Source organism: Nostoc sp. NZL (assembly GCF_015714705.1).
Classification (GTDB): Bacteria; Cyanobacteriota; Cyanobacteriia; order Cyanobacteriales; family Nostocaceae; genus Nostoc; species Nostoc foliaceum_A.
This window is the reverse complement of record NZ_WBKL01000216.1, coordinates 1-56,140: the sequence shown is the minus strand read 5'-3', so window position 1 is coordinate 56,140 and position 56,140 is coordinate 1. Positions and strand designations below refer to the sequence as shown.

Genomic DNA, 56,140 nt, shown 5'->3' with positions numbered 1-56,140 from the left:
AGAGGGGATTAGAATACTTGCCCTGAGCGAAGTCGTTGGCGCAGCCTCTCGTAGAGAAGGGTTGTCAACAAATACTGCGGGACACGCAGAAATTCAAGCTTGTGGAGAAGCAGTAAGACTCGTTGGCACTTGTGCTCAAAAGCGTGTTTCTAAGAAACAAGAATCCCCCACCACAGCGTAAGCTTGGTGGGGGAGTGTCAACTTATGTAAGCTGGCTTCAACTTCCCCAAGAAGTTAAGCATGGCTGAAACCACAGTATCCGGCGACTCAATCAAGAAGCCATGACCTCCACCGTTGAGGGCTACAAGTTCAGCGTTGGGAATGCCTTGAGCAAGTTGCTGGGAAAACTTTAGCGGGGTGAGAATGTCTTGTTTACCGACTAGAACTAGGGTAGGACAATGAATTTGTTGAAGGCGGTCTGTTGTGTCAAAGTCAAGCATGGCTTGGCTATGATGATTGAGTGAATGAGTCGCAGGCGGGAAAGGATATCTGATTGCAAATTCGATCAGTCCTTCGATCATCCCAGGAATCGAGTAGAACGTATCTGTAAATATCCAGGGTAATACGACTTTTTCATAAAGTTTCAGGTCTACATTACCGCAGAGTTCGCTCCAAGTCTCAATGATGCTGTTAAACAATCTATCACCCTTAGCCAAGGATGAAAGTAGCATCAGACTTTGTACCTTTTCAGGATGTGCTAACACTAACTCTTGGGCTATCTGACCACCCATTGAATGACCTGCTAGATGCACCTTATCGATCGCAATGTGGTCGAGCAGTGCTGCAACATCACTAGCCATTTGTTTGAGACTATACTGGCTCTCAGGAGCAGAACTTCGCCCCATACCTCGGTTGTCTAAGCGAATAACTTGATACTGCGAAACCAGCGATGGCATAAGCAGCGACCAATAGGCATGATCGCAAAGGAAGCCAGCTATTAATAGCAAAGGCTCACCCTTTCCCTTAATGTCGTAGAACAAATCAATCCCGTTAATCTGAACTTTTGGCATAGTCAATAATTCTACTAAACCTTATTTTTAAGCAGGGATAGACAAGCCTACATTCCTACGTCTTAAATCTCTCGTCCACCTGAATTTGGTAGCCGTTGGCGAGGCGATTGGTCATGTTGGCAGTGGCTGCGATCGCCATTAGTTCCCCGAACATGGTATCATTCATACCTTTGGCACGCGCCCCTGCTGTGTGCGAGGCGATGCAGTACTCACAGCCATTCGTCGCACTCACGGCGATGTAAATTAGTTCGCGCATCAGTGGATCAATCTCACCAGGACTGGTCATCACTTCCTTCACTGCTTGCCAAGTTCGTTGCAAGGTAGGGGGATGATTGGCTATAGCTTTCCAAAAGTTATTGATATAGTCATTCTGGCGTGTGGCGCGGATGTCGTCATATACTGCACGTACTTCGTCGCTGGCTTCTTCGTATTCAATCAGCTTAGTCATGAGTTGACAATCACTCCGCTAACTAGTAATCCTATGGGATTTCTCCTCATGATTTTGGACTTATTTTTAGATACCAAAATGTAGGATACTACGTTTTTAGCTGCGAACATTAGCGGTGATGAAATTCGACCTCTTTCTCTAGAATCTTAATATCATAGCTGCCAAAGAAATCGTGGCCCAGTAAGCCGATGCTTGCTTTTGGTGCGATCGCAACCTGAAGATTATTGGCTGTAACTCCACCTGCCGCAATAGATTTTACCTTACTGGTGGGGAATTCTACTTCGCTACCATCGGCAATTTGAGCTTGCATTGTACCTGTAGCCTGGAGTTTAAGTGTATTCGCCATATCTTGAGTGATAACGGTTCCACTAGCACCTGTATCTACAATCATTTCAAAGGTTTTTTTGTCATCGAAGGTAACATCAATTACAGGAGTTCCACCAAAGCGGCGTTTGATTGAGACTCGAAAAACTTTGCTATCTGAAGGTGAAGGTGCGGTTATATTGCCACAAAGCCTTTCCAATCCAACAGTTTTACCAGAGGAGGTTACCATGTAACATGCTCCTGGATCGTCAGCAATTGCCCGATGAGAGAATGCTAAAAATACTAGCGTTGGCATTAGTGCGTAGGCGTAGCCCGTCGTAGATATCGCAGCTAGGTTAACGATCGCAATCCAATGCCTCCAAGTATTCTTCATGTTAGATTTCTCTCCAATTTGGCTGATATTTTTTAATAAACTAGATTATTCATGGTAGCTATATAAATTGGTAATAAAAAGCAATTTTTGTTAAAAAACACTTTTTTAAACCTAATATTACAGCTAGATTTTAAACAGCTTGCGTAATCAAGTTAGAATTTTTTCTATATATTTAGAGGATATTGTAAAAGTCCTATTGTTGGTTATAAAACTGAGCCTAAAGCTAAACACTTTTCAAACATCCTCTTATGTCTAGGCTATCCACGCAATTTTTGTATTTTCAAGTTAGTTATTGAACTTTTTTATATGCCTCTATAAGATGAAATTGCGTTTTACTCAATACATCTTACCTAGGATTACTGATTGATAAATTAAAGATTAGGTAAAGACATGATAAAAATACTTAGAGGTTGTTTGAAGAGTAGTTGCTTGTATTTTTAGACACTTATTGATCCCCCCTCACTCCCCTAAAAAATGGGGAATGGAATCAAAGTCCCCTAGTTTTTCGAGGAATTTAGGAGGATCTACAAGCCTTACCTTAAATCACAAACAACTTTTCAAACATCCTCTCAAGTAAACCGATAACTATCCAGTTGAAAAAATTAAAACCTATCTTGCCTTCTGCATTATTGAACTAGTCAGCGTGTATTATTTTCTTGCTTTCAGTACTATTATTTTTTATTCACCTGTAACCAAATTTCTAAACTCACAAGTAACCACAGCTTCACACCATAACGACTCCAAGTATCTCCTTGATAGTTTAACCAATTGCGAATTGGCAACTGGTTCAAATAAGGAGTGATAGCCGCATTTCGATTGAGCAATAAATCTTTGGCTTCTTGCTGCCAATATTTCCGAAATCCTAACTGTACTGGCACCATCATGCCACTTTTGGGACGATGAATAATTGCGTCTGGTAAAATATCTGCGTTCGTCGGAGACGTACCGTAGGTAATCGCTTGTTTTAAGACTGCCTTTTCTTCCACCCCAGAAAGCTTATACTCTGGAGGGATTTCCATGCTTAAGTCTACTACTCGTTGGTCAAACAGAGGAGAACGACCGTGCAAAAGGGCGGCTTGAGTTAAGTTACTGACTTTCGTCAGAATTTGGTCAGCGCCTTTAAATTTGATGTTCATTGCCATCAAACGATTGAGATAGTTGGCTTGGGAATATAAATCTTCTTCAAAAACCCAAGGTACTGTTTGTACTGCTGTCCAAACCTCTGGTTTTAAAAGTTGCGGTAAGTCAACAGCGCACTTTTGGAAGGAAATTAAATAAGCTTGCAATGCATCTTGATTAGTAACAGAGCCATATAAACTATTTATTAGCATTGGCTGATTTTTTGGCCCACCAAAACAGGGGTCGCCACCTTCACCATTTAAAACTACTTCTACGCTTTCTCTTGCCAGTCGTCCCAGCAAAAGGTTGGGAACAGTCAGTGGGTCGCCAATGGGGTCATCTAAATAGGCCATTGTTTCCGGTAGACGTTCCCACATATCCTTAAAACTAATTTCCAAAATGTGGTGCTGCGTCTGACAATGGGATGCGACGAGACTGGAAAATTCTAACTCATTGGGACATTCGGAACCAAAATGAATCGAGAAAGTGTGAACTGGTGCTTTGTGGAATTTTGCTGCTAAAGCAGTGATAGCGCTAGAATCCAAACCACCAGAAAGAAAAACGCCGACGGGTTGATTTGCTGGTGGTAAATATTCTTGAACAACTTGGTCTAGTAATTCTCGCAAGCGATCGCCATGCCATGCTAAGGGTTGATCTATCGCTATAATCTTTTCTTGAAGTTGCCAATAAGCTTTAACTTTGTAGTCAGGAAATTCTAAAACGGTTCCGGGTCGCAGTTCCCGCACCTGTTCCCAAAGCGTTCGTTCTCCTGGAACAAAGGCACAACAAAGATAATCTCGCAACGCCACCAAGTCTAAATCGGATGAACGATAGGGTGATAAAGTTCTCAGTTGAGGCGCAATCCAACGAACCGAACCAGTGGTAGTGTAATAGAGGGTACGAACACCGATGCGATCGCGGACTAACCGCAACACCTGTTTTTCTCTATCCCAAACCACTAGCGCAAATATCCCCACAAGTTGGCTAAGACTTTCATTACCCCATCGTTCCCAAAGATTGGCAATTAGTTGCAGAGAACTTCCTTTAAAGTTATCCGGTTCAATTCCTAACTTTTGCAGCAACTGCACTTGGTTAGTTAACCAAACATCACCAACAACAACAAATCGTTCTCCAGAACTGATTGCTAATTTATCTGTTATAAATCCAAAATCTGTGCGTGGTAGAATTACAGAAATTTTTTCATCTCGCCAAGCGATATCTTCATAATTTGCATCAACTGTTCCCCAAGCTACGCGCCAGGTTGGGTCAGTTTTGATGAATCCGATTTTAGGAGATTTACGATTTTTAAATGCATCAAATAGCATGGGAAATTTTCAACGCATAATCAGTAATTTTAGGACATTGCACAAACCTATCTCCTTAGAAAAGTCCAAAATGAGCGTGGACACTGAGCAAAGCCCACGCTCACTAATAAAATGTGACTAGTTGCCAATGCCTAATACCTGATTGCCTAGAGTGAACGAGAACTTGTCACTTCATTAGGATCCCTATAAGCCCGGACTTTTTGACGATTACGAGCCAGACCTGCTAAACCGCCTAGACCAAGTAAACCTAGCCATCCCCAATCGAAACCGCGATCGCTAGTTTGTTGGTAAGTTGTGATTCCTGTATTCCTGTTATTACCTGTAGTTCCAGCGCCTGTAGGATCAGTACCTGTAGTTCCAGTGCCTGTGGGATCACCTGTAGTTCCAGTGCCTATGGGATCACCTGTAGTTCCAATACCTGTAGTGCCAGTGCCTGTGGTTCCAGTGCCTGTGGTTCCAATACCTGCGGGATCAGTACCTGCGGGATCAGTACCTGTAGTGCCAGTACCTGTGGTTCCAGTGCCTGTGGTTCCAATGCCTGTGGTTCCAGTACCTGTAGTGCCAGTACCTGTAGTTCCAATTCCTGTGGTTCCAGTGCCTGTAGTGCCAGTGCCTGTAGTGCCAGTACCTGTAGTGCCAGTACCTGTAGTTCCAATTCCTGTGGTTCCAGTGCCTGTAGTGCCAGTGCCTGTAGTGCCAGTACCTGTGGTTCCAGTACCTGTAGTGCCAGTACCTGTGGTTCCAGTACCTGAGCTACTGCCACCACTGGAACCTCCGCTGCCGGAGCCTCCGCTTTGGGCATAAACAGAAGGTGGTAAGGACAGAGAAGCGAAACTGATGGCAAAGACAGTAGCCAAAACAGCTTTAGATAAATCAAAAGGCTTCATAGTTATGGTTCCTTTTATGTTTTAGATTTCTGTGGTTGATTTTCAAAACCAATATTGCCTACTCAATCCACTGCTAAATCAGATAAATTTCGACAAGAAAGATTGAGGAGTCTTTTAACTAGTTTCGTTTTAGAAAAATTGAAAGCATTTTAAGCTCCCACAACAACTTTCTATTCATCAGAATCAAACTAATTCATAATCAGTAATTACAAATTCATAATTGGAACCCAGGATTAAAGCGGCTTGTTCACAACATCCAAGGAATAATAATTAATATTTATAATAAAAATTACATTCACTTGTATTTATGATTTTTAATTACTTATTGTGAATTATTTTGTCATTCTTACTCAGGATAGCAGCTAGTTTTTTGTTGGACTTCTACCATAGGAGTAAAACCAATTCTATCGCAGGAATTAAGTTGGCATTAAACTTACTTTATGAACGTGAAGATAATGAAGTTTTTTGGAGCTTGCAATCAGACAAACAGGCTTCAAGATAAGTGCAATCTTCACACTGTAAAGTATGCCCAGGATTGGCACATCCACAGGGAGGGTTCACAAAACATTCAGAAGGATCTTTATGTGTCCGGTATTTTTTTGATATAAAGTATAAAGCTGCTTCTTGTAGACAAAAAACAATATCTTCAACCATATAATTTCCTAATATTTATCCATCTATAATGAAAACCACAATTTTTGATTTACTTATTTAGATGTATTAACTAAGGAGGCAGTAATAAACTATATAATTATAATACCTAATCATAATAAGGGATAAAACCAACTCCAGGATACTTGATGCATAGCTTGCTTTTACCCAAATAGATACAATATAAACCTTTTATTTATTCACACCTACCTACTTGATAAGTAGAAGCGATCGCTAAGTTAAACAGTATTTTGGTCTCAAGAAATCGAATTACTTTATTGGCATTAGGTTTTAGCTAGTAAGATATAAATATACTAGAAATTTTAAGCAGCCAGATGCTGCTAGCGGTTGAAACTAGATTAAGAATACTCTACAATCCTATTTCACCTGAAAACTTATAACTTCATACTCCAGGTGTGTTTTGACATTAGACTTAAGGAATATGTTTATTGTCAGTTAGTTTGTTATCTAATTTTAATTACTGACTGATACAAATTCTTTCCCCTCTGCTTATTTACTGATAATTTGTACCAGTATTAAACTAAAATGGTATTCCCAAGGATATATTTAGAATATACAAGCATTTAGTTCTCACCCATTTGGTATATCACGAAACTTCTTTGACCAGATAACCATCTTCCATATGAATTATGCGATCTGCAATATCTAAAATTCTGTTGTCGTGAGTGACCATTAAGATGGCACAATTCTGATCTTTAGCTAGTTTCTGCATCAGGGTGACAACATCTCGGCCTGTCTTACTGTCTAAAGCAGCTGTAGGTTCATCAGCTAAAACTAATTTCGGATGACTTACTAAAGCACGAGCAATGGCTACCCGTTGTTTTTGTCCACCTGAGAGATCAGATGGGTAATAATTAACTCTATTCTCCAAATTAACGGCATTGAGCATAGCTTCGGCTTTGCTGCGAGCTTCCAATTCGGGAATATTTTTATGCAGTTCAAGTGACATTTGGACATTCTGCCTAGCTGTTAAGAAATCCAATAAGTTATGAGCTTGAAAAATATAGCCAATATGGCGGCGGACTTTAACTAATTGCTCATTAGTAGCTCCAGAAAGCTCTTGACCTAAAAATTTAAGGCTTCCTTCTTGGACAGAGCGTAACCCACCAATTAAAGTCAGTAAAGTTGTTTTTCCTGAACCTGATGGCCCAGTCATAATCACAATTTCTCCAAATCTGATATTAAAATTAATATCAAATAATATCTGACTTCGTACTTTTTTTTCGCCGAAGTAATGATTCAGGTCATTTATGCTAACAATAAATTTTGTTTTCATGATGGTATAAAATGTTATCAAATTAAAAAATATCTGCTGGATCTACATTTCGGAGTTTATTCGTAGATAAGAAACCAGAAGTTAAGCACATTAATGTTGCTGAGATTAATACTAAAATTGCTTTATCGGTGCTCATGATAACTGGTAACTTAGTAGCATTTTTTGACACATCATATAGGGCTATAGATATAGCTAAACCCGGAACATAACCTAAGGATGCTAAGATTAAAGCTTGTTGAAAAACTACACTTAATAGGTATTTATTTTTAAATCCCATTGCTTTTAATGTTGCATATTCAGTTAAATGACTAGAAATATTACTATAAAGAATTTGATAAACAACGATTACACCAACAACAAACCCCATTAACACCATCAGATTAAATACAAACCCAATGGGTGTTCTGAGAGACCAATAGCTTTTTTCCATAGCGATAAAGTCTTTGCGGGTAATTACTTTTACATCTTTGGGGAGCTTGGCTGATAAATCTGCCAAAACTTTTTCGGGGTTTGCATTAGGTTTGAGCTTAATTAATCCTATATCTATTTTTTGTACTGGACGATCTTGAAATATTCGAAGGAAAGTTGAAGAACTAACGATTAAATTACCATCAACTCCAAAGGAAGGCCCTAAAGTAAATAAACCACCAATTTTAACTTTATAGCCAACTAATCCAGTGTAGCTGAATATTTCAACTTTTATGTTTTTACCTTGCTCAAAATCTTTAGCGATCGCTCCAAATTCTGGTCGAGAATCGCGGTCAAACAAGACGATGTTAGGGATTCTAATTAAGTTGAGTTTTTCTTCGATATTAGGGAATTTAAAGATTGATTTAACTGGGTCAAAGCCTAGGACATATAGTGGGAACTTCAGACCGTTATTAGGATTTTTAAATTTTGCGAATTGCACATATAAAGGGCTAACTGATTCTACACTATCAAAACCTAATATTTGATACAAACTTGAACGATAAAAGCTTTGATTTGAAGTTAGAGATTTATATTGAGCACTAATTAAAAATAAGTCTCCATCTAGATTCTTATGCAATTGCGTAGCACTGTCATAGAGGGCAGCTTGGAAACCAATTTGCATAAACATTAAAACTGCAACAAAAGCAATCCCTGCTAAAGCTACAATAAAGCGAATTTTTTGCCGGACTAGTTGTAGCCAAGCTAGGGGAATATTGAGAATCATTTAGTAAACCTCAATGATATAAATTAGATTCAATCAAGAAAGAATGCTTTGTTGAAATCAAGAATTTTTAGGTACTTCCTAATTGGCGATCACGTAGCATTTGGTAGACAAGAAAAAGGTAGCCAGCTAATAAATATTATTAAGTAGCAAAAGAATTTTTAGTGAGTTAACAAAGCTATCTTTAAAATTCTCAAATATTAATAATAACCTCCACTTGTAAATCAGTAAAACCAGCCACTCGCTGGTTATCTTCCAGGTTATCAATACGAATTTTTACATCAACTATTTTATTATCTGTGTCTGCTTGAAGATTGTTATTAAAGATATTTTGTTTGCCAACTTGCAAACCAATATCTGCAACTTTTCCTCGTAATTTTCCTGGTAAAGCATCACTAGTAATAATGGCTGACTGACCTATACGCACTTTTTTAATATCAGTTTCATAGACTTCTGCTACCACATACATCTGTTGTGTGCGACCTAAATCAGCTATTCCCGTAGTGCCGATAATTTCTCCAGGCCAAGCATTAATTTTCATGATTTGCCCGGTTATAGGCGATCGCACAACACTTAAATCCAACTCTGCCTTAGCCTGGTTAACTGAGGCTACTGCACTTTCGACATCAGCTTGTGCTGCTGCTATATCGGTAGGACGAATCTCAGCAATACTCTTTAGTCTGGCTTTGGCCTCTGTTAACTGCTTTTGAAGAGTTTCCATAGTGCGGTTGAGAGAAGCTTTAGCTTCATTGAGTTGCTGTTGAACCGTATCTACTCGCAAACGCCTAGTATCTGAATCAGAGGCTGAAATCGCACCGTCTTTGTATAACTGCTGATATCGCTGATTTTCGCTTTCAGCATTACGCCACTCAGCCTCTAAGCGAGCGATCGTTGCTTGTTGAGCAGAAGTTTCCCCACGCAACTCAGCTTCCAAACGAGCAATGGTTGCTTTTTGTGCAGAGATATCTCCGGCTTTTGCGCCAGCTTTTACTTGGTTAAGACTAGCTTGGGCAACTAGGACTTGTTGTTGGGCTTTTTCTAAGGCTGCAAGACGAGGAAAGTAACTGTCAAGAATTGCAACTACTTGCCCCTGTCGCACCTTGTCTCCTTTTTTTACCATGAGTTTTGTGACTCTTACACCCCCTTGCGACTCTGGGGCCGACAGACGAATAACCTCTCCTTGAGGTTCTAAACGTCCTAAGGCTGCAATAGCAGTAATTTTAGGAGGACTACTTGGGATAGGCTCCACTTTCGAGGCCGACTGAAATCGTGAAAAGGTATATAAAGAGACTGCACCAGTAGCTACGGTCATAGTAGTTGCTAACACAACCGTCCACCAACCTACAGGTTTTATGAATGACTGTTTTTGTTTTTGTACCATAATTATCTCTTCCAATTTAGCGATGTCTAAAGACAAGGCGCTTCCGAATTATTCAGAAACAGCAGAGATGAAAATAGACCTTATATCATGTTTGGATGAACACTCTAATTCAAATGAGGGAATTAAGCCCCTCTTTTGAAGCTATGGTTTATACACATCCCTGTACAAAACCAAAATCGTTGTAGATCCTCCTAAATCCCCCTTAAAAATAGGGGGACTTTAAGAGGTTTTTGCCCCCCTTAAAAAGGGGGGTTAGGGGGATCTCCCGAAGCCAGATTCAATCGCATTGATGTTCCATCAATCTGTTAGTAGAATCAACTTTTGGTAAATCCATTTGGTACTTTATGCATCTAGGCAGAGGAAGCTTTATTTGTTTAGCACTACCTCTCTTTTACTTTTAACGATCGCCAAGTATTCGCTACGAGTTCCATCTATGCGATAGTGATCGCAAATCTGACAGAGTTTCAAAATATCCAATCGACTAAATACTTTTTGATGCTCAATTCCGTTATCGTTCCTCCACCGCCAGAAAGTTGTCCGATCAATGCGGCGATTACTTTCAGGCCATCTTCGTCGGGATAAGAAATCTACCAGTTCCTCTTCATAAAACGAGTAGCCTTTTGGTAACTTCAGGAGTTCTTCTCTTAACTCAATTAGCGGGATGAGTGGATCTAGCTCAGATAGTCTCATGCCAGCAAGCCCTTATCTTATATTTTCGTGACAGTCAATTATGCAGAACGCTTCATACAATACGGGTCATCGCATTAAATCGCATTGTCATACTGTGCGTTTATGAATCTATGGAGTGACCAGTTAATCAGGTGAATTTAATATTTATATTCTCCCTATTGATGTATCTCTCCGCCTTCTTAAACAAACAGTATTAAATTACATTATTTAATCATTTACGATAGACTGAGTGATACTCAATTGCAACCCATATGCAACAATTTTGATGATAAACAACTAGCAAAATACTCGATATAAAATATGGGCAATAGTTTCAATTGTCTATCCTTGTTTAACAGTGTTATGTCCTCGCTGTTTCTCAGCAGTTCAAAATAAGTATTTGCTTGGTGATGGGTCTGTTGTTTGCCAGAATCTTTCATTCTTAAGATATAGTTGCTAGTGGTTATTGTTACATTGCCAACAGAATTCCTTCTTTTGGAATAAAAATTAAACAAAATAACTGATTGATTAATACATATTCTTTTTTAAAATAAATCAACTTAGCGATAGATGTAAAAGCTAGCTAGCAAAATCAACGTCTCAGAACTTAATATTTTATTATACGTACTTATATCCCAAATTTAAATTGGTTAAGTAACAATTCGCTGAACCTCTAACGCCAGTGCATTCCCTGCCTATGCAAGTTGCTCTGCAAGCGACAATTCTTTTTAACTCAATGATATTGGCAGAAATACTGATAACCCACCTAGTCTAAATCGCTATCATCAAGGAAAATTTAACTTCTTGCCACTTGGATAGCGTGTCTCTACAGGGTTTATCAAGAGACAACTTATTTTCTCATCCGGGTATTGATATATGGAGGCCGGAGTTGAGGCTAGCAGGACAACTCATCATTAGCTAAAAATCATTTTTTTATTACTTTATCGAATGAGTAATAAGTAATCAAACAAACATATATGCAATTTGTATGCAATTTTAGCAATGTGTTTTTGCTATATGACATACTAATTGAAATGAGTTTTAATAGTTATGTGAGTGACAGCGATCGCACCCCAAAGACCCCAGATAAAATGAAACTACAGCGATTCATGCTCTCATTGCCAAGCTTTGATAACCAGCGACTGATTTTTCATTCAGCTCGCCAGACTCTTCGCAAAGCTGAGATGGCCCGCGTTGCGGTGCGTGAATGGCTCAATCAACATGATTGTGAGCTAGAAGAGTGGAAAATCAAAAAAGCTTCTGAGCTTGGGATTAGTATTAGTAGACTTGAGCAAAAGCTATTAGATGCTGCTCAACATCAGGTAATAACGAATAAAGGAGATAACAATCCTAATTCAGAAGAGGATTCTGTATAAGTTTATATGTAGATTCTGATTCACCTACCTAATTATATTCCGCAAATGTGCAACCAAAAATCTACTATCCTTAATTTGCAACTGCCTAAAAAGTTATGATCAACAAGATTTCATTTAGCAACACTTATCTCGTTGTATGTAAGTTGCATATCAATTGTAATGGAGAATTAACCAGTCTAATATTAAGTAAAGCAACAAGTTGATAAAATAACACGGAGTAGGATAAGTTTTCTGAATAAAACGATCCAAGTTATTACTCGCTCAACAATTTATGTTGCAAGGTTGAAGCTAATCTCTAATTTAGAGCGATTAATTTAGATGCGTGAAATACTCCATTAAAAAAGTCTGAATTCTGTATTTAGACTTCAAATTATCCTCTCTACAATCACTTGAAGTCTTGTTTATGGCTCCTTGTTTTTCAAGTAAAAGCATATCACTTAGCATCAATAGCCCTTAGTTTTTAATTAAAAACTAATTGGGTTAACCCTATTTGTAGAGATAAGAAATTTATCATCATCTCTACATTTCCAGAATCTAATAGTAAAGAAAAAGTCATGACTGCTTCTAGAATTGAAGCTGTTTTAGCACAGTTGCAAGAAGAAGTGAGCAACTGTGAACAGGCTCTACTCAAGCTCATACAGGTTAAAAAAGTTATGGTTGAGAATGCACCACTAACCAGCGAAATAAATAGACCTCAGCAAAAAACCGATATTGCCATTATCGGGATGGCTTCTATATTTCCCCAATCGCAAAATTTACAAGAATATTGGGAAAAAATTATTCACAAAGTTGATTGTATTACTGATATTCCCCCTTCGCGTTGGAATGTAGAGGATTATTACGATCCTAACCCCAGAACACCTGATAAAACCTACTGTAAAAGAGGCGGATTTATCCCGGATGTTAATTTCAATCCGATGGAATTTGGGCTGCCACCCAACAGCTTAGAAGTCACAGACATTTCACAATTGCTAGGTTTGATTGTTGCGAAAGCAGCAATGGAAGATGCAGGTTACAGCGAATCTCGACAGTTTAGCCGCGATCGCACTGGTGTAATCTTAGGTGTGGCACTAGGTAGGCAATTGGCGGTTCCATTGACTGCAAGAATGCAGTACCCGGTTTGGGAAAAAGTCCTTAAAGGCAGTGGCTTATCCGATGAGGATACACAAAAAATCATCGAGAAAATCAAGAGTGCATATGTGCAGTGGGATGAGAACGCCTTCCCCGGTATGCTGGCAAATGTAGTTACAGGAAGAATTGCCAACCGCCTGGATTTGGGCGGGACTAACTGTGTCGTAGATGCCGCCTGTGCGAGTTCATTAGGTGCCCTCAAAATGGCAATTAGTGAGCTAATTGAGCATCGAGCCGATATGATGATCACTGGCGGAGTTGACACCGACAACTCAATTATGGCCTACATGTGTTTCAGCAAAACTCCTGCTGTTTCCCAAGGTGAGAATGTCAAACCTTTCGATGCCGAATCTGATGGCATGATGCTGGGTGAAGGTGTGGGAATGTTAGTCCTGAAGCGCCTTGAGGATGCCCAGCGAGATAATGACCGAATCTATGCAGTCATCAAAGGCATTGGTACTTCTAGCGATGGACGCTATAAAAGCATCTATGCTCCACGTCCAGAAGGTCAAGTCAGAGCCTTACATCGTGCTTACGAAGATGCCGGATTTTCGCCTACGAGTGTTGGTTTGATTGAAGCACACGGCACAGGCACTATGGCTGGAGATCCAGCCGAATTCTCATCTATAAAAGAAGTTTTTGGCGAAAACAATCCCAAAAAACAACATATTGCCCTTGGAACTGTCAAATCACAGATTGGACATACAAAAGCTGCTGCGGGTGCAGCGAGTTTAATTAAAACGGCTTTGGCTTTGCACCACAAAGTATTACCAGCCACGATTAACGTCACCAAACCGCATCCTAAATTAGATATTGATAGTTCGCCATTTTATTTAAATACCCAAACCAGACCTTGGATTAGCGGCGATGACCAGCCAAGACGTGCAGGGGTAAGTTCTTTTGGTTTTGGCGGCACAAATTATCACGTTGTTTTGGAAGAATACACAAGTCAACATCAGCAACCTTATCGTTTACACAAACCTTCCCAGCCGGTGTTGCTATTTGCGTCAACGCCTGAAGAATTGTTGTCGCGTGCTCAAGAAATTGGACAGCAATTGCAATCCGATACGGGAGAGCAGCTTTATACAGAATTAATTTCGGCTTCTCAATCTTTAGAAATTCCGATCGCAAATGCCAGACTTGGGTTTGTTGCTGATTCACTCACTCAAGCTTGCGACTTGTTGCAAACAAGTATTGAGTTGCTGAGAAACAAGCTGCAAGCAGAATCCTGGGAGCATCCCCAAGGAATTTACTACCGCAAAACTGGCATAGCAACAGAGGGGAAGGTAGTTGCCCTATTTTCTGGGCAAGGTTCGCAATATTTAGAGATGGGTCGGGAACTCGTAATTAACTTCCCTTCCTTGGGTCAGACTTATGCTGAAATTGACAGCCTTTTACGCCAAGACGGTTTGCAGCCTCTTTCGGAGGTTGTTTTCCCTAACCCTGTGTTTGATTTGGATCTAAAGACTGCCCAGATGAAAGTGTTGCAGCAAACAGAATATGCACAGCCGGCAATTGGGGCTTTTAGCACTGGTCTGTACAAGATATTGCAACAAACTGGGTTCAAGCCAGATTTTGTCGCCGGACATAGCTTTGGAGAACTTACCGCACTTTGGGCTGCTGGGGTTTTGAGTGAGAAAGATTACTTTTTCTTGGTCAAAGCTAGGGGTCAAGCTATGGCTGCACCAGAAGATCCCCAGTTGGATGTTGGAGCAATGCTGGCGGTGAAAGGAGATGTCAATCAGGTCACAGAACTAATTCAGAATTTCCCGCAAGTCACCATTGCTAACTTGAATTCTCCACATCAGATGGTGCTAGCAGGGACGAAAGCTGAAATTGCCACTGTAGAAGAGGCTCTGAAAACTCAAGGATTTTCTACCATCTTGCTGGGAGTTTCCGCAGCCTTTCACACTCCACTAGTGGATTATGCCCAACAACCTTTTGCTAGAGCAATTGAGAAAGTCACTTTCAATGAGCCACAAATCCCGGTTTACACCAATGTGACCGGAAAGCGTTACCCAAATGAACCGGAAGTTATTCAAAAAGTCCTCAAAGAACACCTGAAAAATCAGGTGCTGTTTAAGCAGGAAATTGAAAATATTTATGCTGAAGGTGGTTACTGCTTCATTGAATTTGGCCCGCGAAGCGTTCTCACCAATTTGGTAAAAGATATTCTTAGCGATCGCCCCCATTTAGCTGTAGCTTTAAATACTAGCCATCTCAAGGATAGCGATCGCACTTTGCGGCAAGCTGTTATCCAGTTGCGCGTTGCTGGATTACCTTTGCAAAATTTAGACCCCTATCAACTGGAGTACAAAATCCCAGAAGCTTCTCCAAATAAACTCTTGAATGTCCGCTTAAATAGCACCAACTATATATCAGAAAAAACCAAGCAGTCCTTTGAAAAGGCTATGCAAAATGGACATCAAGTCAAATCCACTGCTGCGAACGGTAATAAACTTAACCCATCTCATTCAGTAGAGAAAGTAGCAGTTAACGGTCAATCTCCCATTGCGAACGGCAATAAACCTAACTTCTCTCATTCAACAGAGAAGGTAGCAGTTAACGGTCAATCTCTCGTTGGGAATGGTAATAAAGCTAACCCATCTCATTCAGTAGAGAAAGTAGCAGTTAACGGTCAATCTCCCATTGCGAACGGCAATAAACCTAACTTCTCTCATTCAACAGAGAAGGTAGCAGTTAACGGTCAATCTCTCGTTGGGAATGGTAATAAAGCTAACCCATCTCATTCAGTAGAGAAAGTAGCAGTTAACGGTCAATCTCTTGTTGGAAATGGTAATAAACCTAACTTCTCTCATTCAACAGAGAAGGTAGCAGTTAACGGTCAATCTCCCGTTGCGAACGGCAATAAAGCTAACCCCTCTTATCCAGCAGAGAAGGTAGCAGTTAATGGTGGAGTAAAATCTGTGCAGAACGGACAATCAGATCAACTAGATATCAAGTCTTTGCAACCTAGTCCAGAACTTCCTCTGAGTTACCTAAGAGCTATAGACAACTTAGAGTGCACTCTAATAGAATTCAATCGCCATCAACATGATATCTTGCAGGTTCATGAACAATCTTTGAACCATCAGACAGAATATACCAAAACTTTCTTCCAACTCATGCAGCAACAACATGCGTTGTGGGGAAATGGTAAATTCAGCGAGCCACAAACACAAACACAGCAGCTCGTAGTTTCCAGTTCAGAACGCAGCATCATGCGGTTTCACGAACATCAAACTGACAGCCTCCGCATCCATGAGCAATATCTGAACCATCAGCAAGAATACACTAACAACTTTTTCCAATTACTCCAGCGACATTATCAACTATCGCCTTCTAGCAATACCACTCCACAGAATCTGATACCACCAGTCAGCTATCAACCTAGTCCAGTAGCTGCACCACCTCAAGGGGATAACCCTGTTCTGGAGACTGCACCGGTTGCTTTACCGAGTAACGGATCTGCCACTAAGCCTGAGCCAGTTTCAACTAATGGTAATGGCACAAATGGTAATGGAAATGGTGTACATCATCAAAAAACAGCAGTTCTAGATATTACTCCACCAAAGGAGAATAATACTGCAACTGTAGCGATTGTATCGGCACCACCATTAGCACCCGTACCCGCGCCAGTAATCATTGATCAAGCAGCCCTGAGCCAAACTCTAATTAACGTTGTTAGTGATAAAACAGGTTATCCAACGGAGATGTTAGAGCTGACGATGGATATCGAGGCAGATTTGGGGATTGATTCTATCAAACGTGTAGAAATTCTAGGAGCGTTGCTAGAACTATACCCTGATTTGCCCAAGCCAAATCCAGAAGAAGTGGGACAGCTACGCACCCTCGGTCAAATAGCTGAGTATATGGGGAAAATTGCATCAGAAATCTCAGCAGCGATTCCTGCGGCGGGCTTTGTTAATGCTCCTGCTCCGGCGGGTCACGCCAATGAACCCGCGAACAAAGATAAAGATCAGGGAGATGGGGGAGTAACAGTAATATCCCCTTCATCCCCCTCATCCCCTTCATCCCCCTCATCTCCAGAGCTTACTAACATTGTGCTCAACGTCGTTAGTGAAAAGACAGGCTACTCAACGACGATGTTAGATTTGTCAATGGATATTGAGACAGATTTGGGAATTGATGGTGTCAAACTTGTGGAAATTCTAGGAGCGTTGCTAGAACTATACCCTGATTTGCCCAAACCAAATCCAGAAGCATTAGCTCAACTACGTACCCTCGGACAAATTGTTGCATATATAGAAAAGGGACAAGGGAATGGGGAAGAAGCAGGGGAGCAGGGAGCAGGGAGCAGGGGAGACTCAATACTTAATCCCCAATCTTCAATTCTTCGCTCTCCTGTCAGACTCAAATATCTTCCTGAACCTGATTTTTTAGATTTCAACTTACCCGATAAGCATATCGCCTTGCTTACCGATGATGGTTCTCTCACCACAGCGAAACTAGCTGAAACTCTGTTAAAGCGCGGCTGGAAAACAGTTGTCTTAACTTTTCCCTCAACCGTGATTCCTAAGCAATCTGCTTTACCTGAAGGGATTAGTCGCGTAGTGCTTGCAGATTTAAGCGAGGAGCATTTGCAAGAACAGTTAGGAGCGATCGCTACTAACTATGGCCCAATCGCTGCGTTTATCCATCTGAATCCCTCCACTCACGAAGATACCAGCAATAATGTCCGCTATTTGGAATCAGAAAAGGCTATCCTTCGCCATGTCTTTCTCATCGCCAAATCTCTCAAAGAACCACTCAATCAAGCAGCACTTCAAGGACGTAGTAGTTTTGTAACTGTGGCTCGTCTGGATGGCGAATTCGGACTCGGACAAAAAACTAACTTTGGTGCAATTGGCGCTGGATTATTTGGACTCACCAAAACTTTGAACCAGGAATGGGAATCTGTATTTTGCCGAGCGATCGACCTCAGCCCTGATTTAGATGCCGAAACATCAGCACAGCATATCCTCGCCGAACTTCACGATCCAAATCTATTAGTTGTTGAAGTGGGACATAGTTCACAAGGGCGAGTAACCCTAGTGTGTGAACATGAATTAGAGAGATTACTTCCCACTCCCCAGTCTGCGCTCTCCAATCCCCAATCTCAGGTTTTTCTCGTAAGTGGCGGTGCCAAAGGGATAACGGCTCAGTGCGTGATCAAATTAGCACAACGTTATCAAAGCAAATTTATCTTGGTAGGTCGTTCCGCCGCCGATCCAGAACCCGTGTGGACTGAAGGTTACTTGAGTGAAGCAGATTTGAAAAAGCGGATTATGGAGGATTTCTTCGCCAAAGGCGAAAAACCCACACCTGCAATGGTGCAGAAAAAGTTTAACGCTATTTCATCTAGTCGAGAAATTGCCACAACCTTACAAGCTATCAAGCAGGCGGGTGGACAAGCTGAATATTTGAATGTCGATGTGACTGATGCGATCGCACTTAAGGAACAAGTTGCTAATGCGGTGAAGCGTTTTGGCCCGGTAACAGGAATTATTCACGGGGCTGGTAATCTGGCTGATAAGCGGATTGAGAAAAAATCAGTCCAAGATTTTGAAACAGTTTACACAGCCAAAGTTAAAGGTTTAGAAAACCTGTTGCGGTGTGTATCACCGAGTCAATTGAATTATTTAGTCCTGTTTTCTTCTGTAGTTGGTTTCTACGGAAATGTGGGACAGTCGGATTATGCGATCGCTAATGAAATTCTCAACAAATCAGCCCACCTTGTCAAACGGAACCATCCCCATTCCCATGTAGTAGCGATTAATTGGGGCCCTTGGGACAGTGGTATGGTCTCTCCTGAATTAAAACAAGCTTTTGCTGAACGAAATATCGAAACTATTCCGATTGAGATTGGCACTGAAATATTAGTTAACGAATTAGCTAGTACAAATCAAGAAACTGTGCAAGTTGTGATTGGTAGCCCCCTGGTGTATATCCCAGAAAAGTTACCAAGCGAGTTGAGAAATTTTCGTATCCAGCGGCAACTAAGATTAGCAGCTAATCCCTTTTTACAAGACCATGTAATTGCTGGGAATCCAGTTCTACCAGCAACTTGTGGGCTATTATGGATTGCTAACGCCTGCGAACAAATCTATCCTGGTTACAAAGCCTTCAGTTGTACAAATTATAAAGTTTTGAAGGGACTAATTTTTGATGAAAATTTGCCAACTGAATACACTTTAGAATTGCAAGAAGTTGCTAAACATGATATCTCTGAAATAGATTTTGATGCCAAAATTTGGAGTAAAACTCCAGAAGGTAAAATCCGCTATCATTTTAGTAGCCAGATGAAACTGAAGCGGCAACTTCCTAATTCCCCTACACACGAATTTCTGAACTTAAGCCAGGATCATAGAATCACCGCTACGACTTCATCACTTTATCAAAATGGGGCTGCTAGCTTGTTTCACGGATTTACTTTTCAAGGTGTAAAATCCGTCTTAAATACTACTCTGGACAAGATAACTATAGAATGCTATTTGCCAGAGCCTGGAGAAAAACAACAAGGACAATTTCCAGTCCAAACATTTAATCCCTACATTGCAGATGTGCAGATTCATGCATTTTGGATTTGGGCACAGCATTTTTATCAGGTAGCTTGTTTACCTTCAGAAATCAAAACTTTTGAACAGTTTGAAGCTGTCCCTTTTGATGAAACATTTTACGTTTCTTGTGAAATAAAATCAAAGACAGAATCGAGTTTAGTTGTTGATGTCATCGCCCATAATTCGCAAGGAAAGATATATACCCGAATGCTTGGAGCCAAGGGAACTATTTTACCCAAGCAATTAGATGAAATTTAAGTAGGAATTAGCCTGACTTTTCATGTCATGTGGAAAAGCCTCCTACCCCACAGCAAAATAATTCAAAGTCTCTCTCCTTTTAGGAGAGAGATTTAGAGAGAGATTTTCCAGATACCGTGAAAAGTCAGAGAATCAGCAACTGAAAAATGTATATATCAGCTTGAGGAGGTAGGTAATGGAAGAATTTGCACAAAAGAAAATTCCTAAAATAGCGGTTGTAGGGATGGATTGCTATTTGGGTGGCGGCTGCAAGGGATTGGATGCCTTTGAACGTAGTATTTATGAAGGAACTCAGCATTTTATTTCCATACCTCCTCAGCGATGCCTAGGTTGGGCTACGCCTACGCAAGCAATAGAAGCACAAGAACAGTTGCTGAAAAACTATGGTTTTGCCGACGGTGTAGTACCATTAGGTGGATACATTAAAGATTTTGAAATTGATGCTTTCCGTTTGGAAATCCCACCAGAAGAAGTAGACAATTTTAACCCTCAAGAACTGTTGATGCTTCAGGTAGCTGATAATGCTCTGAAAGATGCGGCACTTCATAAAGGCACGAGAATAGCAATAATAATTGCTGCTAGTAAAGAACTAACTCTACATCAAGAAAAAGAGCAACTAGAAGACAAAGAATATCCCAGCTACATCGAAAATAGTCTGGCTGATTATATTTCCAAACTGTGGAATTTTGCTGGACCGACATTCACATTAATTGCCGAACAAAATTCTGTTTTCAAAGCCTTGGAACTTGGACAAAAGCTACTCGCAATCAGAGAAGTAGATGCCGTTTTGGTTGGTGCAATGGAGCTTGCTGGAGATGGCGCTAGTATTTTACAACGAAATCAAATAGCAAAAATTAACACAGGTGTGAATACTCTCAGTTATGACCAGAATGCCAATGGCTGGATAGTAGGCGAGGGTGCGGCGGCTGTAGTATTGAAGCTTCACGACACAGCAAAACGAGAGAACAATCGCATATATGCAACGATTGACGCTCTTAGTCTTGTGGAAAATTCTAAATCTGAAATTCACTCTGCTACAGCTTCAAATTCTGAAGCGGTAACACAAGTTTGTCAACAGGCTTTTCAATTAGCGGATATCAAACCAAGAGATATCAACTATTTGGAAGTTGTTGGTAGTGGAATTCCTCAGCAAGATGAGTCAGAAATTCAAGGCTTGCTCACAGCTTATCGTACATCTGAACCAAATTTAACTTGTGCGATCGGTAGTGTCAAAGCCAATATCGGTAATACTTATGCTGCATCGGGGATAGTTAGTCTGGTTAAAGCAGCACTTTGCCTATATCACCGTTACATCCCCGCAGTTCCCCAGTGGTCTGGCCCCAAAATACCAGAAATTTGGAAAGATAGCCCTTTTTATGTGGCTTCTGAATCAAAACCCTGGTTTTTAGAAAAAGGAGCCACTAGAAGAATAGCTGCGATTAACGGGATGGAGATAGATGGAAGTTATGCACATTTAATTTTGTCAGAGGAACTATATCAGCAAGATCACAGCAGCAGATATTTAGAGCAAATGCGTTATTATGTATTTGCGATCGCAGCTGATGATCAATCAACTCTATTAGACGAAATCCGCAATCTTCAAGAAACTATCGCAGATTGTTCTTCTCTATCTGCCGCTGCTAGTAAAACTTTCGCAACTTTTCAACAGCGTCAAAACGCAACTTATGCTGTGGCAATTCTCGGACACAATCAAGATGAATTGCAGCGGGAAATTCAGCATTCCCTCAAAGGTATTCCCGATGCCTTCAAGACAGGTAAAGACTGGCAAACTCCTCTAGGCAGCTATTTTACAGCAAAACCACTTGGGCAAAAAGGTAAAATCGCTTTCGTTTATCCAGCAGCCTTTAGTGCTTATCTCGGAATAGGTCGGAATCTATTTCGTTTATTTCCTCAACTTTACGATCATCTGCTCATCAAAAGTGGTTACAACCGTCTCGCGAATATAGAAAAACTTGTCTACCCTCGAAGTTTAGAAAAATTTTCAAATAGGCAACTGGAAGCCCTTGAAAAGGAATTGATTAAGGATTCAGTAGCAATACTCGAATTAGAAATGCTCTTTGCCACACTTTTGACGGCAACTCTGAGCAATTATTTTCAGATCAAGCCCCAATGTGCTTTTGGTTATAGCTTGGGCGAGATTAGCATGATGTTGGCTCAAGGTGTCTGGACTGAGTTTCTAGATAATAGTAAGAGCTTTAACTCATCTCCTCTGTTTAAGACAAGGCTATCTGGTTCCAAAAATGCTGTGCGCGAGTATTGGGGATTACCTCAAGGAGAGGATGATAAAAGCGGAGATTTTTGGCGCAACTATATTCTTGTGTGTCCAGTATCTCGTGTTCAGGAAGCCATCCAAGATGAAGATCGCGTCTATTTACTTTTAATTAATACTCCAGAAGAAGTCGTGATTGCTGGTGAGATAGAAGCTTGTAAGCGGGTAATTGCCAATCTAAATTGTGATGCTTTTCTGGCTCCCTTCACCCATGTCATCCATTGCGAGGCAATGCGCTCTGAATACCATGAACTTGTGAGATTAAATACATTCCCTAGCCAAAATAAATCAGAAACTATTTTTTATTCCACAGCCGAGTATAAACCAATTGACCTCGACAGTCATTCAATAGCTCGCAATATTGCTCAAAACATCTGTCAACAGCTTAATTTTCCTCAGCTAATTAACCGTGTCTATGAAGATGGCTTCAAAATATTTATCGAAGTAGGTGCTGGTAGTAACTGTTCCAGATGGATTGATAAAACCCTCAAGGCAAAAGAACAGATCACAGTATCTCTTAATAAAAGAGGTGTAGACGATCATGCTTCTATTATCAAAGCCTTAGCAAAACTCCTTAGCCATAGAGTTGAACTAGATTTATCACCATTATATTCTCAACAACCAGAAGTTTCCAATGAAAGCCAGTCTAACGTGAGAACTATAACCTTGCAAAATAGCAAGATTAGTTACACACCTTTAAAGAAGAAAAAACAAGAAATACTTCAAGATATATCTTTTGGAGATCCCGTAAAACCTGTTAATCAGCAGCAATATCAACTATCAGAATTAAAGGAATTTGCACAAATGAATTCTTCTTTGCTTCCAAATCCAACAAAAAGCCTTGAAAATACCTCCAGAAATCTAGATATTCTCCAAGAGCAAGTTAACTTCATAAATGGCAGAAATGGCAGCGAACCTACTCAGTTATTGCTACAAGAGCGCAATGAAACTGTAGAAACACAAGTTAATGAAACTTGGGCAACAGAACAGGAAAATAATCAATTCGTTCTGACTCCTAGTTTGACAACTGGCAGTGTTGTTGACGAACCCTATTTTCTGAATTTACACAGCCCTTACTATCAAAAGCTAAGTGAAAATGCTGCCCGTATGACCAAAACCCACGCTGTTTTTTTACAAGCGCGACAGGAGTCGCTAAAGCAAATTAGCGCCATAATTCAGTTGCAAATAGCTTGTTATCAAAAGTTATTTGAATAATAATCATTTAAAGCAGCAAACTACCCAGATTATTTGAACAAATAATTACTGGCGTAGATATAGCCTCGTTCTTAACCTCAAGCTGAAAATCCATACTAGGGGGCTGCTGCCTCTAATTCTGGAGGCCGCAGCCCAATGACAAGTATCTCATTTCCTTTGTAACGACAAAATCCCCTTGTTCAGAAGCAACCTCACAGGGAACCGATAGAAATTCTCCTGTAAATTATTCAAACATTATCTGGTAAACCCTTCTATATAACTGGAGGTTTAAAAATATGATTGGCGCAGATAATATACTAAATAACAATGGTAGTTACCTTAAAGTGTCAGACTTTATTTACCACCAAAATCAAGTTTGGCAAGGTGCTTTAGATTCTGTTTCTTTTCACGAAAAAGGTATAAAATCTAAGTTGCTAAATTTAGAAAAACCTTGTTATATTATTAGAGTTGAAGGAAAAATAGGCGCAACCAACGAAGGTTATTTATATCCTTACAACCAAGAAATAACTGGACAGGCAGAAATATTAATAGCTGTTCCACCATTGTCAATTAGACAATTAGGCGATCCAAGTTTTCTTAACTTTCATGGTGTAAAATATGCTTATGCGACGGGCGCAATGGCTCAAGGGATTGCTTCTGAAGAACTGGTAATTGCCCTTGGAAAAGAGAGAATCTTAAGTTCATTTGGTGCTGGTGGCTTATCTCCTGCTCGCGTCGAAGCAGCCATTAACCGTATTCAACAAGCTTTACCCCAAGGGCCTTACGCATTTAACTTACTCCACAGTCCCAGTGAACCTGCTATTGAACGCGGTGTTGTTGATTTGTATCTTAAATATCAGGTAAGAACAATCGAAGCTTCCGCCTTTCTCGATTTGACTGACAACATTGTTTACTACCGCGCTGCTGGACTTGGTTTAAATGCAGCCAATCAAATCGAAATCAAAAATAAAATCATTGCCAAAATTTCTCGGAGGGAAGTTGCAATCAAATTTCTGCAACCTGCTCCCACCAAAATTTTGAAACAATTAGTTGAGCAAGGTCTTATTAGCGAATTACAAGCAACCCTCGCTGAAAAAATTCCTGTAGCTGACGATATTACTGTCGAAGCAGATTCTGGAGGTCATACAGATAATCGTCCTTTGGTTTGTCTTTTGCCTTCCATCTTGGAATTGAGAGATGAAATTCAAAGAAAATTTTCTTATGAAAAACCTGTCAGAGTTGGAGTAGCAGGAGGAATTGCTACACCACAATCAGCATTAGCTGCCTTTATGATGGGGGCTGCTTATGTTGTAACCGGCTCAATTAACCAGTCTTGTATTGAAGCCGGAACTTCTCAACATACTAAACATTTGCTAGCTCAAGCCGAGATGGCTGATGTGATGATGGCTCCGGCGGCAGATATGTTTGAAATGGGGGTAAAACTCCAAGTTCTCAAAAGAGGAACTCTCTTTCCTTTACGAGCACAAAAATTGTTTGAGTTATATAAAAACTATGACTCAATTGAAAATATTCCGCTAGCAGAAAGAGAGAAATTAGAAAAACAAGTTTTGAGAAAGAGCTTAGAAGCAGTTTGGGAAGAGACAGTTACTTATTTATCTCAACGCAATCCCGATAAATTAACCAAAGCTATTAACAACCCCAAACTGAAGATGGCTCTAATTTTCCGCTGGTATCTGGGATTATCATCCCGTTGGTCTAACTTTGGGGAAAAAGGCAGAGAAATGGATTATCAAATCTGGTGTGGCCCTGCTATGGGCAGTTTCAATGACTGGGTTAGAGGTTCTTACTTATCTGAATCAAATAATCGTCAGGTTGTTGATGTTGCTAACCATATTATGACCGGAGCGGCGTTTTTATACCGGATACAAAGTTTGAAGATTCAAGGCTTACAAATGCCCGCTTATTACAGCGAATATCGTCCAGCTACATTTTAATTAAAGGAGGAAAATTACATGAATACTGTTAAAATTGATAACCGAATTCCCAAAATTCAAAATAAGCTTTTCGAGCAGGCACATACTCATTCTTTAGAATTAAAGCCTGTCGCTATCGCCATGAGCAAGCAGGGAATTAAAGGAGAAAAACTCTACTCTCATCCGGGAATGCTTCCCTTACCCGTACCGATTTGTGAGTATTTACTTTCCTTCAATGCTCGTCAAATGTCAATTTTATCTGCGACATTTTTTGCTAACTTCTACAAGTATGTTGCCAATAGCGAATATCAGTCTCTCATGTCCAATATGAGTATTGCTGAAAAAGTTTTTGCTTCCTACTCGGACGAGTTTATGATTCTTCACCAGGAAACTAATGAAGAAATGGATCATATTTGGTCTTTTAGAACCGTATATAGTATGGTCTGCCGAGAAATAGGAATTCAAAGCTCCTTTGATGAGCCTGGTTTTTTCTATGGTTCTGTTGGTGCAATACCTCAATCAGATTTTGAAAACTTCGATACCCGTTTTACTTTTGATGAAGATTTAAATGAAACTCTGTTGAATCTTCAAAAGGGTAAAAGCTTCCTTAAAAAGATTGTAGAACAGACGCAGCAACGAGGCCAAAATTTTACATATCGAAATTTAAGGTTCATGATTGGGGATGCCATGAGGATGCTACCCGCCGAAAGAGTTCAAGAAAGTGGTTTGGGTAGCTTAACTCTGCTGTATCGGTACATGGCTAACGTGGAGTTAAAAAAAAGCGAAGCCTATTTATTTGATTCACCTGAAAAGTTTGATTATGAACCATTAGCTTTTGAATTGAATCAAGGCCACTTAACAGATGAAGCACGTCATTACACAACATCTTTTGATTTAGGAGTAGAACTGTATAGGGTAGCTCCTCCAGAGGCTCAAGATTTCGTTCGATATTTCATGCAGCTAATTGTGGAAGACTATATTAGTGCTAGTTACACTACTTATTTGGAGAAATTAGACCTCACTGTGCAAGGAATCATGCTAACTGATATTAGAGTTGGGCTGAACTCACTAAGTATGTCTCTGCGCCATCCTGAATTAGCTGATAAGCAAGTGGATATAAATCAATTAGTTAATTCTTGGAGACAGGTGAGTTCAAAGTGGCGCAATATAATTGGTTACATGGAACAGAAGAGTTGGCAATACAAATCTCAGCAGCTAGAGCGTCTGATAAAGGCACTGGGATTGGAGTTAAATACAAGTAAGCTAGGTAATCGCTATCAGCGTTACAAGGATGCTTTGGCAATTAAGGAAATTCAAAAAGTTGTTGAAGTAGCCTAAGGGTTGCTAAATCTATCTGCTAACCCTCTTTCCTGACACTAGTGAGTTTAGAAATGATAGTATCTATTCATTTTGAAGACGACCAAAAAACACTTCAAGTCGAAGCAAACCAACGCTTAACTAAGATTTGTGATGAACATCCTAGTTCAATTTTATTTGGTTGTCGTTGTGTTGCTTGCGGAACCTGTCTTATAGAAGTTGTAAGTGGGATAGAAAATCTAACTCCTGTGATGGATGAGGAGCAGATTTTACTTGATGTGTTGGCTCCAGATAATCCCAATGTTCGCCTAGCCTGTCAATGCGTAGTGCAGGGTGATATTCGCATTCGGGTGGCTGATTAATTGATTAATGTCACGTAGCTCGATATGCGCTTAGGAGATATGCAGCAGTAGCAAAAGTTAAAACTTTTTCTAATATCTCCTACCTTAAACTTTTCAAAATTTTAGCCAGTATAGCAATCCTATCTAGGCTGTGAACAAAAATTATAGCTTGTTCATATCCTATTTAGGAATGCTATATATCTTATTCCTTTCACTTCAGAGGTGTGTAAATGAGTCAGTCTACTCCTGAGGCAACTAAAAAGCAGTCTTATACCGCAGAAGAAATTCAAGCTTGGCTAGTATCTCATATTGCAGAGCAGCTAGGAGTTGAACCCAAGGATATAGATGTCAGTCAGCCTTTAGATAGCTATGGTTTAGAGTCAGCGCAGGCAATGTTTCTTGTTAGCAAAGCTGAGAAGTTGTTTGGTTTTGAACTATCTCCAATCTTATTGTGGCATTACCCCACTATTGCAACTCTATCCCAGCGTTTAGCCGAAGAATCTAAAGCTTCGCAATCAGAGATTTTTGAGATTTGAACATCAAAGTTGTTATTGAATAGTTTGCAACACAAGATTTTGATAGTTTGAAACTATGAAGATATCCAGGTTTTTAGCAAGGCTTACTCAAAAGATTTTGCAGGTTATCGAACAATAATTACAACCTAAATCAAGATCTAAGCTTGCAAATAAACAGTCATTAAAGGGAACCAAAAGTAAATATGATTTACAACAGAAAGCTGGGACACCTTGAGCAAGCTATGGAAATCTTAAATAGCCGTGCTAAAACCTGGAACATAGTAACTATTAGTCGCATCAAGGGCTATATCTGTGAAGAAACTCTAACACAGGCTTTAGACGTGATTCAATGTCGCCACCCTCGTCTAAATTCTCGAATTGTCAAATATAATAATAGTCTGATCTTTCAAAGTCAAAAAACAGCAACTATTGCTTTACGCGTTGTCAAAAAGTTAGACAATGAGCAGTGGCAAGAAGTAGTTGATGAAGAAATGAACAACGGAATTGATAGTAGCAAAGGTTTGCTGCGAGTTGTTCTTGTTCATCTCTTGGGTCATGAGCATATAAGTTATCTAATTACAACAATACACCATGCGATCGCAGATGGTTTATCATCCATCCAACTTCACTCAGAAATATTGACTTGTTGTCAAAAAATTGTGTCCGGCGAACCAATTAATCCATTTATTAGCTTAACTCCACTTCCACCCATCGAAGAACTAATGCCCCAATGGACTAAGGGATTCAGGGGTAGGATAAATAGCATTATCTTCTTATTGCAGCTTGGGTTGCAAAAAATCTGGAATCGGCCAAAAACATTAGGTTTTGAAAAGTATGTATCCATTGCAAAGCGTAGTTGCAATATTATTCACAGACAACTTGACCAAGACCTAACCCAAAAGTTTGTAAATCATTGTCGGCAAGAAAATACAACAGTGCATAGTGCTTTGTGTGCTGTGCTGATGTTTACAATAGGAACAAAAATAATTAAAGGTAATAGAAAAAAAGTACGAGTAAACTGCCTATCATATTTTGATTTGAGGAGACATCTGGAACCAGAAATCAGTGATGATCAGATGGCTGTATTAGCCTCCTCTATTATGGCATTTCATACTATAGGGAGAAACACTTCTTTTTGGAAATTAGCCCGTGAGGTGAAACAAAAACTAGAAGTTAGTAAAAAATCCGGTGATCTCTTTAAAATGATTTTGATTGCCAAGCATCTCATAGATTTTTGTTTTATCTATCCCAAGCAAGTAGCTGCCACAGTATCTGTTTCTAATGTTGGTAAAGTAAATATTCCCAAACATTATGGTGAATTTGAACTAGAAGAAATTAGTTTCGCTGGCTCCCATGCTTTGTATGCAGGTGTTTTTGTTATCCATGCATCAACTTTTCAAGGAAAAATGCTGTTAAATTTTGTTTTTTCTCAACCTTCAATTAGCCCAAGCACTATGGAGCTTCTTGTCAACAATGTTATGTCTTATATTCATGAAATTTGCAATTTGGATTTAGACTCTTCTTTAACGTACAAATAGGCATATTTATTGCTCATTTGATATTCTTAAAAATCAATACTTTGAAACAATTAGGAGATTATGAAACTATGAACGCATCAGAAATTATAGCAAACCTTACTCAACAGGGTGTTCATTTGTGGGTTGATAACGACAAATTAAAGATTCGCTCACCCAAAGGCATAATCACATTAGAAATGCAAGCAGAAATAGTTGCTTGCAAAGCGGAGATTGTGGCATTTCTACACGAGATGGATGTCGCGACTGATTTAGATTCTGTCCCTTTAAGTCAAGGACTCAATTTACAGACTATTGGTCGTCTAATTGGTGGATTTTCAGAGCAATCATCTGTAGAGTATAAGCCGCCAATTATCGATCCTAAAGTTATGGCTCAAAAGCTGATAGTTACATTTAAACCTTTGCCTAATAGCTACAAAAATCAAGAGATTCGGAAATTTCGCCAAGAATTGGAAGTTAAGTTGAGAGATTATGGGGTCAAAGTTTTATCTTGGGAGGAAGCGATCGCAGAATTTAACTATGACTTAACAATTCCGATAATTAACAAAAATAAAAAATTTAAGTTTAAGGGAGTTAAATCAGAAGTTAATGCAATTATTGATGTAGAAATACCTCCTTCTATTTTAAGAAAAGCTGGTATTTTTGCAGCAGAGCTTCTCTATCAATTTTATTCTAAATTTGTTTTAAATGGTCGCAAAATACCTGTTATAAAAATGGCTCGATTGAGCAGTTGGGCTGAGGATCATGCAGCTAAGTACGTTGACAATCCTAGCAAAACTCAAGTAATTGTACTTACTGAAATAGACCATGATTTTATCAACCCTCTGATTCCGTATAAACAAAAAATCAATATTGGCTTAAACACTTTAATCAGAACGTTTTCAGAAATTGTTATTGGAGTATCATCTGATAAAATTTCTATATTAAACATGAATCTTTCAGACTCTATTTTCTCGAAAAATGAGATAGAACGGTTTGTTTTAAAATCATTAATTCCTAAAGTTTTTGTGCCAATCGCCCCACTTTTATTGAGTCGATTTGAGATAGGACAGTATAATCCTCAAGAATCTAGCTATGCTGTAAAATTAGTGAAATTGGGGCAGGAATTGGCATCCACAGGCTTATTCCCTCCTGGCTTTAAGTTGGATGAAGTGATTAAAAGAAAATCCCATAGAGATATTGTCAGCGTCATCATAAATGGTAGGACAGGTGTCTCTTATGGCTTTGTTGCTTATGTTGAACCTCCACAATATTTTGGAGATGTAGAAGTAACTGAAAATGAGTGGGAAGGTCTATTACCTGTTAAAGGATTTAGTAGTAACGAACTTCGTCAAAATGAAAAAGGTAGGCGCTATGCCAAAATCAAAATCCTAGAAAAATATGTATTTAGGCAAATACCAGATATTTGGCTTGTAAGTTCTCGTTCAGGGTCAAATAAAACAGACTTGAATATCGCTGACGATATTATCAGAATTGGTTTGAAAGAAAAGCTATATCTGCAACTACCTAAAGTGATTCGTTCGGAGTTAGCAGATATGAAACCTTCTTATGATATTTATGTCATGCTTGCGATTAGCCTCTCTGCGGCTTTGTATACACCAGAATTAATTAAAAATGGTGCGCCAATTGTCCATTTCCACGGCTACCCAGCATTTGATTGGTTTAAACCAAATGAATACTGTGTTGGGGTAAATAATCCTTCAGTACCTTGTGGAACCTATGAATCTGGTGTATTCAACTTTCTAGGTATTTCTAGTTTGGCTGAACAACAAGCAAGAAACATATCTCTAGTTAGTTTGATAGAACCAGATCATGGGACAAATTTTATAGCTAATGACTTGGATTATCTAGTCGAAAGATTGAAAGCCGGCTGTACAGATGGGCAAGTTGAACTAGGTGGAAAACATTTCGCTTCTCTGAAATCGAAGCTAGAAGAATGCAAAATCTAAATTTGTGAAAGAGGCTTTTAATTCTCACTGTTTAACCAAGAATTGGAAAGCATGATTCTCTTTGCTGCGGAACACGTGCGCGTAGCAAGCTTTAAGAGTAGCGCATGAGACAGCAAAGCTGAAGCATTTAATCAATAATAAGCTTAGGTCATTCGCATAAAAATGCTAGAGCGTTATTTCTAGCATTTTTATACGGATGAATTTTTGATTTTTACAAAAAATTACTCAAGTATTGATCAAGTTGCGTATGAGTTGCATTTGAGTTGCATTTGAGTATCGCGCTGTCATAATATGCTTATAAATCACAAGCGAATGAGATTTATAGCTAGTATTGAAACCACTTTGACTATATGTAATAAGTGGATAAAACACCTGAATTTGTACCAATAGTACAGTGGTAGATTAAATCTGTGAACATCGAAAACCAAACTCTTCTCATCACAGAAATTAATGGATTTATCGGCTTGCGTTTTGCTGAGTTAGCTATAGCAAAGGGAATGAAAGTCCGTGGACTGCAAAGTTCCCCAGATAAAGCTAAAAAAGCGCAAAAACTCGGTGTTGAGGTGATTGTTGGTAGTGTTACTAATCCAGCTGCTGCCCAAATGGCTTGTCAGGGAGTAGATGTAGTTGCACATACGGCTGAACTAGCTAAAGAAGGTGGGTCAATTGACCATTTTCGTGAGGTAAATGTTAGGGGCACTGTCAATATAGCTAAAGCTGCTAAGAATGCTGGTGTCAAAAACTTTGTGCATCTTTCGAGTGGTATGGTCTATGGTTTCAACTATTGCGATCGCATCACAGAATCTGGGCCGTTGTCTGGCGAAAATAATCCTTACTGTCAGACAAAAATAGAAGCTGAAGAAGCAATATTACAACTGAATTCCCCGCCAGATTTTGGCCTCATCATCATTAGAGCAGGTGATGTTTATGGCCCAGGAAGTATTCCCTGGATAGTCCGACCCATTCTGATGATGCGCCAAAAAGAATTTGTCTATGCCAACGATGGGAGGGGAGTTATCAATCATGTATACGTAGATAACTTGATTGATGCTATCTTTTTGGCGATTGAAAAAGAAACCTATGGTGAAATATTTAATATCACTGATGGACAAGAAACATCTTGGAAAGAATATTTTACTTATTTGGTAGACATAGCAGGTGTGCCTGCGCCTAATTCTCTGCCAAAAGATGAACTTAAACTTCTGATAAAACTACGTTCCCAAGGACAAAAACTATTTGGCAAGAAAGCCGATATTCTGCCAGAATCTATAGATTTCATCACTCGCCCCTATGCTTATTCTATTGTTAAAGCAGAAACAATTTTGGACTACAAACCAAAAATTGATTTACAAGAGGGGATGCAGCGCATACAGGAATGGCTGAGAAAAACAGACATTCAAAAAATAATTGAATCACCTTAGTGGATTTAGAAAGTTTTCATACCAAGTGTTAAACCATCATGCATAGATATCAAGTGTTAGACCATTATCCATAGATATCAAGTGTTAGACCATGAATAAACAACCTCTTCGCATTGCGATTTTACAGCATTATATGCTCCGTTCATGTCGGGGGTTTCTATGGGAGTACACCAGCGGGTTCGCTGGTTGCTACAGCAAGGACATGAAGTCTTTCTAATCCATCCTGAAGTCAATGAGCTATACCCCAAAGAAGTTCGCGATCGCCCCATGTTAAGTATATTTAGTCCCTAAAATTGTTTCTAATTCGGCTCTAGAACGAGTGTCAGCAGCAGTAAACAAGCAGAAATCGGAATTGGCAACTGATACCTTTAACTGTTCTACTTCTTGCTGTAGTTCTAAGATTGTTTTCTGTAACTCACATATTGCCTTGCCCTGCTCAATAATTATCTCTACCAGTTCTTCTTTTGATAACTGGTTCAAGCTTTCTCGGTCTAAAACAGTACGGCAGGTTTTGGTTTATATTTGTGATACTCCCCCTCAAGTGTCCCCTTTGTCAATACTCTGCCACCTGAATCCTTACCTTTAACTTGATACTAGGCTCAAGCAGCAAGTCCAGTAGTCAAGAGAATATCTGTATACTACATAATAAAAATTATATTAGTTTGAAAGCGATTTTTAGTAAATTTACTTAGTACAGTCTATAAGAATTACATTATATAAACGAAATATTACCGTGATTTGGTGAAGGCATTTATATATGTAAATGGTTCATTTCAGAGAATCTACGGTAACAAAAATCAAAGCGATCGCGGTACTTTAATTTCAATAAACCTTACATTATCAGGTTAAAAAACTCAAAAAGGATGACGGATAAAGAATGTAGAAGCTCTAGCTGCTACTCGATTATAGCCTACGGCTAGTACGGTAAAGCCCTGAGGAACGCCGAATCTGTTCTGATGAAGAGTAAGCACTTCACTTTCTAGGCATCTGCGGGTCTACAGACGTTTGAGGCTAAAAACCTCTTCTTTGGGGCTTTGGTGAAGACTTATACAATGTATAGATTTTTATGATGGAATTTTTAAATAATTTTTTCTCTACTAGCCAGTTTATCCCTCACGGACATTGCTACCTCTGGAAACCAGGGTTGGTGTGGTTGCATCTGGTTTCAGATGTGTTAACTGGACTTGCTTATTATTCAATTCCAGTGATGTTGGTTTATTTTGTCCGTAAACGACGAGATGTGCCTTTCGGCTGGATATTCCTGATGTTTGGCGCATTCATTGTTGCTTGTGGCACAACCCATTTGATGGACGTGTGGACGCTTTGGCATCCTACCTATTGGCTATCAGGGTTACTCAAAGCTATCACCGCTTTCGTCTCAGTATTAACTGCTATACAACTTGTGCCATTAATCCCACAGGCACTAGCTCTACCTAGTCCTGCCCAACTAGAGGCTGCAAACTACCAACTAGCAAAGGAAATTGCTGAACGCATACGGACTGAGGAGGTGTTGAGAGAAAGTGAACAACGCTGGCAATTAGCTTTGCGTGGCAATAATGATGGAATTTGGGACTGGAATGTTAAAACCAATGAAGTTTTCTTCTCGGTTCGCTGGAAGGAAATGCTTGGTTACGAAGACCACGAAATTTCTAACCATTTAGATGAATGCGTGACACGAGTGCATCCTGACGAACTTGACTGGGTGACACAAACAATTCAACAGCATTTTGCTCAGAAAACACCGTTTTACACTATTGAGTATCGAATTTTATGTAAAGATGGCACTTACAAATGGATTTTGGATCGAGGTCAAGCCCTGTGGGATGAAGACGGTAACGTAGTGCGGATGGTTGGCTCACATACTGACATCACTGAGCGCAAGCAAGCAGAGAAAGCACTGAGTAATCTACTTAACCAACTAGAAAGCATAGTTGAACAACGAACAGCAGAGTTAACAAGAATTAATCAATCACTACAGGCAGAAATTACTGAGCGCCACCGAATGGAACAAGCATTGCGAGAAAGCGAACAGCGATTCCGTGCTGCATTCCATCAAGCTGCTGTTGGTATCGCTCATGTAGCAATAGATGGAAGGTGGTTGTTAGTTAATCAGAGGCTTTGCAATATTCTCGGTTACACACCCGAAGAACTACAGTTGCTAAGTTTCCAAGATATTACTCACCCAGATGATCTTAGCGCCGACCTGAAATATATTGACCAGATTCTGGCAGATAATATTCAAACTTACTCGATGGAAAAGCGCTATTTCTGCAAAGATACTTCCATAGTTTGGGTTAATCTCACTGTGTCTTTAATGCGCGAACTTAGTGGGGAGCCAAAGTATTTTATTTCTGTGGTCGAAGACATTAGCGAACGAAAAGCCGCGCAGCGCGATCGCAAGCAGTGGGAAGAGCAAATGCAAGCATCACTCTTAGAAAAAGAGGTGTTATTAAAAGAAATTTACCATCGTGTCAAAAATAATTTACAGGTTATTTCTAGTCTGTTAAGCTTGCAATCTGCTTATATTAAAGATAAACACGATTTGGTAATATTCAAACAAAGCCAGCAGCGGATTGCATCAATGGCTTTAGTTCACGAAAAATTGTATCAGTCTCAAGACTTGGCAAGAATTAATTTTGGTGAATATATTCGAGATTTAGTAGCAAGTTTATTTAGTGCATATGAAGTAAACGAAGATGCGATCGCTCTGACAATAAATATCGATGATCATGTATTTCTAGGCTTGGATACAGCAATTCCTTGTAGCTTAATCATCCATGAGCTTGTATCAAATTCCTTGAAATATGCGTTTCCATCAGGTAGAAATGGTACAATTTATATCGGAATCAAAAAAAATAATGAACATGAAGCCACACTTATAGTTAGCGATAATGGAATTGGTTTACCATCAAATTTTAATTTTAAAAACATGGCCTCTTTAGGCTGGCAGTTAGTAGATGCTTTAACCAATCAACTTGGAGGAAATATCAATATCCAAGGTGCTAGGGGAGTAGAGTGTGATCTAACGTTTGCATTAATTTAAATATAAAATCACTATAGTATGATAAACGCAAAAATTTTAGTTGTGGAAGATGAAGCTATTGTTGCTAAAGATTTACAGCATCGACTTATAAAATTTGGTTACACGGTTCCTGCTATCGCTTCTTCAGGAGAAGAAGCAATTAATAAAGCAGTAGAAATATGCCCAGATATAGTGCTAATGGATATTAAGCTAAAAGGTTCAATGGACGGGATAGAAGCTGCCCAAGAAATATATAAGCGTTTAGATATTCCAGTAATTTATTTGACTGCTTATGCAGATGAAAAGACGTTAGAACGGGCCAAAATAACTGAGCCGTTTGGCTATCTTCTGAAACCTTTTAAAGAAAAAGAATTACAAATAAATATTGAAATAACTCTTACAAAGCATGGTTTAGAAAGGCAATTAAAGGTAAACCAAAAATGGCTAGATGCACTTTTAAGAAGTATCGGTGATGGTGTGATTGCTAGCGATCTGAAAGAATTGGTAATTTTTATGAATCCTGTTGCTGAAAATCTAACCGGATGGAAACAAGAAGAAGCTTGTGGCAGAAATTCATCAGAAGTATTCAATATTGCCAATGCAGAAACTCATAATCCTATTGAAAGCCCAATCATCAAAGTTCTTCAAGATGGTATTATAGTCAATCTCCCAGCAGAAACTATTTTGATTGCTAAAGATGGTGCAGAAAGACCAATTGATGACAGCGCTGCACCAATTAAAGATGATAAAGATAATATTACAGGCGCTGTGTTAGTTTTTCGAGATATTACTGAGCACAAACGAGCGATTGAGGCGCGTAAAAAGCAAATTGAGCAAGAGCAACTTGTGATCCAATGGGAGGAGATAAATCAACTCAAAAATGACTTTTTGAATTTGGTTTCCCACGAACTGCGATCGCCTCTGAGCAATATGAAGATGATGATTCAAATGATACAATTATCTCCTGGTACTGAGGAAGCTCAACGCTATCTACAGCTGATGGAAAGCGAGTGCGATTGCGAACTAGGATTAATCAACGATCTACTAGACTTACAACGCCTGGAAAGCTCATCCTATCCAGTTCTTACACCTGATGCGTTAGTCTTACAACAGTGGATACCTTGGGTTATTGAGCCGTTTCAAATTCGTGTTCAAGAACATCAGCAAACTCTACAGCTAAATCTCCCTTCAAATCTCCCGCCGCTATTCTCAGATGGCATTAGTTTGGAACGGATCTTAGTAGAATTGCTCAATAATGCCTGTAAATACACACCTGCTGGTGGTGAAATTAACCTAAGTGTACGTCACAATTCCTCGGAAGCGCCCACAAAAACTATTATTACTACCAGTAATTCAGCAGAAATTGCGATAACAGAGTTACCACGAATCTTTGAGAAATTTTATCGCCTCCCGAATGCAGACATCTGGAATCAAGGTGGTTCGGGATTAGGTTTACCTATAGTACAGAAATTAGTCGAACAACTGCAAGGAAACATTCAAGTAGAAAGCGGTAACGGATGGACGACATTCACGCTCACGTTAACTGACTTATAGGTTTTTAGCTTCTATTACAGGACTTACGCAAAATAATGAAAAAACGAACCGCAAAGGACGCAAAGGACGCAAAGGAATAAGAGTTTGAGAGAGTTATTGCGTAAGTCATAAATTAATCCAAATTATTGAATCCAGAAAAACTCCAAGAGTTGCCGTGAAGCGGAGCGGAACATGGGTATCAAGCCCCGTCTTTCTAAGACGTTCTTGATTGGTCGGAGTACAAGCTCCGTCCAATCCTCCCCCCTGCTCCCTGCTCCCCTGCCTCTTTTGACAATTGATGCCAATGGTTGCCAGAAATAGATTCTTAGGTTAATCACACGCTCCTGATACCTAACATTTGTCTCCTAACAAGAGCATGGCCAGATTGAACATCAAACCAGTGAATATCCTCAGGGGGCAATGCTAGTGTAATATCCTCGCCACTCCAATTTTGGTCTGTTGGTAACAAAGCACGTACCGTAATCGCTTCGGTTTGTGAACCCTGAATCTTAACACTGACCAAATAGTGCATACCCAAGTTTTCCACTAAAAATACTCGCCCTTGGATAGTCTGTGTATCACCTGGTTGAGCAATGCGAACATCTTCTGGGCGAATTCCTAGAACAATTTGCGGTGGTACAGTTGGTATATCTGGAAGAAGCACTTGAAAGTTACCCACGATCGCATATTGTCCCCTACAAGGTAAAGTCAGCAAATTCATTTGCGGACTACCAACAAATCCAGCCACAAATAGATTAGCTGGATGGTTATAGATGCGCTCAGGCGGGTCAAGTTGTTGGACATAACCATCGTTGAGCAATGCAACTTTCGTGGAAAGCGTCATCGCTTCGGTTTGGTCGTGGGTAACGTAGACAACTGGCACTTTTTGTGCTGCAAAAATTTGCTTAATATCGGCTCGGACTCGTTCCCGCAGTAGTGCATCCAGGTTACTTAAAGGTTCATCCAGCAGGTATACATCGGCATTACGCACCAAAGCACGACCGACAGCAACCCTTTGGCGTTGACCTCCAGACATTTGGCCAGGCTTACGGTTCATTAACTCTGCTAATCCTAAAACTTCTGCTACTTCTGCCACTCGCTGTTTAATTTCTGTAGGTGGTACTTTTTTCAGCTTGAGTCCAGAAGCAAGGTTTTCGTACACCGTCATGTGGGGATAAAGTGCATAGCTTTGAAATACCATTGCAATGTTGCGATCGGCTGCTCGCTTATAGGTGACATCCACATCCCCAATCTTGATCTGACCGCGAGTAGGTTCTTCAAGACCCGCAATCATTCGTAGGACGGTGGATTTGCCACAGCCAGAAGGGCCAAGTAAAGTGAGAAACTCATGGTTATCTACAGTTAAGCTAACGTCTTTGACAGGGACGACTTTAGGATTATAGGTTTTGTTTAAGTTTTTGAGTTCGAGTTTAGCCATTTTGATTTTTATCCTTTGACAGCACCAGCGGTAAGACCTTGGACAATCCGGCGCTGGAAAAACAAAACTAGTAAAATTAGGGGTAACGTCCCCACGACAGTTGCAGCAGCGATCGCACCATAGGGAATTTCAAATACTGTCGCACCACCCAACTGAGCAGCAGCAACGGGAATTGTCTTCAATTCTTCACGGGTCATAAACGTCAGAGCGAAGATAAACTCGTTCCAAGCAAAAATAAAGGTGAGGATTCCAGTAGTTACTAAGGCAGGAAGGGTCATGGGTAGCACAATTTGCCACAAAAGTTGAAAAGTATTGTAGCCATCGACCCTAGCGGAATCTTCCAAGTCTTTCGGCAATTGTTGAAAAAAGCTTCTGAGTACTAAAATTGTTAGCGGCAAATTTATCGCAGTATATGGTATAATCAGCGCCAAATAATTGTTGCCCAATCTAAGCGCCTGGATAATTTCTAACAGTCCTAAGAACAAGAGAATTCCAGGAAATAAGGTCACGACTAGAACGCTGGCGAGGATAGCTCGTTCACCCCAAGGGCGTAACCGTGCGAGAGCATAAGCCGCAGGTGCGCCGATCGCTAAAGATACAGCTGTGGAAGTTATCGACACAAAGGCACTGTTGAAGATGTAGCGCCAAAATGGACGACGGGTGAATAATTCAATGTAGTGATTGAAAGTGAATCGCGTAGGGAAATAAACAGTCGGAACGGCGGCAATATCCTCATTCACTTTAAACGAGGTCAGCAATTGCCATAAGGCTGGTGCTAGGCTGAATAGCACTATTAATACAACTATGATGAACAGCAAGATTTTTTTCAGAGAAAACTTGGTTTTCCCTGTTTGTCTTGGAATCGTTGGAACTGATTCTGGAGTTACACTCATGGGTTAAATGGCTCCTGATGTTTTGGCACGGTATTTGTTAAGCAAGAAACTAGCGATCGCTACCGCAGCAATCAATATTAAAAATGTCACCACTACAAGGGCTGCTCCATAACCAAAATCTAAGTAGCGCATCACCGTCGAGTAAATGTACAATGACACCACTTCCGTAGCGCCACCAGGGCCACCGCCAGTCATCACAGCAATCAAGTCGAAAATCCCGAAAGCTTGAGCAAACCGAAATAGCACTGCAATTAAGATTTGCGGCAGTAGCAGTGGCAGGGTAATATTGCGGAAGCTTTGCCAAGCAGTTGCCCCATCGACTGAATAAGCTTCATAAAGGTCTTGTGATATCGACTGTAAGCCAGCTAGCAGCAAGATACTGATAAAAGGTGTGGTTTTCCAAACATCAGCAAAAACCACTGCTATCATCGCCAGCGTTGGATCTCCTAACCAGTTAATCCCAGTTTCAATCAGTCCCAACCGCCGCAGAATATCGTTCACAACCCCAAACTGGTCGTTAAAAATCCAAGCCCACGCCAGACCAATCAGAGCGGTAGGCAAAGCCCAAGGTATAATCGCGGTTGTACGCACTATGCCCCGCCCAAAAAACGCCTGGTTGAGAACTAGGGCAACCCCCAGTCCTAGCAGTAGTTCTGTGATTACGGATGCTGTTGTGAAGACGGTTGTCGCCCACAAACTCTGCCAAAAACGACCATCCCCCGCCATCCGCACATAATTGTCCAAACCAGAGAATACGGGTTGTAGCTCTGTTCCCAGATTTCTAGTAAATACGCTTAACCAAAATGCTCGTAAAATCGGGTAGGCAAATACAAACAACAGCAGCAGCAATGCGGGTGTTAGTAATATCCATGCTGTCTGTTGTTCCCGACTTCTGAGTGTATGTAAATTAGTCATTTGTCATTTGTCATTGGACGTTGGGCATTGGCAAAGAGGAGGCAGAAAGCACAAGTTGTTTAATTTTTAATTTTTAATTGCTCTCCCCCTGCTTCTAACAGTCGCCGCGTTTCCGCAGCAGCAGCTTGCATTGCGCGTTCAGGATTCATCCGACCGGATAACGCGGCGCTGAGATAACGCTGTAAAATATCTGAGGTCTGGGCATATTGCGCGATCGGCGGACGTAAAACTGCATTGTCCACAACCTCTAGTAATTGCGGATAATGTGGGTATTTAGCAACAATCTCTGGGTCTGTAAACAGTTCCCGGCGACTAGGGACATAGCCTGCGGTCAAAATAAATCGGCGCTGTGCTTCTCGACTGGTAAAATATTGAATTGCTTTCCAAGCTTCTTCGGGATGTTTTGAGGTTTTAGAAATCCCTAAACCCCAGCCCCCTAGACAAGCTGCTCCCGTCTGCCCAGGAGCATGAACCATCGGTTTAATCGCAATTTTGCCCCGAATTGGTGAATTTTCTGCCTGAGCTAAAGGCCACGCATAAGGCCAACTGCGTAAAAATGCTACTTGACCACTTTGAAACAAGCGCCGGGTATCTTCTTCTTGGTAGGTTGTCACTCCAGGAGGAGAAACGCCCTCCCTAACGGTACTACGCAAAAACTCAATGGCTCGTAATGTTTCTGGTCGATCTAGTCCCACTTCGAGGGTGTCGGCATTAACCCAGAAGCCACCAAAGCCATCGAGGACTTCTGCAAACATCGCCACAAGTCCTTCATATTGGCGACCCTGCCAAACATAGCCCCAATTCACCTCGTCTTTCTTCTGCAAGACTTGGGAAATTCGGATCAAATCATCAAAGGTTTCTGGCGGTTTCAATCCTGCTTGTTTAATTAAATCTTCCCGGTAGTAGAGCATTCCTACGTCGGAACGCACTGGAATGCGGTACAGCTTGTCTTGGTAACGTCCCCCTTCTACATCCTGGGATGAAAATGCTGCCAACTCCTCTTTAGAAATGCGATCGCCTAAAGGTAGCAACCATCCAGCAGCAGCAAACTTGGATGTCCAGATGACATCCATATTGATCAGGTCATAAGGGGATTCACCCAAGATAAAAGATGAAGTATATAGGTCTTCGAGCAAATTTGTGGCATTCGGCCCTTCAACTAGGTTAATCCGAATACCTGGGTTCTCAGCCTCGAAGTCTCTAATTAAACCCTGCCTCCAAGGTTGGGCATCAGGGGCAGTCATTAACAGATTGAGGATAACTGGTTGCTGCGAGAGTGCTACCCAACTGAACAATATAATGCTCAACAGAGTTGCTAGGAAAACCCCTATATGTAGATAACTTTGTTTTTGGATGAATTTTTGCAACTTGTTTATTGGCTTTCGGTACAGCATTACCACTAGCGATCGCTAGTTGTAATTATTAGGAAATAAAAACAGAAAATTTCTGAAAAAAGATTATTTAATATTACTTTTTTATCAAAATGCTATGAATAATAAGCAAGCAAGTCAATAAACTTAACATCAAGCTGGCTTAAAAATAAGCAATTTGATTGTAAACAAAATTAACATTTTGCTAACAAACCGTAAATAGACAGTAGCCCATTTCAAGAAAAAACTGTTTAATCAGACAGTTAAATACTACTGCTATAGATGTAAATTAATTTCTTTTTCGCAACCTTCTAAAGGTAGAGTTAGCTAGAAGAAGGGGGAGCAATGCAAATTGATTGGTGTTGGCACAGGTGAAAGTGAATGAGAAATCAAATGAAATAACGGCGATTCCAGAACTTTTAAAGGTATTACGCTTCTCTGAGAAATATTGTAATAATTGATACTTTAAACTAGTAATTACACGATGACAATATTAATCTTCATCTAGAGATGGATAAATGGTGCAGGTACATCAAAAACTAAAAGTAAACTCCCAGCGAGCAATTGCTTTACCAAAAAAGTTGACGCAAATAGTGTTTTTGTAGTACAGTGTATTACACAAAGATGAGTTAGATTAAAAAGGTTTCCTAACTAGTACAGTATGTTGAGCTACTCCCAACCCTAAAAGGGGACGGGATAACACGTGCATACTGATGATGGTTAACAGTCATCAGTTAACAATTAACAGTTAACGGCGGCTGGGCGGCTATCCCGGACACCCCAAAAAGCAAGTTGGCTTCCCGCCGCCTTGGTGAAAATCAAATTACCATTTGTACACAATTAGTTAATATTACGAGAAAAGTTTTTCAAAATCTCATAATTAACACAAAATAAGTCGATTAACGCTGCATAACTAACAAATATGGATTTTGACTATTTTAGAAGCAATGAAGGCACTCCTACAAATAATACCCGCCAAAGCTTGCTTTCTAGCGGTTGGCGACCGTTTAACCGAGAATTAGACTGGGGGTTTTTGTGGCAACTGTTGTATGGTGACTCCCGCGAATTAACTCAAAAAAGTTTGAATTTAGCGAGTAATGTTGCTGATATTTTGGGACGAAATAATTATGCTTGGTGGGCTAATTTATTAAATATTGTATCTGATAATACCCGCTACGAAGTTGAAAAATTTTGGAATTACATCACGCCAGATCCTCAATCACCAGATCATCGGTACAAAGATGTTTTGAGTACGGAAACGCCAATTGTTCAATTTGTCAGTCGTAGTAGCATTCCCATTGATTATGTTCTTAATCGACTGCAAGAAATTACTGTACTGCGAGTTTTAGGTGTGTTGGGTAATCCTGACATTATTACTCAGTATTACTCAGAAAGAGATTTCTATTTTCCTATAGATAAATTTGTTAGCTGGGAACGCTTAGACGTTATCAATACTGTTTATGCTTACTGGGCAAAGTATGACGTTTGGTTGCAAATTGATCCCTACGATCGCGGGCGACGACAATATACTTTAATGGCAAAAAATCTCGCGCCACTAATTAACAAAGCGACTTACGACTTAGCAGTTATGCTGAGTGGATATCAAAGTCGTGTAGGCAAAGTTCATAGTCAATTTTCTATTCGGACATTTCCCGCAGATATCCAAAACTTTACTGATTCTGTACAACAAGCGATTCTGAATCAAAACCAGTTAGCGGTTGTTGTACATGGGCAACCAGGTACAGGTAAAACAGTGTGGACACAGGCAGTAGCAAAAGAAATTCTTGTACCTTTAGGGTATGTAATTTTTATTTTAGATCATGATGCGATCGCTAACTTTGTCCCACCTACTTACATAGAGCGTATTTGTATCGTTATTAACGAAGCTGATAATCTAGCGCAAAATCGTGCTTTCGAGGTAGCGCAATACAATAACAAAACCGAACATATTCTCAGTTTACTGGATGGGACTTTGTATCAGAGTGTAATTGATGAGTCTGGTATTCAAATGCAGCAACGGTTAGTTGTCTTGATGACTTGCAACACTACTGAAAGATTAGATCCAGCCATGTTACGTAAAGGCAGGGTGGATTTGATATATGAGTTTACGCAACTATTTGTATGAAGGAGGCAGGAGGCAGAAGGCAGGAGGAATACTACTTTTCTTGTTAAACTACACTACTCCCGTTCGGCGGAAGCCTACTACCCATCTCATATCATGTCCGGTAAAAGACTTGTCATTAAGACCGCAGGGGGCAGGGGGCAGGGAGCAGGGGGAAAGAGAGTTTTAAGATTTTTGCATAGATGCCCTGAATAATAACTAATTAAGCGGACATGATATCAGTCTTAGTTTACATGAAAATTGCTGTAAATCTACTTTCACCAGAGTTTTACCTGTTTTTGCGATCCAAGCTGATGCTCTTTGCGCCAAGCTTGGGGAGGTAAACCATGATGTTGGCGAAACTGGCGGGAGAAGTGAGAAACATCTTGATAGCCCAATGCTTTCGCTATCTTCTCAACTGTCTGATTATTATTTTGGAGTAAAAAACGAGCGCCCTCCATCCGGCGTTTGACAATCCAGCAGTTTACAGTCTCTCCTGTCTGCCTTGCTACTCGGTTAGTTAAGTAAGCAGGTGAGTAACCAACAGCAAGAGCCACATCACACAAAGTAATTCCTTGATGATAATGGGCTTCGATAAAGTCGAAAACTTCTTTTAATTGGGGAATACAGGGAAAGATTGACTTAGAAGGAATGTTGGCTTCTCTATCAGGGGCTTCTGTACCAGAGGTTTTTTCAATAGCAACGGCAACACCTCCAGCGATCGCGGTAGTATTATCTGCAAATACTGATTTTGGAGCTTTATCGAATTTCATAGCGCACCAGTATTGGAGAGTAGCTTGCTTTTGCAAGCGAGTAGCGATCGCTCTGAGCAATTCGTCTAGTGTGGAGGGTTTGGTAAGATAGTCATCTGCTCCTAATTCCATAGCTTTGCGAACATCTGCTTTAGTACTACTGCCAGTCAGAAAAATGAAGGGAATAATTGCTGTCAAAGGATCTTGGCGTAACGTAGTTAAAACGCTATAACCATCCATATCTGGCATCGTGATATCGCAAATCACTAAGTCGGGTATACGCTCTTGTGCTTGTTGGATACCAGCAAGACCGTTGTTAGCACCTATCGTATCAAAACCTTTAGCCTCAAGACCCTTTAAGTAAAGATTGCGGGTAACGTTATCATCTTCAATGACGAGAATTTTTTTTGACGATTCATGCATCATTTTGTCTTCCCATAACTTTTTGTAGAAGCTGCTTACTAGACTCTTTGATGAGTCTGAACATAGGCAGGAGATTCATTACTTAGTTCCGAGAGTTATGATTGTTAAGTTATTAATTAATAACTATGTTCATTTCAACATTCATAACTCGGAACTACTAAACTCTGATTTGATTAATGGCAACATCACAGTAAACGTAGTGCCCACATCAACTTGGCTTTCTACAGAGACTTGACCGTGATGTAAATCTACAAGGGTTTTAAGAATTGATAGCCCTAGTCCAGTACCAGGGATACTATCAATATTACTACCACGGTAAAATGGCTCAAATATTCGTTGTTGATCTAGTACTGAAATACCGATCCCCCTATCTTTAACTTGAAAAACTACTTTCTCATTTTTGCAAGAAAGTTTAAAATCAATTGCAATGTGGGAGGGAGAATACTTTATTGCATTATCGAGCAAATTCTTCAAAATCGGCTCTAACAGTTTTTTATCTATACAGGCTATTAAGGAGTTATCTTGACTTACAAAATTAATCGATATTTGCCTAACGCTCATCTGCATTTGTGCAACTAAATCTTTACAGAACTCAACTAATTCAAATGGTTTTGGCTCACAGTTTATTTTTGCTGCTTCTGCCTTAGAGAAGAACAAAATATCATCCAGCATCTGACTCAATTGTTCGGTAGCTTTTTCAATGTGATCCAGTAGTGGTTGGATTTTCTTCTGTGTACGTTTATCTACTTCTTCCTTTAGTAAACTATTAGAAAATGAAACAATATTAAGTGGTGTACGGAATTGATGGCAAACCATAGAAAGAAAACGTGCTCTAAGTTCGCTAAGTTGTTTTGCTTGTTCTAAAGCTTGGTTAAGACCTAATTCTGCATATTTGTAATCGGTAATATCAATGCCTGCAATCATTTCTACTGGTTTTCCACCAAAATCCATTACTCCATCCAGCATTACAACCGCACAAGCTAGCCAGCGCTCCGTGCCGTTTTTTGTCAGAATATTCATCTCCTGGTATTCAAACTTAGCTGCTTCACTCTGCTTACGTATTTGCCTGGGTTTTTTACTCTTAATCAGTCGGCGAAGATCAAAGCCAGTTAGCAGTTCCTCTTTTGTGTAGCCAGTAAGTTGCTCTACTGCTGGATTTATGTAGCAAAGCCGTGTGCCTTGAATCAGAAAAGTACTGGCATCTGTCGTTTCTGCTAAAGTCCGAAATCTAGCTGCGTTCAGCCGTAATGCTTCTTCAGTCTGTTTAGATTCAGTAATGTCCCAAATACTCCAGACTCTACCAATAATGGTGCCCTCCAACAAGTGAGGCTTAGAGTAGTGTGCAAAAACTCTCCCATCTTTCAACTCCAGAATGTCGTAGCTCTCGAAATCAGATTGGCTAGACACTTCCCAAATCAGCCGACTAAAGGCTTGTGGGTCTTTAAGTTGGTTCTCAAAAAAGGCTTTGCATCGAGGACATTTCTTAGATAGGATTAGGGACTCTGGGATCTGCCACATATCCATAAACTTCTGATTCAAGCTCAGAATATCTCCCTCAAAGTTAACTGCAACAATACCAATGGCAGTAGATTCGAGAGTAGAACGAAGTAAAGAAAGAGATTTTTCTAGTTCTACTTCTTTTGCCTTGAGTTGAGAAAATTCCTGTTGTAAATTATCTTTGGCATCCCTTAATTCATCAGTCCACTTTTGCACGCTCAATTCTACTATTTGATCACTTATTTCACGAGCAAAGGCACAGCCAAATTCCATATCTTGTTGTTTTACATAGCTAATGGATATTTCTACCAGAAATATCCTGCCTCCTTTTGTCCGGTAGCGAGATTTAAAAGTAAGGGAATCTTGTGAGCTAATATCTGACCAATTGTGTAGAGAAAAATCTACGTCTATATCATGTAGCCTCATGGAAAGTAATTCCTCACGGGAATACTCAGTCATTCGGCAAGTGGCATCGTTGACGTAGAGAAACTGCGCGTTTGATCCTAAGCAGAAGGCAGCATCTACAGCTTGATTTATGAGGAAGTGAGCAAATTTCATCTCTACTTCAGGTTGTAGCGCCCATTGATTGTTTGATCTAGCTAATGTATAATCGCCAGAATTCATATTCATAATTCCTCCTGGTAATCAATCATCACCATAGCCATTAATGAGTTAATAGTCATAACTTACTAAAATCTTTGGCGCACTGTTCGGCTGTTAAAAAATAAAATTAGTTAGTAAATTAAAAAATATTACTAATCACCTTAACAAAACTTATCATACCAATAAAGAGCAAATTATTAAACCAAATTTTCCTAAAAAAACTAAATATTTCAAATTTATTTATTATTGACTTAAACAGCTTTTTATAGCTACACGAAATTTAGACTAATCAAATCAAAATTAGTCAATCAATCTTATTAGATAAGAGTTCAAAACTCTTAACTATAAGTAGAAAAGATATTTTACATTTAAACTAGCTCTGCACCAGAGCAAAGTAATAGTTCACCAACCTAAAATTGCCAAGCTTCTACTGGGAAAGGTTAAAGGAGAAAATTTTTTATCCTTTAGCCTTTTTCTAAGCAAGGGCTTTGGCGAACTACTGGTGTAGAGTCGTTTGATTCTCAACATAAATTAATTTTCAGTGCTGGGCTTGACTTAAATGAATAAATTTTACTCATCAATTTATTTTCTTAATTTATCTTAACTTACTCTCTCAGGGATTTAACTATAGATGAATATGCTTAGTCATCCGTCCTAAGAAATACATCTGTATTATAGGCACTACGGTTGTTTTTAAGTACAAATCTATAAGTTTTTGACTTATATAGAACATTGCCTTAGAGAATATACTTAATTAAAAGTAGATTATGCGTCAAAAATAATTAATTTTATTAAATTATTACGTGCTGAATCTTTCGTCATCTCTCAAAGGAAAGATAAAATTTGAACTAACTATGTCTTTATCGTTACAAATAATTGACTCAATCAGTTTTTGGTGGCAATATAAAGACCGCTAAAGAGTTGTAGTTCGGCTGTAGTTTAGCTGATTCTTTAATTTAGATAATTTGTGACGGCGAGTTTAAGAGTCAAGAATCAAGAATCAAGCTTTTTTTAGACTGTTGACTCCTTCAGGGTAACGCTAAATCACTCGTCCTATTTACTCACTAAAGATGATCCCATCTCATTATTAATATAATAGGGAGCTTTTAGAGTTACCCCCGTTGTAGCAAGTGGCGTGGGTTTGGCGGTCTAGGTTTCAGGTTTTCAATGCGTAAGTCCTACTCTTAAAGCTTGCTACACAAAGCATCTCAAAGAGAAAACAGCCACTCGCTCATGGAAAGCCACTTGCAAGAAAAGCAAAAGAATTGACAATCAGATCAAAAGATTTTCTATTGTAAATTTGGCGATTTGTTTTACCAGCGATCGCAGCATACCAATCTTTCAGAATGACTAAATTAGAAATATCGCAATCACGATACAAGCGAAAGAATTAACACCTTCATCAAAAGATTTTTCATTGCAGATACCTTTTGATCATAGTAATCATCACAAGTTAAGAACCTCTCCAGGTAGTTCAATAAGTAAATCAGCGTTATTAAAGTTAACTAAATTAAGCTTTGTAAAGTTTATGAGAAGTGCTTGTATTAAGCTTTAGTTGCTCATTTGTATACTTTTAGATGATTTAGTTTTCCCCACCAACCGACTTAAGCCTGTAATTATCACAGTAAAAGCGAAAAATTTGACACCCCCATCAAAGGATTTTTGATTGCACAACCATCTTCATCTCCTTTATTCTGGTCACAAGAAGCACAGTCTTGATTGCTGTATGCTTTTGGTAAAAATTTTTGGTAGTGCGCTCACAAGCATCAATCAACAGCGATTAACCGTTTCTACAATCGACCAGGCTAGGTCATAGCTGTAAAAGCAACAGAGTCGCCCGTATAAAATATTGCGATTGCTGTGATTGTAAACTGAAAGCTTTTGTATAACTTTATGTAATTACGTGAAACCATGAGTCAAAACTATACTGGTTCAAACTCTCCTCTAATCACCACTGAGCCATACAGGGAATTTCCAGCAAACAGATATGTAGAATCAGTGTCTGACGTTTCGCGTCAGCTTGATGAATCGGAGAATAACGGGGGAATTCAGCCATTTTTAAACGACGAAACACCCCCAACGCTCTCAGTTGCCGATGCGATCGCTCAAATGTTGGTAAGTTTGGGAGTAAACTACGCTTTTGGTGTCGCAGGTGGTGCGATGGCCAGCCTTTGGGGTGCGCTATCCAATAGCAGCATCGAGGTATTGAACTTCCGCCATGAAGCCGGAGCAGCATTTGCAGCGACTGAGGCATACTTTGCCAATAGTCGTCCTGCTGTCGTTTTTACCACAGCAGGGCCGGGGATCACTAACGCTCTCACCGGATTATTTGCGGCTCGTGGTGAAGGTGCAAAGGTGATTTTGCTGTCGGCTTGCACCTCAGCACCGCAGCGTGGACGTTGGGCAATTCAAGAAACCAGCACTTATACATTGCCCAGTGGGGGAATTTTTACCCCAGGAGCGCTATTCAACTATGCAATCACCATTGAATCTGCGGCTCAACTACCGCAGATTTTCCGCAAACTTGCTTTGGCTATGGCGCAACCAGGCGGATTTGTTGCCCATTTGAGTATTCCCACCGCAGTGCAGACAAGCTTAGTTGAGAATATATCCTTGCCTCAACTAGATGTTCCTCCGTTTCCGATGACTGCTTCTAAAGAAGCGATCGCAAAATCTGTAGAGTTATTATCATCTGGCCCCTTTGCTATCTGGGTTGGTTTCGGTGCGCGTGACGCAGCAGAGGAAATCCTTGAACTCGCTGAAAAAACCGGAGCAGCCGTCATGTGCTCACCCCGTGGTAAAGGTATCTTCCCTGAAGATCATCCCCAGTTTGTCGGTGTTACAGGTTTAGGTGGTCATGCTTCCGTATTGACATATATGGAACAGCAACCTCCACTACGCACACTCGTATTAGGAACCCGCCTTGGTGAACCAACTTCCTTCTGGAGTTCGGCGTTAGTTCCAAAAGGAGGTTTTGTCCATGTAGATATTGACCCGGAAGTGCCAGGTGTAGCCTATCAACATGTTGAAACTTTTGGAGTTCGGTCTGACATCAAAGCTTTTGTGGAAGAGTTGTTGCAGCAATTACCAGATGCACCTGATTCCACAACTTTGCCGCTACCTCGTCCAGAACACAAAGCAATTGAACCGGCTTCAGACGTAGATTATCCAGTGCGGCCAGAAGTATTGATGGCAGCAATTCAAAAGATAATTGTTGAGGATACCGATGCCATAGTCATGGCGGAGTGCGGTAACTCGTTTACTTGGTCAACTCATCTACTCCAATTTTCCGAAGCCAATCGTTACCGAGTCAGCACCGGAGTCGGCGCAATGGGTCACGCCGTCACAGGAGTATTGGGTGCAGCGCTGGCGAACAATAGCAAGGCTGTAGGGATTGTCGGCGATGGAGCAATGCTGATGAATAACGAAATCAGCACAGCTGTGAAGTACAAAATTCCCGCCATCTGGATTGTACTCAACGATGCGCGTTACAACATGTGCCATCAAGGCATGAAAATCTTGGGATTAAAGGGCGCAGATGCAACAATTCCACCCACAAACTTCGCCATGATTGCTCGTGGGATGGGAGCAGAAGCGATCGTAGTCGTCAGAGAATCAGATATCGAAGCAGCATTAGAACAAGCGATCGCATCAACTGTTCCTTTTCTCATTGATGTAGTGATTGACGCTGATCGACCAGCACCCTCTGGTGGACGCAATAAAAGTTTGGCTGCACAAGGAGTTAAATCAAGTCCGGCTCAAAATTCAGCCAAGCAAGTTTCATTTCCAATGGTTTGATTTTAAAAGCTGGCAATCTCACTCAATTGTTATAGACACTAAGACACTCTAAGAAAGCGGAATTTACAACGCAGTTTGGATTAGTCCATTCAACAAAAGATCAAGGATTCCTTAGAAGCAGTAAAAACTTTATTCCAGTCAAAAACTACACCCGAAAAACTGGAATTTCAAATTTTTGACTTTTGAGCCTTAAGTCTTTTCTTAACTCCATCTAATCTTAATATTCGAGAGTAGTTTTGTGTCTATATCTTTACATTCTGTAATAGTAATTACTTTCTCTAACCAATCCCAAACAATATCAAGAGGTCAAGATGCTGCTATTTGAAACTGTTAGAGAAATGGGTCACGAACAAGTTCTCTTTTGTCATGGGAAAAATCCCGAAATTAAGGCAATTATTGCTATCCATGACACGACTTTGGGCCCAGCGATGGGAGCTACAAGAATCTTGCCTTATGTCAACGAAGAAGCTGCTTTAAAAGATGCGCTTCGTTTGAGTCGAGGGATGACCTATAAAGCTGCCTGTGCAAACATTCCGGCTGGTGGTGGAAAGGCAGTCATTATTGCTAATCCTGAAAATAAAACAGATGATCTGTTGAGAGCTTATGGACGTTTTGTTGATAGTCTGAATGGACGTTTTATTACCGGACAAGATGTCAATATTACTCCTGACGATGTACGCACAATCAGTCAAGAAACTAAACATGTTGTTGGGGTATCAGAAAAATCTGGTGGGCCTGCTCCCATAACATCATTAGGAGTTTTTCTCGGAATTAAAGCTGCTGTAGAGTCTCGTTGGCAGAGCAAAAGACTTGATGGCATGAAAGTTGCAGTTCAAGGCTTAGGAAATGTAGGGAAAAACCTCTGCCGTCACTTACACGAACATGATGTCAAGCTTTTTGTTAGCGATGTAGATCCAGCCAAAGCGGAAGAAGCAAAACGGCTTTTTGGGGCAACTGTTGTCGAACCAACCGAAATTTACTCCCTTGATGTAGATATATTTTCTCCTTGTGCCTTAGGAGGAATTCTTAATAGTCATACAATTCCTTTTCTACAAGCTTCTATTATTGCTGGTGCAGCTAATAATCAATTGGAGAATGAGCAACTCCATAGCCAAATGCTTACAAAAAAAGGAATTCTTTATAGCCCTGATTATGTAATTAACGCCGGAGGGCTAATCAATGTTTACAACGAAATGATTGGTTATGACGAAGAAAAAGCTTTCAAGCAAGTGCATAACATTTATGACACCCTATTAGCAATTTTTGATATTGCTAAACAGCAGGGAGTTACTACCAACGATGCCGCCAAACGATTGGCAGAAGACCGGATTCAGAATGGGAAACGAAGCAAGAATAAAGCGATCGCAGCTTAATTGTTATTATCTTAAGGAGTAAAAAGTGGAAAAGAATACCTTTGCAACATCAGCTTACATTGCTACTTCACCAGAGAGCGCCTTTAACTACCTTTGTAGTTTAAAGAATTTAGACGAATGGACGCTTTATAGCCGGATGAAGGAGCAAATTGACGAAGATACCTGGCTCGGAACTGCATCTGGTTATCACAAAAATCTCTATTATCACGTTAAAAAACTAGAAAACCCGCTTTTCTACGGCATTGAGTGGCACTGTGGTTTAGAGTATCAGAAATATTTTCAGGTTTACCCTGTTTTGCTGTTTCCTACCGACTACATTGAGCCGGGGACAGATGAGAAAGGTGTGTACTTTCACTGGTTGAGCTTTGTCGATCCAAAACGGCAGACTCAGATGATTATGCAGGGAATTCATACAGTCCACACTTCCGAATGTCGTTCTCTCAAAGGTAATTTGGAACGGAAGGCTGGTCTAACCGCAGCAGCAAAAGGTCGCCACTTTATCGATACAGACACCATTTATGTTGATGCCCCTATTGAAATCGGCATTGAATACTTAAAGGATTTACAAAACATAGATGAGTGGGCACATTTACTGCGACCAAATGGTGAGATTACATCTGAGTCAGGTGAATTCAAAGATGAATATGACCAGAAGGTAAAAGTTTCTGTACGAGTTCATAGTCTAAGTAAATACTACTTGCTTGAACAAGAACACTTTTATCCAGATTACGAATATTATCAGCGTTCTGTAGCGTTACTTATCCCCACTGCTTATGCTTTTGCTGATCCAGAAGCATCTGGTTTTATCTTGCATAGAATCACATTCTGGAAAACAGATGGAACTGTAACCCACGGCAAACTTCAGATTGAAGACTTTGGGGCTGAGAGCATGAACATTAAACGTTTGCTCGAAGCCAAAGCTGGCAATCTCAAATCATTTGATCGGGGAATGAGCTATTTGCCAAAAAATCAAGAACCATTAGTCACTAGTCATTAGTCATTGGTCATTAGTCATTGGTCATTGATTATTAGTCAACTAACAAAGGACAATGGGCAATGGACAAATGACAAAGGACATACCATGAAACTCAAACAACTTACTATTACTTGCCTCACCTTTTGTGTTACCGCTTTTTCTGGAATGAAAGCTGCCTCAGCTGCATCATTTTCGGTAATCGCTGATGGTCTATATAATGCCGGTGGTTTGAGCTTTGGCCCTGATGGTAATCTCTATGTTACAGAGGCGGGAATAGGGGGAAGTGGAGCTTGTGTTCCACCAGCAAGTGGTCAAGGCGATGCTTTATGCTATGGCACAAGTGGCGCAGTTACCAAAATTGAGAATGGTAAGACCGAGCGAATACTTACAGGACTTCCTTCCTTAGCATTACCAAATGGTACTGGAGCCGGTGGCCCTCGTGATATCCAATTTGATGCTAAAGGTAAACCTTATGTTCTGATTGGGTATGGAGCTAATCCAGCCTTTCGCGATCGCAATTTAGGTTACACTGACCTCGGTAAAATCATCGCTCCAGACTTTAATACCAATTCCTGGACGAGTGTTGCTGATATAGCTAACTATGAACTCGCCAACAATCCCGATGGTGGTGATGTCAGTAGCAATCCCTTGGGTTTTGTAATAGATGGCAATAACTTAGTTGCGGTTGATGCAGGTGCAAACGCCTTACTAAGTGCTAATACTGAAAATAATAATGTGCAGGCGATAGTTGCGTTTCCCCAAGACATATTGACTAATCCAGTCTTTCCACCTTCTGGTACTCCATCAAATGAACCGTCACAGGTGCCATCTCAAGGTGAACCACCTCAATCGCAGTTTGCAGCTCAAGCAGTCCCCTCAAGTGTGGCAAAAGGGCTTGATGGTGCTTATTATGTCAGCCAATTTACAGGTTTTCCCTTCCCTGAAGGTGGAGCAAAAATCTATCGAGTTGGCGCTGATGGCAAGCCATCAGTCTTCGCCGATGGTTTTACCCAACTCACAGACTTGGAATTTGATACTGAGGGCAATTTGTATGCTTTGCAGTACGCCAATCAGTCAGCCTGGAAGGGGAATTTTGATGGTTCTGTAATCAAAATAGCTACCGATGGGACACGCACAACTCTTCTGAGTGGCAATGGATTAGAGTCGCCTAGCGCCCTAACTATTGGTTCTGACGGTGCAGTATACGTCACAAACCGAGGCGATCGCCCAGGACAAGGACAAGTTCTCAGAATTGAAAATACCAAATCTGTCCCTGAACCCGATTCTGCTTTAGGCGTATTTGCGATCGGCGTTTTGGGCATTGCTTGGCTGCACAAGAAGAGAGCGTTGACTCCTTCCTTGATAAAAGTTTCCACAAACAAATTATTTAATTCTCAATGTCTAAAGGTATGAAACTCAAGTCATTTGTTCTTACATCTGTAACATTTTGTTTTGCTGCTATTTGTGGAACACCATCTGTACAAGCTGCAACACTAACGACGATTGTCGATGGAATTAGTAATGCACGGGGTGTTAGCTTTGGCCCTGACGGAACACTTTACGTAGCAGAACCAGGTATCGGAGGTAACGGAAATTGCCAACCATCTCCGAGTACGCTGTTTCAGCCTATCTGTGCTGGTAATAGTGGTTCCCTGGTCAAAGTTACACCAGGTGGTCAGCCACAGCGCATCCTCACTAACTTTCAATCTATAGCAGAACAACCCAGTGGCAACCAAGGCGCTGGTATTCAAGACGTACAATTCGACTCTCAGGGGAATGCTTATCTTCTAACTGGGTTTGCTGGTTATCCAGGAAATCGTGATCTAGAATCACTTAACCTTGGTGCTAATTTCCCCATCCCAGAGCAGCAACTTGTTACTTTCCCGCCATCCACACCAGATAAAGTACTAAATACCCCGCTTTTAGCACAACTTTTCAAAGTTGACTTGGATACTGGCAAACTGGACAGTATTTTCGACTTCGGCAAGTATGAAATTACTAATAACCCAGACGGTGGGGATGTAGTTACCAATCCCTTTGATTTGACCGTTAGTGGTGATACTGCTTATGTGGTTGATGGGGGTGGAAACACCGCCTACAAAATCAAACTAGACGGAAGTGAGTCTGAGGCAATTGCAATTCCCAAGAAAGTCCTTAGTGCCTCAACATTACCACCCCTTCCACCAGGACAAGAACTACCTCCAGGGTTAGTAGAGGTACTTCCAGGAGGAAACATCGCAATTCAATCAGTACCGACAGGTGGCACAATTGGCCCCGATGGAGCCTTGTACGTTGCTGAATATTCAGGTTTTCCATATCCAGAAGGTGAATCGCGGATCTTCCGCATCGGCGAAGATGGCAACCCAGAGGTTTTTCTGGATGGGTTTACACAAATAACTGACTTAACCTTTGATGAACAAGGAAATTTACTAGTCTTGCAGTTCGGCGACGAGTCTCAATTACAGGGTGACTTGCGGTTCCTTCCCGGTTCTTTGATCCAAGTTGCTCCAGATTTAACTCGCACAACGCTGGTTGCTGCCGGTGAAGGGCTGGAATCGTCTGCTGGAATCGATATTGGCCCTGACGGAAATATATACATCACCAAGCGCGGTGTTGGCCCAGAACTTGGGTCGGTTGTTCGGGTGGATGGTGTCGTTAGAGAAAGAGTCCCCGAACCTACTTCAATATTTGGCTTATTAGCACTTGCTAGTGTAGGTGCAACTGCTGCGATCGGCAAGCGCAAACGTCAAGAAAAGTTGGGTGAAGAGTTTCTAGCCAAAGCAGAGATAGTCTAATTCCTCATTACCTGGCAAAGGGAGGAAAAGGGGCAGGGAGCAGGGAGCAGGGGGAAGAACCCCATACATCAATAAATATAGGGAAATGTAGGGGCTTGAAACCCTTGATTGCAGTCGAATCTTAAATCCTCCCCTGCCCCCTGCCCCCTGCTCC

At 40.4% G+C, this 56,140-nt stretch carries 33 protein-coding genes and 3 pseudogenes; 20 read left to right on the top strand and 16 right to left on the bottom strand.

Annotated elements, in window-relative coordinates; genetic code table 11:
* A pseudogene (locus F8R90_RS32470) lies at positions 1-181 on the top strand (RNA-guided endonuclease TnpB family protein); the annotation flags it as partial.
* A 16-nt stretch (positions 182-197) separates the two neighbouring features.
* Here F8R90_RS32470 and F8R90_RS32465 read toward each other — a convergent pair.
* The 9 genes from F8R90_RS32465 to F8R90_RS32425 form a co-directional block, all read right to left on the bottom strand.
* On the bottom strand, positions 198-1,010 hold the full coding sequence (locus tag F8R90_RS32465) for an alpha/beta fold hydrolase (protein ID WP_196514162.1): 813 nt from the start codon (positions 1,008-1,010) through the stop codon (positions 198-200).
* Between the two features lie 55 nt (positions 1,011-1,065).
* Positions 1,066-1,458: a carboxymuconolactone decarboxylase family protein gene (locus F8R90_RS32460; RefSeq protein ID WP_196514161.1), complete on the bottom strand. Its 393-nt coding sequence runs from the start codon at positions 1,456-1,458 to the stop codon at positions 1,066-1,068.
* Between the two features lie 109 nt (positions 1,459-1,567).
* A complete protein-coding gene (locus tag F8R90_RS32455) occupies positions 1,568-2,155 on the bottom strand; it encodes a retropepsin-like aspartic protease family protein (RefSeq protein WP_196514160.1) in 588 nt (195 codons plus the stop codon).
* Between the two features lie 671 nt (positions 2,156-2,826).
* The gene (locus F8R90_RS32450) at positions 2,827-4,599 is read right to left on the bottom strand and encodes an asparagine synthetase B family protein (RefSeq protein WP_196514159.1); all 1,773 of its coding nucleotides are present in this window, start codon (positions 4,597-4,599) and stop codon (positions 2,827-2,829) included.
* A 146-nt stretch (positions 4,600-4,745) separates the two neighbouring features.
* Positions 4,746-5,486: a WGxxGxxG-CTERM domain-containing protein gene (locus tag F8R90_RS33980; RefSeq protein ID WP_442946776.1), complete on the bottom strand. Its 741-nt coding sequence runs from the start codon at positions 5,484-5,486 to the stop codon at positions 4,746-4,748.
* 1,258 nt (positions 5,487-6,744) lie between these two features.
* Positions 6,745-7,434 (bottom strand): DevA family ABC transporter ATP-binding protein, encoded by a 690-nt coding sequence (locus F8R90_RS32440; RefSeq protein WP_230967245.1) that lies wholly within the window; start codon positions 7,432-7,434, stop codon positions 6,745-6,747.
* Between the two features lie 22 nt (positions 7,435-7,456).
* A complete protein-coding gene (gene devC / locus F8R90_RS32435; RefSeq protein ID WP_196514158.1) occupies positions 7,457-8,629 on the bottom strand; it encodes an ABC transporter permease DevC in 1,173 nt (390 codons plus the stop codon).
* 190 nt (positions 8,630-8,819) lie between these two features.
* On the bottom strand, positions 8,820-10,007 hold the full coding sequence (locus F8R90_RS32430) for an ABC exporter membrane fusion protein (RefSeq protein WP_196514157.1): 1,188 nt from the start codon (positions 10,005-10,007) through the stop codon (positions 8,820-8,822).
* A 366-nt stretch (positions 10,008-10,373) separates the two neighbouring features.
* Positions 10,374-10,697, bottom strand: a complete 324-nt coding sequence (locus F8R90_RS32425) for a hypothetical protein (RefSeq protein WP_190894170.1) — start codon at positions 10,695-10,697, stop codon at positions 10,374-10,376.
* A 1,013-nt stretch (positions 10,698-11,710) separates the two neighbouring features.
* Here F8R90_RS32425 and F8R90_RS32420 point away from each other — a divergent pair.
* From F8R90_RS32420 to F8R90_RS32370, 11 genes and pseudogenes are all read left to right on the top strand, one after another.
* Positions 11,711-12,052, top strand: coding sequence for a hypothetical protein (locus F8R90_RS32420; protein WP_442946775.1), 342 nt, complete (start codon positions 11,711-11,713; stop codon positions 12,050-12,052).
* Positions 12,053-12,606: 554 nt separating this feature from the next.
* Positions 12,607-20,001, top strand: coding sequence for a type I polyketide synthase (locus F8R90_RS32415; RefSeq protein ID WP_196514156.1), 7,395 nt, complete (start codon positions 12,607-12,609; stop codon positions 19,999-20,001).
* A 175-nt stretch (positions 20,002-20,176) separates the two neighbouring features.
* The gene (locus F8R90_RS32410) at positions 20,177-23,506 is read left to right on the top strand and encodes a PfaB family protein (protein ID WP_196514155.1); all 3,330 of its coding nucleotides are present in this window, start codon (positions 20,177-20,179) and stop codon (positions 23,504-23,506) included.
* A gap of 275 nt (positions 23,507-23,781) precedes the next feature.
* Entirely contained in the window at positions 23,782-25,440 is a 1,659-nt protein-coding gene (locus F8R90_RS32405) for a PfaD family polyunsaturated fatty acid/polyketide biosynthesis protein (protein WP_196514154.1), read from the top strand.
* A gap of 18 nt (positions 25,441-25,458) precedes the next feature.
* Positions 25,459-26,757 carry a hypothetical protein gene (locus F8R90_RS32400; protein WP_196514153.1) on the top strand — a complete coding sequence of 433 codons (1,299 nt, stop codon included), beginning with the start codon at positions 25,459-25,461 and terminating at the stop codon, positions 26,755-26,757.
* 53 nt (positions 26,758-26,810) lie between these two features.
* Positions 26,811-27,098, top strand: coding sequence for a 2Fe-2S iron-sulfur cluster-binding protein (locus tag F8R90_RS32395; protein WP_012408027.1), 288 nt, complete (start codon positions 26,811-26,813; stop codon positions 27,096-27,098).
* Between the two features lie 209 nt (positions 27,099-27,307).
* Complete coding sequence (locus F8R90_RS32390) at positions 27,308-27,613, top strand: phosphopantetheine-binding protein (RefSeq protein WP_196514152.1); 306 nt, start codon at positions 27,308-27,310, stop codon at positions 27,611-27,613.
* A 182-nt stretch (positions 27,614-27,795) separates the two neighbouring features.
* Entirely contained in the window at positions 27,796-29,130 is a 1,335-nt protein-coding gene (locus F8R90_RS32385; protein WP_196514151.1) for a phthiocerol/phthiodiolone dimycocerosyl transferase family protein, read from the top strand.
* A 68-nt stretch (positions 29,131-29,198) separates the two neighbouring features.
* A complete protein-coding gene (locus F8R90_RS32380) occupies positions 29,199-31,076 on the top strand; it encodes a hypothetical protein (protein WP_196514150.1) in 1,878 nt (625 codons plus the stop codon).
* Between the two features lie 410 nt (positions 31,077-31,486).
* Entirely contained in the window at positions 31,487-32,497 is a 1,011-nt protein-coding gene (locus F8R90_RS32375; RefSeq protein ID WP_196514149.1) for an NAD-dependent epimerase/dehydratase family protein, read from the top strand.
* Positions 32,498-32,588: 91 nt separating this feature from the next.
* Positions 32,589-32,767: pseudogene (locus tag F8R90_RS32370) on the top strand (glycosyltransferase family 1 protein); the annotation flags it as partial.
* 90 nt (positions 32,768-32,857) lie between these two features.
* Here the strand turns inward: F8R90_RS32370 and F8R90_RS33280 are convergent.
* Positions 32,858-33,017, bottom strand: a pseudogene (locus tag F8R90_RS33280) (IS66 family transposase); the annotation flags it as partial.
* A 546-nt stretch (positions 33,018-33,563) separates the two neighbouring features.
* Here F8R90_RS33280 and F8R90_RS32360 point away from each other — a divergent pair.
* The gene (locus tag F8R90_RS32360; RefSeq protein WP_196514148.1) at positions 33,564-35,540 is read left to right on the top strand and encodes a PAS domain-containing sensor histidine kinase; all 1,977 of its coding nucleotides are present in this window, start codon (positions 33,564-33,566) and stop codon (positions 35,538-35,540) included.
* A gap of 18 nt (positions 35,541-35,558) precedes the next feature.
* Positions 35,559-37,073, top strand: a complete 1,515-nt coding sequence (locus F8R90_RS32355) for a hybrid sensor histidine kinase/response regulator (RefSeq protein ID WP_196514147.1) — start codon at positions 35,559-35,561, stop codon at positions 37,071-37,073.
* 313 nt (positions 37,074-37,386) lie between these two features.
* On the opposite strand, the gene F8R90_RS32350 is transcribed toward F8R90_RS32355, so the two are convergent.
* The 4 genes from F8R90_RS32350 to F8R90_RS32335 are packed head-to-tail and all read right to left on the bottom strand — an operon-like array spanning position 37,387 to position 41,692.
* Positions 37,387-38,490 (bottom strand): ABC transporter ATP-binding protein, encoded by a 1,104-nt coding sequence (locus F8R90_RS32350; protein WP_196514146.1) that lies wholly within the window; start codon positions 38,488-38,490, stop codon positions 37,387-37,389.
* 8 nt (positions 38,491-38,498) lie between these two features.
* Positions 38,499-39,383 (bottom strand): carbohydrate ABC transporter permease, encoded by an 885-nt coding sequence (locus F8R90_RS32345; protein WP_196514145.1) that lies wholly within the window; start codon positions 39,381-39,383, stop codon positions 38,499-38,501.
* Between the two features lie 3 nt (positions 39,384-39,386).
* A complete protein-coding gene (locus tag F8R90_RS32340; protein WP_196514144.1) occupies positions 39,387-40,298 on the bottom strand; it encodes a carbohydrate ABC transporter permease in 912 nt (303 codons plus the stop codon).
* 59 nt (positions 40,299-40,357) lie between these two features.
* Entirely contained in the window at positions 40,358-41,692 is a 1,335-nt protein-coding gene (locus F8R90_RS32335) for an ABC transporter substrate-binding protein (protein WP_196514143.1), read from the bottom strand.
* An 898-nt stretch (positions 41,693-42,590) separates the two neighbouring features.
* Here F8R90_RS32335 and F8R90_RS32330 point away from each other — a divergent pair.
* A complete protein-coding gene (locus tag F8R90_RS32330; protein WP_196514142.1) occupies positions 42,591-43,793 on the top strand; it encodes an AAA family ATPase in 1,203 nt (400 codons plus the stop codon).
* A gap of 254 nt (positions 43,794-44,047) precedes the next feature.
* On the opposite strand, the gene F8R90_RS32325 is transcribed toward F8R90_RS32330, so the two are convergent.
* Entirely contained in the window at positions 44,048-44,947 is a 900-nt protein-coding gene (locus F8R90_RS32325; RefSeq protein ID WP_196514141.1) for a response regulator transcription factor, read from the bottom strand.
* A 138-nt stretch (positions 44,948-45,085) separates the two neighbouring features.
* Entirely contained in the window at positions 45,086-47,065 is a 1,980-nt protein-coding gene (locus tag F8R90_RS32320) for a scytonemin biosynthesis sensor histidine kinase (protein ID WP_196514163.1), read from the bottom strand.
* Positions 47,066-48,955: 1,890 nt separating this feature from the next.
* On the opposite strand from F8R90_RS32320, the gene scyA reads away from it, so the two are divergent.
* The 5 genes from scyA to F8R90_RS32295 all read left to right on the top strand — a co-directional run bounded on the left by scyA (position 48,956) and on the right by F8R90_RS32295 (position 55,986).
* Positions 48,956-50,842: a scytonemin biosynthesis protein ScyA gene (scyA, locus tag F8R90_RS32315; RefSeq protein ID WP_196514140.1), complete on the top strand. Its 1,887-nt coding sequence runs from the start codon at positions 48,956-48,958 to the stop codon at positions 50,840-50,842.
* Positions 50,843-51,153: 311 nt separating this feature from the next.
* Positions 51,154-52,215, top strand: a complete 1,062-nt coding sequence (gene scyB / locus F8R90_RS32310; protein WP_196514139.1) for a tryptophan dehydrogenase ScyB — start codon at positions 51,154-51,156, stop codon at positions 52,213-52,215.
* Between the two features lie 25 nt (positions 52,216-52,240).
* Positions 52,241-53,212: a scytonemin biosynthesis cyclase/decarboxylase ScyC gene (scyC, locus tag F8R90_RS32305; RefSeq protein ID WP_196514138.1), complete on the top strand. Its 972-nt coding sequence runs from the start codon at positions 52,241-52,243 to the stop codon at positions 53,210-53,212.
* A gap of 84 nt (positions 53,213-53,296) precedes the next feature.
* Positions 53,297-54,604, top strand: a complete 1,308-nt coding sequence (locus F8R90_RS32300) for a ScyD/ScyE family protein (RefSeq protein WP_196514137.1) — start codon at positions 53,297-53,299, stop codon at positions 54,602-54,604.
* Positions 54,601-55,986, top strand: coding sequence for a ScyD/ScyE family protein (locus tag F8R90_RS32295; protein ID WP_196514136.1), 1,386 nt, complete (start codon positions 54,601-54,603; stop codon positions 55,984-55,986). Before F8R90_RS32300 ends, F8R90_RS32295 begins: the two co-directional genes overlap by 4 nt.
* Positions 55,987-56,140: the final 154 nt, after the last annotated feature.

Excerpts from the sequence above, each read along its gene's own strand:
- F8R90_RS32465 (WP_196514162.1), bottom strand. The coding sequence starts at position 1,010 with ATGCCAAAAGTTCAGATTAACGGGATTGATTTGTTCTACGACATTAAG.
- F8R90_RS32460 (WP_196514161.1), bottom strand. The coding sequence starts at position 1,458 with ATGACTAAGCTGATTGAATACGAAGAAGCCAGCGACGAAGTACGTGCA.
- F8R90_RS32455 (WP_196514160.1), bottom strand. The coding sequence starts at position 2,155 with ATGAAGAATACTTGGAGGCATTGGATTGCGATCGTTAACCTAGCTGCG.
- F8R90_RS32450 (WP_196514159.1), bottom strand. The coding sequence starts at position 4,599 with ATGCTATTTGATGCATTTAAAAATCGTAAATCTCCTAAAATCGGATTC.
- F8R90_RS33980 (WP_442946776.1), bottom strand. The coding sequence starts at position 5,486 with ATGAAGCCTTTTGATTTATCTAAAGCTGTTTTGGCTACTGTCTTTGCC.
- F8R90_RS32440 (WP_230967245.1), bottom strand. The coding sequence starts at position 7,434 with ATGAAAACAAAATTTATTGTTAGCATAAATGACCTGAATCATTACTTC.
- devC (WP_196514158.1), bottom strand. The coding sequence starts at position 8,629 with ATGATTCTCAATATTCCCCTAGCTTGGCTACAACTAGTCCGGCAAAAA.
- F8R90_RS32430 (WP_196514157.1), bottom strand. The coding sequence starts at position 10,007 with ATGGTACAAAAACAAAAACAGTCATTCATAAAACCTGTAGGTTGGTGG.
- F8R90_RS32425 (WP_190894170.1), bottom strand. The coding sequence starts at position 10,697 with ATGAGACTATCTGAGCTAGATCCACTCATCCCGCTAATTGAGTTAAGA.
- F8R90_RS32420 (WP_442946775.1), top strand. The coding sequence starts at position 11,711 with ATGAGTTTTAATAGTTATGTGAGTGACAGCGATCGCACCCCAAAGACC.
- F8R90_RS32415 (WP_196514156.1), top strand. The coding sequence starts at position 12,607 with ATGACTGCTTCTAGAATTGAAGCTGTTTTAGCACAGTTGCAAGAAGAA.
- F8R90_RS32410 (WP_196514155.1), top strand. The coding sequence starts at position 20,177 with ATGGAAGAATTTGCACAAAAGAAAATTCCTAAAATAGCGGTTGTAGGG.
- F8R90_RS32405 (WP_196514154.1), top strand. The coding sequence starts at position 23,782 with ATGATTGGCGCAGATAATATACTAAATAACAATGGTAGTTACCTTAAA.
- F8R90_RS32400 (WP_196514153.1), top strand. The coding sequence starts at position 25,459 with ATGAATACTGTTAAAATTGATAACCGAATTCCCAAAATTCAAAATAAG.
- F8R90_RS32395 (WP_012408027.1), top strand. The coding sequence starts at position 26,811 with ATGATAGTATCTATTCATTTTGAAGACGACCAAAAAACACTTCAAGTC.
- F8R90_RS32390 (WP_196514152.1), top strand. The coding sequence starts at position 27,308 with ATGAGTCAGTCTACTCCTGAGGCAACTAAAAAGCAGTCTTATACCGCA.
- F8R90_RS32385 (WP_196514151.1), top strand. The coding sequence starts at position 27,796 with ATGATTTACAACAGAAAGCTGGGACACCTTGAGCAAGCTATGGAAATC.
- F8R90_RS32380 (WP_196514150.1), top strand. The coding sequence starts at position 29,199 with ATGAACGCATCAGAAATTATAGCAAACCTTACTCAACAGGGTGTTCAT.
- F8R90_RS32360 (WP_196514148.1), top strand. The coding sequence starts at position 33,564 with ATGATGGAATTTTTAAATAATTTTTTCTCTACTAGCCAGTTTATCCCT.
- F8R90_RS32355 (WP_196514147.1), top strand. The coding sequence starts at position 35,559 with ATGATAAACGCAAAAATTTTAGTTGTGGAAGATGAAGCTATTGTTGCT.
- F8R90_RS32350 (WP_196514146.1), bottom strand. The coding sequence starts at position 38,490 with ATGGCTAAACTCGAACTCAAAAACTTAAACAAAACCTATAATCCTAAA.
- F8R90_RS32345 (WP_196514145.1), bottom strand. The coding sequence starts at position 39,383 with ATGAGTGTAACTCCAGAATCAGTTCCAACGATTCCAAGACAAACAGGG.
- F8R90_RS32340 (WP_196514144.1), bottom strand. The coding sequence starts at position 40,298 with ATGACTAATTTACATACACTCAGAAGTCGGGAACAACAGACAGCATGG.
- F8R90_RS32335 (WP_196514143.1), bottom strand. The coding sequence starts at position 41,692 with ATGCTGTACCGAAAGCCAATAAACAAGTTGCAAAAATTCATCCAAAAA.
- F8R90_RS32330 (WP_196514142.1), top strand. The coding sequence starts at position 42,591 with ATGGATTTTGACTATTTTAGAAGCAATGAAGGCACTCCTACAAATAAT.
- F8R90_RS32325 (WP_196514141.1), bottom strand. The coding sequence starts at position 44,947 with ATGATGCATGAATCGTCAAAAAAAATTCTCGTCATTGAAGATGATAAC.
- F8R90_RS32320 (WP_196514163.1), bottom strand. The coding sequence starts at position 47,065 with ATGAATTCTGGCGATTATACATTAGCTAGATCAAACAATCAATGGGCG.
- scyA (WP_196514140.1), top strand. The coding sequence starts at position 48,956 with ATGAGTCAAAACTATACTGGTTCAAACTCTCCTCTAATCACCACTGAG.
- scyB (WP_196514139.1), top strand. The coding sequence starts at position 51,154 with ATGCTGCTATTTGAAACTGTTAGAGAAATGGGTCACGAACAAGTTCTC.
- F8R90_RS32300 (WP_196514137.1), top strand. The coding sequence starts at position 53,297 with ATGAAACTCAAACAACTTACTATTACTTGCCTCACCTTTTGTGTTACC.
- F8R90_RS32295 (WP_196514136.1), top strand. The coding sequence starts at position 54,601 with ATGAAACTCAAGTCATTTGTTCTTACATCTGTAACATTTTGTTTTGCT.